Raw genomic sequence first — 57671 nt, 5'->3', positions numbered from 1 at the left:
CGAGGCCGAGGCGCTGATGAAGGGCAGCCTGCACACCGACGAAATGATGCATGAGGTCGCCTCGCGCGATAAGGGCCTGCGCACCGCACGGCGCATCAGCCATGTCTTCGTCATGGATGTGCCCACCTATCCCCGCACCCTGCTGATCACCGACGCCGCCATCAATATCTACCCGACCCTGGAGGACAAGGCCGACATCCTGCAAAACGCCATCGAACTGGCGCATGTGCTGGGGGTCGAGCTGCCCAAGGTGGCGATCCTGTCGGCGGTGGAAACCGTGTATCCGAAGATCAATTCCACCATCGAGGCGGCGGCGCTCTGCAAGATGGCCGATCGCGGCCAGATCACCGGCGCCCTGCTGGACGGCCCGCTGGCCTTCGACAACGCCATCAGCGAGGAAGCGGCCAAGATCAAGAAGATCAACTCGCCGGTGGCGGGACGCGCCGACATCCTGCTGGTGCCGGATCTGGAAGCGGGCAACATGCTGGCCAAGCAGCTGTCCTATCTGGCCGAGGCCGATGCCGCCGGCATCGTGCTGGGGGCTCGGGTGCCGATCGTGCTGACCAGCCGTGCCGACAGTGCCAAGGCCCGTCTGGCGTCCTGCGCCGTTGCGGTGCTGTTCGCCCATGCCCGCCGCCTCAAGGCATAGGAAGGACTCAATCATCATGCGTGACGGTATCCTGGTCATCAACGCCGGTTCGTCTTCCATCAAGTTCTCGCTCTACATCTCGGACGGCGACGACAAGCCGTTGCTGTCGTGCAAGGGACAGGTGGAAGGCATCAACGTGGCGCCGCATTTCATCGCCAAGGCGCCCCATGGCGGTGTGCTCAACGAGCAGCGTTGGCCCGATCAGCCCAATCTCAGCCATTCCGCCCTGTTCAAATACATGATCCAGTGGATCGAGGCGCAGCTGGGCGATGCCGAGCTGAAGGCGGCGGGGCACCGGGTGGTGCATGGCGGTTCGCTGTATTCACAGCCGCTGCTGATCAATGACGATCTCATGGCCGAGCTGGAAACCCTGGTGCCGCTGGCCCCGCTGCATCAGCCCCACAACCTGGCGCCCATCAAGGCGCTGAAGGAAGTGCATCCCGAGCTGCTGCAGGTGGCCTGCTTCGACACCGCCTTCCACCGCTCCAACCCCTGGACGGCACAAAGCTTCGCCCTGCCGCGCAAGATCACCGGCGAAGGCGTGAAGCGCTACGGCTTCCACGGCCTGTCCTATGAATACATCGCCCGCCAGCTCCGCCAGATCGCTCCGGCGGTGGCGCGCGGCCGGGTGGTGGTCTGCCATCTGGGCTCCGGCGCCTCCATGTGCGCCATCCACGAGGGCAAGTCCATCGCGTCCACCATGGGCTTCACCGCCCTGGACGGCTTGCCCATGGGGACCCGCACCGGCACCCTGGACGCTGGCGTGGTTCTCTATCTGCTGCAGCAGAAGGGCATGACCGCCAAGGAGATCGAGGACATGCTGTACAAGCAGTCCGGCCTGATCGGCGTGTCGGGCGTGTCCAACGACATGCGGGTGCTGCTGGAAAGCTCGGAGCCCCATGCCACCGAGGCGGTGGAACTGTTCGTCTACCGCATTTCGCGCGAATTGGGCTCGCTGGCGGCGGCCATGGGGGGCATCGACGCCCTGGTGTTCACCGCCGGGATCGGCGAGCATTCCCCCCAGGTGCGGGAGCGAGTCTGCAAGCATGCGGAATGGCTTGGCGTGGAGATGGACGACGAGGCCAACCAGCGCGGCGCTCAGATGATCAGCACCATGGAGAGCCCGGTATCGGTGTGGGTGGTGCCCACCGACGAGGAGATGATGATCGCCAAGCACACCCGCGAGGTACTGCAATCGGTCAAGGTCGCGTAACTCTGGTCAAGCGCGCGGCGACAGGGCACACTGGCCGCCGATGAACGAGACGGGAAACTGAGGAATGCGGAAGCTGAAGATCACAATCGGGCGCGTGGTGCTGCAGGTTGATCTCTACGACACGCCCACCGCCGATGCCATCCTGGCGGCCGCGCCGTTCGAGGCCCGCGCCACCACCTGGCAGGGCGAGGTCTATTTCCAGGCCCCAGTCCGTGCCGATCGCGAGGCCAATGCCCGTGACGTTGTGGAAAAGGGGGAGCTGGCCTTCCGGCACGAGGGCGAGGCCATCGTCATCGGCTATGGCCCGACGCCCTGTTCCCAGGGTGATGAAATCCGCCTGGCGTTGCCCGAGAATATCTGGGGCCGCACTACCGACGAACTCAGCGGTTTGGCCGAGGTCGAGGCCGGTCAACTGGTCAAGGTCGAGGCGGTGGAGTAACGCATATGGGCTGGCGCTGCGTCCTGGCGATGGTGCTGGCCCTGGGGCTGGGAGGCTGCGGCGTGCCCGATCTGGTGGCCCACACCATCAAGGAAGTCGAAAAGAGCCAGCGTGACGGCGGTGGCAAGGCTTCCACGGCGGAGCCGTCGCGGCCCGCGGCGACCGACAGCCGGGCCGAGGAGGAACCGCCGCCGCCGGTCCGGGCGCCGCAGCCAGCCCGCAGCTCGGTCACTGTCGAGGAACTGCCCGCCCGTTAGAGGGGGGCGAGGGCAGGCACTACAACTGGCGCCGTCCCTCGGTGCTGATGGCGGCCTTCAGGTCCATGTCGCCGGCCTCGCCATCCTCGATGATATGGTCGTGGCGCTTGTCCTTGGCACGGTGGCCGATCTCGGCCAGTTCCCCCACCACCTTCTCCAGCCTGGCCAGGGTGGCCAGCATCTCCTCGGCGATGACGCGATCCTCCATGAGGTTGGCGTAGCGCTTGATGTTGAAGGAGAAATGGCGGATCAGCTTCACATTGTCGCGGAAGCTGCGGGGGCGGCGGACGAAGATGCGATGCGAGCTGCGGATGTTCTTGATGAACATGCTGACCAGGGCGCGGACGAATTTATCGGTGGCGGCCAGCTTGCGGGCGAACAGCGGTTCGGGGATGCGGGTGATGACGCTGTCCATGGCGGCGACGGCGGTGGCCATGCGCTCGGAGCGGTCGATCACCGCCATTTCGCCAAAGATTTCCCCTGGCTTGATGGAGTCCAACTCAACCCGCTGGCTTTCCACCTGCTGGTAAATGACGATCTTGCCCTTTTCCAGGATATAGGCGGCGTCGCCTTCCTCGCCCTGGCGGAACAAAATCGTTCCAGTGGTGACGTTCAGCTTTTCCAGCTTGGCGTCGGGCTCGGGAGCGGCGGCTGGCGGCGGGGTGGGCGGCACGGATTTGTTCATGACCGCCTCATTCCGTTGGGGGAGCTTCTGGAGCAACGGTGGCGGCGGGTGTCTTGGCTTTGCCGCGCAAGGCCCCGAACACGCCGAAGGCGATCATCAGGACGATGAAGCCGCCCAGCACGAACCATTTGCTCTCGCCCAGCCATTCCTCCAGCTTGCGTCCGATCAAATATCCGCCCCAGGCGAAGCAGTGGGCCCAGATGGTGGCGGCGATGAAATTCAGGACCAGATACTTGACCCGGGGCACGCCCGCGATGCCGACGATGAAGGGGGCGAAATTGCGCACCCCATAAATCCAGCGAAACGACAGGATGAACAGCACCGGGCTGCGATTGACCGCCTGGAAGGCCCAATCGACCCGGGTGGTCAGCTTGGGCCAGCGGGTCAGCAGCGGCGTGCCGTATTTCCGGCCGATATAGTAGTAGAGCTGGTCGCCGAAAAAGCTGCCGGTCAGGGCGGACAGCGCCAGAAGCTCGACGCTGATGTTGAAGCGGCCCTCGGACGCCAGCACTCCGGTCACGATCACCACGGTCTCGCCTTCGACGAAGGTCCAGGCGGTGATGAATGGATAAAGCAGGAAGCCGTATTCCTTCAGGACGTGGATGACGAGATCTTCCAAAGGGGCTCCCCGGACACAGGAATGAAAACCGCCAGCAAAAATCCGGCAATAAGGGGTAGGGCGTCAACGTCGAAATGCAGCCATGACGAAATCGTCACGTCTGGAGCGTTTTCAAGGCGTCGAACGAGGCCCGATCCGGTTGACGTGTCCCATCTTGCGGCCGTTTCGCGCTTCGGCCTTGCCGTAGAGATGCAGCTTGGCGCGGGGGTCGCGCAGGATGTCCAGCCACTGATCCACGTCGTTACCGATCAGGTTCTTCATCACCGCGTCGGAATGGCGCTCGGGCGAGCCCAGCGGCAGGCCGCAGACGGCGCGGACGAACTGCTCGAACTGGTCGGTGACGCAGGCATCCATGGTCCAGTGGCCGGAATTGTGGGGCCGGGGGGCCATCTCGTTGGCCAGCAGGCCGGTGCTGGTCACGAACATCTCCACCGCCAGCAAACCGACCACGCCCAGGGATTCGGCGGCGCGGTGGGCGATATCCATGGCCTGATCGGCCATTTCCCTGGAAATGGGAGCCGGGGCGGTGGTGGTGTCGAGGATATGGTTGGTATGGACGTTCCATACCGGGTCGAAAGCGGCCCAGGCACCATCGACGCCACGGGCGACGATGACGGAAATCTCGCCCTCGAAGTCGATGAAGCCTTCCAGCACGCCCATGCCGATCTCGCCGAGCCCGGTTCCCAGTTCGGCCCAGGCCTGGGCCGGATCGGTGTCGGGCATGATCTTGACCTGGCCCTTGCCGTCATAGCCCAGCCGGGCGGTCTTCAGCACCGAGGGGCGGCCCAGTTCGGCGATGGCCTGTTCCAGCTGCTCCAGGTTGGCGACCTCGCGCCAGGGCGCGGTCTCGATGCCGATGGAGTTGAAGAATTTTTTCTCGCTGATACGGTCCTGGGCCACTTCCAGCACGCTCCAGCACGGGCGCACCGGTACCAGCGAGGCCATGCGGCGCACGCTTTCGGCCGGGATGTTCTCGAATTCGAAGGTCACCACGTCCACCGACCGGGCAAAGGCCTCGATGGCGGTCTGGTCGGAATAGTCCGCCACGGTGGCCGCCGCCGAGACCTGGGCGGTGGGGCTGTCGACCTCGGGGGTGAAGACATGCACCAGATACCCCAGTCGACCGGCGGCCAGGGCGGCCATGCGGCCCAACTGGCCTCCGCCGATAATGCCGATGGTGCTGCCGGGGGGCAGTGGCCGGGTATCGGATTCGGGCGCGCTCACGGGCGGATCAGATCGGGATTGTCGGAGTCCACCGGTGCCACGGCCACGCCATCGGTCTGACGGGTGCGCCAGGCCTCCAGAGCCGCCTCGACCTTGGGATCCATCAGGGCGAGAACCGCACCGGCCAGCAGCGCGGCATTGATGGCCCCCGCCTTGCCGATGGCCAGGGTTCCCACGGGAATGCCGCCGGGCATCTGGACGATGGACAGCAGCGAGTCCTGGCCCTTCAGCGTCTTGCTTTCCACCGGCACTCCGAACACCGGCAAAGGCGTCATGGCGGCGGTCATGCCGGGCAGATGGGCGGCGCCACCGGCGCCCGCGATCACCACCTTGAGGCCGCGCGGCTTGGCCTGGGCGGCGTAGTCGTACAGGCGCTTGGGCGTGCGGTGCGCCGAGACCACCCGGGTCTCGAAGGCGATGCCCAATTCGGCCAGGGTTGCGGCGGCATGACGCATGGTTTCCCAGTCGGACTGGCTGCCCATGATGATGCCGACCTGGGGCCCCGAAGCACTGACCATGGGGCTCGCCTCACGGTAGGGGTTGAAGAAAGGGCGGAATTATAGGGATCGCGAGGGCCGACGCAAGGACGTAATGCCGAAATACCGGACATGATGCGATGAACATGGTACTCTCGGATCGTTCGCGCTGGGTGAGAAATGGCCAATCAGTTCCGCAGCGATCCGGTCTTTTCCGTCGGTCACGTCAACGAGTACGTGCGCGACCAGGATCTGCATCATTCTCCCCATCAGTCGCCCTATCCCAAATACGAGCCGCCCCAGGTGGAACATTCGGTGGCGGATGTGGCCTCGATCCTGGGCCTGCCCGACTCCGCCGTCACGCCCCAGGTGATGGCTGCGGTTACCCGCCTGCTGTCCGAGATGGACCGGCTGCGCTGGCTCGATGGCCAGTATCAGAGGCGCCAGGCCTTTCTGGAAGGCTTGGCGGAACGCGACTCGGTGGTTGCCACCCTCAATCGGCGGGGATTGATGCGGGCGTTGGAGGCGTTGCTGGTCACGGGTGGCGGCGACGGCGTCCTGGTGGTCCTGCACGTGGCCGGGATCGAGCATATCCGCCAGGTGGAGGGCGTGGCGGCGGGCGATGCCGCCCTGCGCCATATCGCGGCCCATCTGGTTGGGTCGCTCCGGGGCAGTGATCTGGTGGGGCTGTTGGGGGGAACCGACTTCGCCCTTGTCCTGACCGCCACCGATCTGGTCTCGGCGCGGGAAAAGGTGCGCGACGTCATGGCCCGCATCAACGCCCAGCCCTTCGTCTGGTTGGCCCAGACCCACAGCTTCGCCATGTTCGCGGGCTACCACATCCTGGTGGCGGGCGAGAGCGCCGAGGCGGCGCTGGCCGCCGCCGACCGGGCGCGGCGCGGGATAACTAGTTGATCACCGGCGGCATGATCCAACCCGATTGCAATGCGATGCGCACGGCCTGGGCGCGGTTGGCGGCGCCGATCTTGCGATAGACATTGCGCAGGTGCACCTTGATGGTGATTTCCTGCAGGCTCAGCGCGATGGCGATTTCCTTGTTGGTTCGCCCTTCCACCAACTGGGCCAGGATTTCACCCTCGCGCCGCGACAGGCGGTCGAAAGGCGGCGGCACCGCCGCCGGCTTGGGGGCGATGGGCTGGGCGCCCTGGTTGGCGGGGTCTTCGAAGAACGAACTGGACGGCAGATAGGTTTCGCCCGACAGCACCAGACGCAGGGCATTGACCATGGCGGTGCCGCTGACGGTCTTGGGGATGAAACCGGCGGCCCCGGACTGCACCGCGGCGACCACATGGTCGCGGGTGGAATATCCCGACACGATCACAACGGGGATATTGGGGACCTTGGCCTTGATCTGGACCAAGCCGTCCAGGCCGTCCATCCCGGGCATCATCAGGTCGAGCAGGATCAGGCTGAGATTGGGTGCGCCCTCAATGGCCTGCAAGGCCTCGCTCAATGTGGCGGCGTCCAGGATGTCTGCCCCGGGATCAAGTTCTTGGAGGAACGGCTTCAGGCCGTCCCGGACCAGCTTGTGGTCGTCGGCCACCAGAATTTGCATATAGCCCCACTCCCGGCTTGTGGCGTTGGCGCTGTTGTTACCTACCTGAAAGTATAAACAAGCAAAATGAAACAAACAATGGCAACAAGGCAAAACCTGGCGAAAAAAGCTATTCACCCGGAGGTTGGAGGAAGCGGGCGATCAGCTCGCCCAGATTTCCCAAGGCCAGAGGCTTCTTCAGCACCGCGCAACGATCATCCTGCAAGGTGTCGGTCAGTCGTTCGGTGGCACCGAGATGGCCGGTAACGATGATGATGGGCAGCAGGGGATCAAATTCGCGGAGCTTTTCCACCAGTTCCTCGCCATTGCCGGCCGGCATGCGCAGATCGGTGATGACAATATCGGCCGGGTCCTTGCAGAACAACTCCCAGGCCTGATCCCCGGCGGCGGCGATGCTGATCCGGCATCCCAGGGCCCGAAGATAATGGGCGAGGGCATCGGCGGCGGCGGCCTCGTCGTCGACCACCAGGATATGGCCATTGCCCAATGCGCTGGGCATGGGGGCGCAAGGCGGCATCGAGGTCATCTGGGACGGTCCCGCATTGGCCACCAGCGGCAGGTCGATGGCGAAGGTTGCCCCACTGGCACATTCCAGGCTCTGCAGGCGTCCACCCATGCTGGCGATCAGGCTATAGCTGACCGACAGGCCCAGGCCAGTGCCGCGTCCGGCGTCCTTGGTGGTGAAGAAGGGCTCGAAAATCCGATGGCGGATGGTTTCCGGGATGCCGGGGCCATTGTCGCTGATCAGGATGCGCAGCCGGTCAAAGTCTTGTTCCGCGGCGATCCGGATCTGGCCGCGCCAATCGCGCGGCATGTGGTTCTTGCCATCGCGCAGGGCATGATGGGCGTTGTTGAGCAGGTTCATCACCACCTGCTCCAACTGGACCCTGCGGCCGCGAACCGGTGTCGGCGCCGTTGCCGCCGCCACCTCCAGGCTGATCCCGTCCGGTTTCAACTGGCGGCACAGAACCTCGGCGGCGGATTCCACCGTCTGCATGGCGTCGAAGACCTGCAAGGGCGTGGTGTCGCGGCGGCTGAAGATCCGGATGTCGTCGATGATCTCGGCGGCACGCTCGGACTGTTCGGCCACCAGTTGGAACTGTTGCGCCTGCCATTCCGGAGTGGCCTTGCCGCGCTCGATCAGCATCAGGGCGCCCTCGGCGGCCAGACGGATGATGTTGAGCGGCTGGGACAACTCGTGCACCAGTCCCGCAGCCATTTCCCCCAAGGTGGCGAGTTTGGCGTTTTGAAGCAGTTGCTCTTGCACCTGGGCCCGCTCGGTGATGTCGCGGATGGTCAGGAGGCGGGCGGGAACCCCTCGGAAGGTGATGGAACAGGCGGTGATTTCCGCCTCGAACACCCGTCCGTCCAGGGTGGTGAGCTTGTATTGCCCGACATAGGTTCCGGGCGGCGGTTCGGCGATCCGCGAGACCGCCATGGTCTTCGAGTCCTCGTGGACCATGTCCAGCAACGGACGCCCCACCAGCGAGACGTCGGGCCCGGCTCCGAATACCTCGGACGACGCGGGGTTGGCGAAGACGATGGTGCCGTGGCAATGGACGAGAATGGCATCGGGGGCCATTTCGATCAGGGAGCGATAGCGCTCCTCGCTCTCCGCCAGGTCGCGGGCGGTCTGGTCGTGCAGCGCTTTCATGCGCAGGGCCGAGATGCCATGGGCCAGATTGCGCGCCAGTCCCATCAGCAGGCGGACGGTCACCGGGTCGAAGGCATTGGGCTGGTCGGCGTAAAACATCAGCGCGCCGATGCGCTCGTCACCGTCGCCGATGGGCAGCGAGATGGTGGAGCGGAAGCCGAAGCGTCGGGCCGCCTCGCGCCAGGGGCGGTAGACCTCGGAGGTCTCGGTATCAGTGATGATGCAGGGCTCGCCGGTGCGGATGGAAATGCCGGTGGGGCCGCAGCCGAACTCGTCATCGGCCCAGGAAATGGTGATGTGGTCGAGATAGGCCCGCGCCGCTCCGGCGCTGGCCATGGGCATCACCAGCTTGCCCGGGGTGGGGCGGGCATAGCCGATCCATACCAGGCGATAGCCGACAACCTCGACGCCGATGCGGCAGATTTCCTCCAGCAGGGTGAATTCATCGGTGGCACGCACCAGGGCCTCGGTGGATCGGGCCAGGACGGTGACGGCACGATCCACCATGCGGGCATCGTCGTCGGCTTTGGCTCCGGTCATCCTGGGACTCCGATGGTTTGGTCTTGCCATGTCGATGATAGTGCGCGACGAAGGTGGCGCCAAATTTATTACGCGCCATATTTGTACGGGCGCGCCTTCCCGCAAGGATGCAATGGTGATCATGGCACGGTTTCATGGAATTCTTCTCACCCTGGTGCTGGGGCTTGGCATCGCCACGGCCGCCACGGCCGATGAGGCGGCGCTGGATCTGCTGGACACCGCCACCCCCTACAGCGCCGACTTCACCCTGAGCGGACCCAAGGGCATCTATCAGGGCAAGGTGTGGCACGCCAAGGGCCGGGAACGGCGCGAGGTCGCGACCAGCGGCGGCGGCCAGGCGGTGCTGCTGCTGCGCGACTCCGACGCCGCCTATGTCATGAGCACCGGCGGGCGCTGGTATGTGGGGCTGTCGCTGCATGCCGCGGGATCGCTGGCGGGGGGGCTCGACGCCTGGCGGGTGACCAAGACCAAGATGCGCGACGAGACGATGGCGGGCGTCAAGGCCACCCGCTGGAAGGCCCGCGCCGATGGTCCCAAGGGCGGATTTGCCGGTGAAATCTGGACCAGCCGCGAGGGCATCGTGGTCAAGGCGGTCGGCGTGCTGGAAAAGGCCGATGGCGACGACACCCCGGTGGAGATGGCTTTGTCCAATCTTAGGATCGGCAATGTCGATCAGGGCAAGCTGGAACTACCCCAAGGCTGGTTCGGCTTTGATTTGAAGAAGGTGCCCGCCGACCGTATCGAGCAGGCCATCGAGGGCATTCGCCCCATGTTGGAAAGCCGCAAGGGCGGGTAGGGGCAAGCCCCTACCAGGTCCGGAACTTGCCGGTATCGATATGGACGAAATCGGAGTCGGGATAGATGCCGACTCCGCCAGCCTTCAGAATCTTGGCGGCCTTGCCCACATGGCGGGTCTGGTGGCCGGGCAGTCGGATGTCCACCGCCTTGCCGACAGTGTGCAGGCTGTGGGTGGCGACGCCGTCGCTGTAGGACGCCAGGATGGCGTTGGTCGAGGGCGAACGGTAGCCGCTGATGATGTGGATGGCGCCCTTGGCACCCACCTTGCGCTGCACCGAGGCCATGACGTCGAGCAGGCGCGGGTCGATGGGGTGGACCTGGCCGCTGCGATGGTCGCGCAGGAAGCGGCTGATCTGGGCAATGGTCTTGGTCTGGTACTGCCCCTCGGCCCAATAGACGGTCTTCAAGGACTCGCCGGTATGGGTGTTGTAGAGGTGCAGCGAACGCTCGGGCAGGCGGCGTGCGGCGGCTTCCGCCTGGGCGGGGACCAGAAGGGTCGCGGCGGCGCCGAGACCAAGGGTCAGAAAGCCGCGTCGGCTTTTGGCCGTATGGATCATGCCCCCTCCCTGTTAGTGTCCGAGGCTCTCCCCCTCGGGTCGGGACCTTATTACCATTGGGGAGAGGGCGGGAGTCAACTACCCCTTGGGGGTGGTTGGTGATTAAAGTTTGCGGTCGGCCGACCTGGCGGCGGTGCGCAACAGCGGCTGGCGCGCCCGTTCCAGCGCGGGCGACAGGCGGCGGTCGTGCCCATAGATGTCGTCGCGGAAGTGAGGCGTTCCCTCGTCATCGACCCAGGCGGTCAGATACATCAGATAGACCGGAACGGTGCGTTCCAGCTTCATGGTGCGGGTCGAACGCTTGGCGGCGATATCGGCGTCAAGGCGTCCTTTCCAGTGGTCGCCCAGCATCAGCTCCGCCAGATCCACCGGCCGCTCCAGACGGACGCAGCCATGGGACAGGGCGCGGTAGGAGCGGGCGAACGCCTTGCGATTGGGCGTATCATGCATATAGATGTCGTCGGAATCCTTCAGGTTGAACTTCAACCGGCCGAGCGCGTTGTCGGGTCCCGGCGGCTGGCGCAGCCTGTAGGGAAATTTCTTGCCGATGGCGTTCCAGTCGATGCCATCGCCCGCCGCCTCGGGGCTGTCTTCCGGGTATTCGATGATCTTGAGGTTGCTGGTGGCGAGATAGTTGGGGTCGCGCCGCAGCTTGGGCAGGATTTCCTTGTTGGCGATGCTGGCGGGGACCGACCATGGCGGATTGAGCACCAAGGAACTCATGCTGGTGTTCATGCTCGGTGTCGGATGCTTCACGTCGCCCACCACGACCCGCATGCTCAAGGCCACCGCGCCGTCCTCCACCACGTCCAGCATGGCGGCCGGGATGTTCACCGCCACATGGTGCCGCCCCGGTTGACGGGTCATCCAGCGCCAGCGTTCCAGATTGGCGGCGATCTGGCGGATGCGGGCCTCGGCGGTGACATTGAGATTGGCGAAGGTGCGGGCGCCGACGGTGCCGTCGGGATCAAGTCCGTGGCGACCCTGGAACCGCCGCACGGCATCGACCAGGGCGGCGTCGAACTCGCGACCGTCAGCCAGGGTCGGCGACAGGTCGCCGGAAATGACCAGACGCTTGCGCAAGGTGGGAATGCGGTCGTCGCTGTCGCCGGGCACCAGCTTGGGACCATCGGGAAGCTGGGGCCAGCCCCCGGCGCGGGCAATGGCGCGGGTCTGTTCCAGTGCCTGTTTCAACCGGGCATAACCGATGAACTGGGGCACCGCCGAGGCGGCAAGGTCGCGCAGCGTCTTGCCTTCGGCGAGGTCGCGCAAAAAACGGGCACCGTCGAACTGTCCGCGGCTGTCCTGGCCGAAGCCGCCAAAGGCCCGATCCGGCTGTACCGCACCAATGGCGAGGTCCCGGCCGAATCGCAGCAGGGCGGCGCTGACCAGCAGGTCACGCTGCAGCTCGGAGTCCGCAGCACCGGGAACATAGGTGGCGGGGTTCAGACCCTCGGCGGTGGCGACGGCCTGCATCTCGGCCACCATGGCGGCGGTGCGGGCCTCGGACCAGACCGGTAGGCCGCCCCGGGACTTATAGAAATCCCGAAGGGCCTTGGCATCGGAAGCTGGCTCGGTGGAAGGCGTCGCCGCAATGGCGGCGTCCAGCCGCTGTGACGGGCCGACGGAGGATTCGGCGGCAAGAGTCGCGCCCGATGTGAAACCCAGGGCGAGAACCATGAACACGGCGGGCTTGAAAGACAAGGGCGACCTCTGACCCGCGTGGCGAGCCTTGATGGAGACTGTAGCTGGAATCGATATCGATCCAAACGTGCCGGGTGTCAACGCCCAACCGCTTTGGCGCAACAATATATCACCGGCTGTGTCCGGGGCAACACGTCACCCCTGCGCCCAGGGCAGTCCCTCGGCCTTCCATCCCGCCTTCAAGCCGCGATGGCGGTCTTCGTCATGAGGCCCCTCGAAGCCGTCGCTGACATTCCAGCACTGGCTATAGCCGAGCGCCGTCAGGTATTCCGCCGCCGCCTTGGAGCGCACCCCCGAGCGGCACAGCAGGAGAATCACGTCATCCTTGGCCACCCCGTGGGAGAACAACTGGGTGGCGAAGGCGTCGTTGCGGGCCATGGCCGGGAAGACCTGCCAGGAAATCAGCAAGACCTGTTTGTTCACAGGGGCCAAATCCGGAACCCCGACGAACGACCATTCGGCCTGGGTGCGCACGTCCACCAGTTTAACGTTGGGTGCCTCGGCAAGCCGCTTCCATGCCTCGCTGGGGGTGATATCACCGGCATAGGAGGTGGGGGAGGAAAGGGTGGGGGCGTCGGTCATGGCTGGCTCCGCTGTCTACAATGTACAGTTAATCTACTGCATAACAGGATTAAACTACACAAAAATATGTTGACGCAACTGCGAAATGTCGGCTATTTCGTATTTAGGATGCAAGTTACAAACTTTTTATGTGAATAGAGGCGCAGTCATGAAGGATGTCCCCCATACCGGCCTTGACGTGATCGAGCCCCTGGCCCGCATGTCCGACCTTGCCGAATACCGTCAGGCGCTGCAAAGCCGCCTGGCCGGGGAGTGGGACGAGGAGAAGTTCACCTCGTTCCGCCTGCGCTATGGCGTCTATGGCCAGAAGCAGGCAGGGGTGCAGATGGTGCGCCTGAAGATTCCCGGCGGCATCGTGCCCACCGCCTGGCTGAAGACCCTGGCCAGGGTCAACCGCAATTTCGCGCAGGGCTCGGCCCACATCACCACCCGGCAGGATTTCCAGATGTATTACGTGCCGCTGGGGCGCACCGCCGACATGCTGGAGGATCTCTACAGCAACGGCATCACCACCCGCGAGGCCTGCGGCAACACGCTGCGCAACATGAGCGCCTGCGCCCTGGCTGGGGCCTGTCCCCGGGAACTGGTGGATGCGGGTCAGGTGGCGGATCAGTTGTCGCGGTCTTGGCTGCGCCAGCCGCTGGTGCAGCACATGCCGCGCAAGATGAAGTTCACCGTCTCGGGCTGCGCCACCGATTGCGGCGCCTCGCCCATCCACGATCTCGGCTTCATCGCGGTCGAGCAGGGGGGGCGCAAGGGCTTCCGCGTCCTGGCGGCGGGTGGCCTCGGCGGCCAGCCCATCATGGCGGTGGAGGTGCTGCCTTTCGTGACCGAGGAAGAGCTTCCCACCGTGGTGGAAGCCACCGCCCGGCTGCACCAGAAGTATTCCAACCGCCGCGACCGCTCGCTGGCCCGCCTGAAATTCGTGCTGAAGCGCTTCGGCGAGGAAAAGTTCGTCGCCCTGTTCCGCGAGGAGTTCGACCGTCTGAAAGGCTTGCAGCAGCGCCCCTGGCAGCCCCTCTCCTGGCGCAAGCCCACCGAGGCTCCGGTGGCGCGCACTCCGGTTGGCGTGGTGGATGGCCATGACGGCAGCAAGGCCCTGGTGATCTATGTGCCGCTGGGCCTGCTGAGCTCGGACCAACTCGACCAGTTGCACGATATCGCGGTCAATGCCGGGGTGACGCAGACGCGCACCACCCGCGACCAGAAGCTGGCCCTGCTGGGAGTCGATCCCGCCAAGGTCGCCCAGGTGACCGAGGCGGTGAGGGCCATTGGCTTCGATGTGCCCGCCCAGGCCGAGGATGTGCCCGACGTGGTGTCCTGCCCCGGCACCACAACCTGCCGTATCGGCATCACCAATTCCCAGGGCTTCGGCCTGCATGTGGAGCAACAGGCTCGGGACGACATCTCGGCGCGCGGCGTCTCGGTGCATGTGTCGGGCTGCCAGAACTCCTGCGGCCTGCACCATGTGGCCGATATCGGCCTGCACGGCATGGGCAAGAAGATCGACGGCAAGCCCGCCCCCCATTACCAGCTCCATCTGGGCGGCGACGCCACCCGTGGCGTGGTCGGCTTCGAAGGCCCGATCATTCCCGCCCGCCTCGCCGATCAGGCGGTGGCGCTGCTGCGCGCCGCCATTGGTCCGGTGCGGGCGTCGGGCGAGGATATCCGTGCCTGGGCCGAGCGCATGGGCAAGGACGGCATTGCCGCCATCCTGGCGCCGCTGGAGGGCCAGGGCGGCGACGAGCGCTTCACCGATTGGGGCGATTCCGCTGTCTTCGTCGGCCCGCCCAAGGCCAAGGGCGAATGCGCCGCGCCCCAGGTCAGCACCACCTATTACGCCGATCTGGCCGATGACGGCCTGATCAACCTGGATCGCCGTCTGGCGCGGGGCCAGTGGCCCGAGGCCCTGAAGGCGGGCGAGGACGCCACCGCCTATGCGGTGCGGCTGCTGCTGGCTGCCAAGGGCCAGCCCACCGAGGACGGCGAGGGGGCCGAGGAGGTGTTCGCCCGCTTCCGTGCCTCCGCCGCCGCCGCCGAGGCGGGCAATGCCTTCGAATCGGTGCTGGCCGAGCGCACCACCGCCCTGGTCACCGGCCATGCCGAGTCCTATCGCGAGGCGCTGGCCTATTTCATCGACACCATCGGCCATGTGATCCGCAAGCCCGCCCCTTCGGTGGTGGCCGCCGTGGGCAGCCTCGCCGACGTGCTGGTGGAGGTGGCGTGATGGCCGTCGCCCCCGGCACGGTGGAACGTCTGCGGACCTCCTTCGGCCATCTGGACGGCAAGGCGCTGCTGGAAGCCCTGATCCTGGGCGATCTCAAGGGGCGCATCGCCGTCACCTCGTCCTTCGGCGCCGAATCGGCGGTGCTGCTGGATCTGGTGGCCCAGGTGGACCCGACCGTCCCGGTGATCTTCCTCGATACCGGCGAGTTGTTCGACGAGACGGTGGAGTATCGTGAGGCGTTGCAACATCGCCTGGGCTTGACCAATCTGGTGGTGGCGCGCCCCACCGCCGAGGACAAGGCCGCCGCCGAGGAGCTGTGGCGCAGCGATGTCGACCTCTGTTGCGAGTTACGCAAGGTGCGGCCATTGGCCAGAGTCACCCGTGGCTTCGATGCCCTGGTGGACGGCCGCAAGCGCGCCCATGGCGCCGAGCGGCAAGCGCTGTCCACCATCGAGGAGAGCGGCGGCGTCATCAAGGTCAGCCCCCTGGCCACCTGGAGCGCCGAGGACATCGAGGACGCCTTCGTGGCCCGCGACCTGCCGCGTCATCCCCTGGTGGCGCAAGGCTACCGCTCCATCGGCTGCTGGCCCTGCACCCGGCCGACCCAGCCCGGCGAATCGCCCCGTTCGGGCCGCTGGGCGGGCCTGGCCAAGACCGAATGCGGCATTCACGTCGCCGCCCGCGCTGAGTGAAAGAGATTTCCGATTATGACCATGACCGATCTCGACGCCCTGGAAGCCCAGTCCATCTACATCCTGCGTGAGGCTTTCAACCGCCTCGACAAGATCGCCATGCTGTGGTCCATCGGCAAGGATTCCAACGTGATGCTGTGGTTGGCCCGCAAGGCCTTCTTCGGCCATGTGCCGTTCCCGGTGCTGCATGTGGACACCAAGCACAAGATCCCGGAAATGATCGAATTCCGCGACCGCGTCGCCAAGGAATGGAAGCTGCCGTTGATCGTGGGCGAGAATACCGAGGCGCTGGCCGCCGGGATGGGGCCGCATGAGGGCCGGGTCAACTGCTGCACCGCGCTGAAGACCGAGGGGCTGAAGGCCCTGCTGGCCCAGCACGGCTTCACCGGCGTCATCGCCGGTATCCGCCGCGACGAGGAGGGCACAAGGGCCAAGGAGCGCGTCTTCAGCCCGCGCACCGAGGCCGCCGAATGGGATTTCAAGGATCAGCCGCCCGAATTCTGGGACCAGTTCAAGACCGATTTCGCCCCCGGCACCCATCTGCGCATCCATCCCCTGCTGGCCTGGAGCGAGTTGGACGTCTGGCGCTATATCGAACGCGAACGGATTCCCATGGTCAGCCTGTATTTCGCCAAGGACGGCAAGCGCTACCGCTCGCTCGGCTGCGCCCCCTGCACCGGCTCGGTGGCCTCCACCGCCACCACCGTGGCCGAGATCATCGAGGAACTGGAGACCACCCGCATTTCCGAACGGTCTGGCCGGGCCCAGGACAAGGAATCGGAAGACGCCTTCGAACGGCTGCGTGCCGGCGGATATATGTGAGCAGGGAGTGATGAGCATGAGCAACACCGCCGCCGTCCGGATCGACGATACCCCGGCTCCCGCCTTTTCCGCCGCCCCCATGAAGATCGTGGTGGTCGGCCATGTGGATCACGGCAAGTCCACCCTGGTGGGTCGCATCCTCAACGAGACCGGCGCCCTGCCCGAAGGCAAGGTGGAATATCTGCGCGAGGTCTGCGACAAGCGCGGCATGCCGTTCGAATGGGCCTTCGTCATGGATGCGCTGCAGGCCGAGCGCGACCAGGGTATCACCATCGACACCGCCCAGATCCGCTTCGCCACCCAGTTCCGGCCCTATGTCATCATCGACGCGCCGGGCCATAAGGAATTCCTCAAGAACATGATCACCGGCGCCGCCTCGGCGGAAGCCGCCGTGCTGGTGATCGACGCCGACGAGGGGGTGCAGGAGCAGTCGCGCCGCCATGGCTATCTGCTGCACCTGTTGGGGTTGCGCCAGATCGCCGTCGCCGTCAACAAGATGGACCTGGTGAACTACGACCAGACCCGCTTCGAGGTGGTGAAGGCCGAGATCGTCGCCTATCTCAACTCCATCGGGGTCGAGCCCACCTATGTCATCCCGGTGGCGGCGCGGGGCGGCGTCAACATCTCGGAAAACTCGGCGGAGACTGCCTGGTACAAGGGACCCAGCGTGCTCGGCGCCCTGGACCTGTTCGAGCAGGCGCGACCCGCCACCGACCTCGCCCTGCGTTTCCCGGTCCAGGATGTCTACAAGTTCGACCAGCGCCGCATCATCGCCGGGCGCATCGAATCCGGCCGCCTGAAGGTGGGCGACACCCTGGTCTTTGCCCCCACCGGCAAGTCCGCCCGGGTGGCCTCCATCGAGTCCTGGGGTGTCCAGTCGCTCTCCGCCGTCTCGGCCGGGGCGGGGCAGTCGGTGGGCATCACCCTGGACGAGCAGATCTTCATCGAACGCGGCCAGGTCGCCAGCCTGGCGGAAGCCGCCCCCGCCGTTTCCCATACACTGAAGGCGCGGCTGTTCTGGCTGGGCCGCAACGCGCTCAAGGTGGGTTCGCGCTATAAGCTGAAGCTGGCCACCGCCGAATACGCCGTCGAGGTCATCGCCATCGAGCGGGTGATCGACGTGGAGGACTTGGCCAACCATCCCGGCGCCGAGGTCGGCCGTAACGCCGTGGCCGAGGTGGTGTTCCGCTCGCGGACCCCCATCGCCCACGACTCCTTCCTGGACAATCCCCGCCTGGGCCGCTTCGTTGTGGTCGAGGACTACGACATCGTCGGCGGCGGCGTCATCGCCGAGGCGGGCGGAATCCATCAGGCCCACAAGTCGGCCAATATCACCGAGGTCGCCCACAAGGTGGATTTCGAGACCCGCGCCCTGGCCAACGGCCATCGCGGCGGCGTGGTGTGGCTGACCGGCCTGTCGGGGGCGGGCAAGTCCACCATCGCCATGGAAGTGGAGCGCCAATTGTTCCTCAAGGGCTGGCAGGTCATGGTCCTGGACGGCGACAATGTCCGCCACGGCCTGTGCTCCGATCTGGGCTTCTCCCCCGAGGATCGGGCCGAGAATATCCGCCGGGTGGGCGAGGTGGCGCATCTGTTCGCCCAGGCGGGCATGCTGGTGATTACCGCCTTCATCTCGCCCTATCGCGCCGATCGTGACCGGGTGCGCACCATCCATCCCGACGTCTTCCACGAAATCCATGTGGCGGCCGAACTGGACGAGTGCGAGAAGCGCGACCCCAAGGGGCTGTACAAGAAGGCGAGGGCGGGGCAGATCCCGGAATTCACCGGCATCTCGGCCCCCTACGAGGCGCCGGAGGCGCCGGAACTGGCCCTGGTCACCACCGGCAAGCCCGCCGACGAATCGGTGGCGGAATTGGTCCGCTACCTGGAGGCCAATTTCTCGCTGACGGCGCGGAATCAGACCGAAAGCTGGGGATTCTAGGCTTATTGGAACACAGAGGGCGGCGGGCCTTGACCAAAAGCAAGTTCGTCGCCGCCCTGGCCATGGTGTAGTTTCGCCCGAAGGGAACCGCCGGTTCCTCGCACGGGTGACACGTCTCATGTCGGATCGCGTTCTTATTCTGGTGGCCATTTCCGTCATCCTGGCCCTGGTGTTCGGCACCGGGCTGCAAATGCGCAAGCCGCAGACGGTGCCGCCCCTGACCATTGATCTGGCATCCAAGGCGCGGGTGCCCATGCCGCTGACCGATGTGGTCTCGGTGGATGCGGTCGGAGGCTCGGCGCCGTTCCGCGAGCGGATCAAGCGCCCCACCGTCATCAATTTCTGGGCCACCTGGTGCATTCCCTGCGTGCGCGAACTGCCGACGCTGGGTGCCTTCGCCCCCATGGCCGCCGCCGCCGGGATCGACATCCTTACCGTTTCCGAGGACAAGGAAGGGGCGGCGCCCGCCCTGAAACTGCTGGAGGAGAAGGGCCTGACCCATCTGGCGCTGGTGGTGGACGCCGACGGCTCCGTCGCCAAGGCCGCCAATGTGCGCGGCATGCCCACCTCGCTGATCATCGACGCCAGGGGCTATGAAATCGCCCGCATGCAGGGTGAAGTCGACTGGAGCCGCAAGGAAAGCCTGGATGCGGTGCTGGCCCTGCTGGAAGTCGGCGCGCCGACCCGGTAGTGCCGGTCGGCCCAACAACTGATTCGTGTTGTCATCCCGAGCGAAAGCGAGGGATCTCTGCCCGGGCCATGGTGCCGATTCCGAGCGGTCATGCCAGGACGAGTTCCCTCCTCCCCATGGTCGTCGGGATGACAGAGTAGGGGGGACGCAATGGTCAAGGGATTGGTGCGGTCCATGAACGAGTCCCGCTTGGGCGCCCCTGGCGCCACCCAACGCCCCGTGGCGATCTGGCTGCTGGTCTGCTGCTTCATGGTGGCGGTGATGGTGCTGTTGGGCGGCTTGACGCGGCTGACCCATTCCGGCCTGTCCATGGTGGAGTGGGAACCCATCCGCGGCATCATTCCGCCGCTGACCGACGCCGATTGGCACCTGTTCTTCGAGAAATACAAGCAAAGCCCCGAATACAAGCTGGTCAACGCCGGCATGACGCTCGCCGGGTTCAAGGGCATCTTCTGGCTGGAATACATCCACCGGGTCTGGGGCCGCCTGATCGGCTTGGTGTTCTTCATTCCCTTCCTGTGGCTGGCCCTGTCGGGCCGCATCGGCAAGGCGCTGATTCCCCGCCTGATCGGCCTGTTCGCCTTGGGCGCCGCCCAAGGCGGCATGGGCTGGATCATGGTGGCCAGCGGTCTGGTGGACAATCCGGCGGTCAGCCATTACCGGCTCACCGCCCATCTCGGCCTTGCCTTCCTGATCCATGGCTGGATGTTCTGGATGGCGCTCGGCATCCTGGCCGATCTCGCCGAGTCCCCCCGCCGCCTGCCCGAAGGCGGCCGCGCCATGGCCCGGAGCTGGTTGCACCTTCTGTTGATCCTGGTGGTGGTCACCTTGCTGTTTGGCGGGCTGGTGGCGGGGCTGCGGGCCGGTCTGGTGTTCAACACCTGGCCGCTGATGGATGGCCAGCTGATTCCCAAGGGCCTGTTCGCCACCGGCATCCACGAGTTGTTCGAGGATCACATGACGGTGCAGTTCACCCATCGCACCCTGGCCGAGATCACCGTCGTGGTGGCGCTGGGCGGCTGGTGGCTGTGCTGGCGGCGGCTGGGCGCCTCCACTCCCGCCGTCATCCACTGGGTGGCGGCCATGGCCGTGTCGCAGGTGATTCTCGGCATCGGCACCCTGGTCATGGCGGTGCCGGTCTGGCTGGCCTCAGCTCACCAGATGGGGGCCATGGCCCTGCTGACCCTGTGCCTGTGGGCCATGCACGACCTGACGCGCCGCGGATAATTTTATCACCCGATCCCGGGCTTTGGGCGCAAGAAAACTTCGTGAAATCGGTACTCCACTGCGTCTGACTTTACCAAAGTCAACGAAATGAACTTTCCGTAATGCGACGGTCAGGGTCCGGTCGTCCGGAGTTCGTTCGGAAATGCCAAGGGAGTTCGATCGATGTCTAATTCAGTCGAGAGCAAGCAGGAGGAACCGGTTCCGGTGATGCAGCGCATCCTGGATAACCCGTTCCTGCTGCTTTTCATCGGTGTTGTGGTTCCGGCGGTTTCCTACACCTTGTGGGGAGTCATGGAAGTCGCGCAACTGCCGATTGCGAAATAAGGGGGGCACGCAATGTCGATTTCTCCTCCGGAACAAAAAATCTGGTTCAACGAGCCCGTCGACAAGGTCGAGCTGCTGTGGGTGGGCATGGCCCTGGTCTGGGCTCTGATCATGTTCGCCATGATGCCGCTGTGGCACTTGAAGGGCAGCCAGAACATGTCGAACGAGGCCTATCGCATCCATCCGGAAGCGTATCAGGCCAAGGTCGACGACATGGTGGCCAAGTTCACCGTCGGCGAGGAAGGCAAGGCCAAGACCCCGGTGGTGCGTCCGCCGGCCGGGTCCGACGTCTACCTGCTGGCCCGCCTGTGGGAGTGGTATCCGGTTCTCGAGCTCGAACAGGGCAAGAGCTATCGCCTCCATCTGTCGTCGTTGGACTGGCAGCACGGCTTCTCGGTGCAGCCCGCCAACATCAACCTGCAGGTCCATCCCGGTATCGACGAGGTGGTGACCATCACTCCGACCACGTCGGGTGATTTCGGCATCATCTGCAACGAATACTGCGGTATCGGCCACCACACCATGCTCGGAAAAATCCGAGTCGTGGCTGCCAAGTAATCGAGGGGGAGCGCAAATGGTTGCCAAGCCCGTATTTCGGACCTGCGGATTGACAGGTCTGAAGATTCACGACGAAGCTGAAAAGCTCATCAAGGCCAATGCGGTCGTCGCCATCGTGGTGCTGGCCATCGGTGGTCTGATGGGTCTGCTCGTCGCTTTGACCCGTTGGCCGTCGGTGCACCTGCTGCCGGCCGATCTGTTCTACCTGGCGCTGACCGCGCACGGTATCGACATCCTGATCGTCTGGTGCATCTTCTTCGAAGTCGCCCTGATGTATTTCGCCTCGGCGATCCTGCTCGGGAGTCGTCTCGCAGCCCCCAAAATGGGCTGGGTGGCGTTCGCCCTGATGGTCCTGGGTGCCGCCATCACCAACTGGAAGGTGCTCGAGGGCAATTCTTCCGTGATGATGACTTCCTATGTGCCCATGCAGGCCGATCCGCTGTTCTATGTGGGTCTGATCCTGTTCGCGGTCGGCGCGCTCATCGCCTGCTTCATCTTCCTGGGCACCCTGGTGGTGGCCAAGGAAGAGAAGACCTATGAGGGCTCCATCCCGCTGGTGACCTTCGGCGCCCTGGTGGCCTGCATCATCGCCGTCTACACCATCGCGTCCGGCGCCATCATCCTGATCCCGACCTTCCTGTGGTCCATCGGGCTGATCAGCCATATCGACCCCTTGATGTACAAGGTGGTGTGGTGGGGCATGGGCCACTCGTCGCAGCAGATCAACGTGGCCGCCCACATTGCCGTGTGGTACGCCATCGCCGCGATCCTGTTCGGCGCCAAGCCGCTGTCGGAAAAGGTCAGCCGCATGGCTTACCTGACCTATGTGTTCTTCCTCCAGATCGCCTCGGCCCACCATCTGCTGGTGGAACCCGGCCTGTCGTCGTCCTACAAGATCTTCAACACCTCCTACGGCATGTATCTCGCCGTGCTGGGGTCCATGATCCACGGTCTGACGGTTCCGGGCTGCATCGAGGCGGCGCAGCGCAAGAAGGGCTTCAACAAGGGCCTGTTCGAATGGCTGCGTAAGGCTCCGTGGGGCAATCCGGTGTTCTCCGGCATGTTCCTGTCCCTGATCATGTTCGGCTTCCTGGGCGGCATCTCCGGTGTCACCATGGGCGTGGAACAGATCAACATCATGATCCACAACACCATCTACGTACCGGGTCACTTCCACGGCACCGTGGCGGTGGGCACCACGCTGGCCTTCATGGCGATCACCTATTTCCTGGTGCCCGCCCTGTGGCAGCGCGAGATCATCATGCCGGGTCTCGCCAAGCTCCAGCCCTATCTGTTCGGCCTGGGCATGGGCGTGTTCTCGCTGTTCATGATGGGTGCCGGTACCCTCGGCGTGTCCCGTCGTCACTGGGACATGGCTTTCTCCGATGCCCCGCATGCCTTCAGCCATCCCCCGGCCGCCTATCTGATGATGGGCATCGTGGGCGTGTCCGCGGTCATCGCGGTGATCGGCGGAGCACTGTTCGTGGTGGTCATCGTCGGCTCGGTGCTGTTCGGCAAGCCCATCAAGGCGACCGCACCGGCTCCGGCTCCGTCGCCGGTGGCGTCCTATGGCAGCGAGCAGCATGCTTCGGTCCCGGGTACCTTCACCCTGGCCCTGCTGTTCCTGACGGTGTTCGTGCTCTACTACTTCGTCAACTGGAAGTATCTGGCCAGCACCTGGCTCATGAGCTAGGCGAGGGTCTTGGGAAAGGCGGGCGGAATCGCGAGATTCCGCCCGTTTTTTTTCGTCGCGGCCATACGGCTTGACCACCGTCATGGTCGATGACGGGCAAGAGAATTAGAAAACACGCATGTTTGACCTCAGGCTGCTTCCCGTATTGCTGATCCTGCTGCTGGCCGGGCTCCCGGCACTGGCGGCCCCTGGCGTGACCGCCAATGCCGAGGAGGCGCTGAAGCGCTCGCGCGCCTCGGAAGGCCGGGTTCTGGCCGAGCATCATTTACGCGACCAGGACGACCGGCCGGTGGCGTTGTCGTCCTTTCGCGGCAAGCCGCTGGTGGTCAGCATGGTCTATACCGCCTGCGACCATACCTGCCCGGTGACCACCCAGACGGTGGCCAAGGCGGTGGACAAGGCGCGCAAGGCCCTGGGCGACGACAGTTTCCAGGTGGTGACCATCGGCTTCGACACGGTGCGCGACACACCCAACGCGCTGCGCATGTATGCCCGCCAACAGGGGATCGACGTCAGCGATTGGACCTTCCTGGCGGGAGGGGCCGAGGCCATGGAGGTACTGGCCGCCGATCTGGGCTTCACCTGGTTCGTGACCTCGCGCGGCTTCGACCACATCGCCCAGACCACGGTGATCGACAAGGACGGCCGCATCTACCGTCAGGTCTATGGCGAGAATTTCGAGATTCCCCAACTGGTGGAGCCTTTGAAGGACCTGGTGCTGGGCCGTACCGCCGCCCTGGATTCCTTCGAGGCCATTTCCAACCGCATCCGCTTTTTCTGCACGGTCTACGACCCCTCGGCCGATGCCTATCGCTTTGACTATGGAATTTTCCTGTCCATCGGCTCGGGGCTGCTGGCGGTGCTGACCATCCTGTGGTGGATGATCCGGCTATGGCGCCAGCGGCGGTCCGAGGCCTGACGCATAGAAGAGAAGAGGAAACCCGCCTTGTCCAATCCAATAAAAAAGGCCCTGCGCAACGGCCTGTTCCGCGTCGAAAGCGGCTGGGACACCCTGGTGGGGCGCGAGTCAAATCCCATGTATTGCCTGGGCGCCATGTCCTGGTTCTTCTTTTGGGTCGTCGGCGCCAGCGGTCTATATTTGTTCATTCCCTATGACACCAGCGCGGTTCGCGCCTGGGGGTCCATCGAATATATCTCCAAGGAGCAATGGTATTGGGGCGGCATGATCCGTGGCCTGCATCGCTATGGCTCGGATGCCATGGTTCTGACCATGATGCTGCATCTGCTGCGTGAATGGCTGCTGGACCGCTATCACGGCGCTCGCTGGTTCGCCTGGTTCACCGGCGTGCCGCTGATCTGGATGGTGTTCTCGTCGGGCATCACCGGCTATTGGCTGGTGTGGGACGAACTGGCCCAGTACCTAGCCATCGGCACCGCAGAATGGCTGGATTTCCTGGGCATTTTCGGCCAGAGCATCGCGCGCAACTTCATGAATCCCGGCGCGTTGACCGACCGCTTCTTCACGCTGCTGATCTTCATCCATATCGCGGTGCCGCTGTTCCTGCTGTTCGCCATGTGGATCCACATCCTGCGCATCAACCGCGCCAATACCAATCCGCCGCGCCAATTGGTGATCGGCTCGGGGCTGATGCTGGTGCTGCTGTCGCTGATCCATCCGGCCCAGAGCCATCCTCCCGCCGATCTGGGCAAGACCACGGCGCTGCTCAATCCCGACTGGTACTACATGGCGCTGTATCCGCTCTATGACACCAAGGGGCCGTTGATCGCCTGGGCGGTGGCCATCGGGGTGACGGTGTTCCTGTCGCTGATGCCGTGGATGGTGTTCGGCCGCAAGCGCCGCGCCGCCGCCGAGGTGTCGCCGCCCGACTGCAATGGCTGTGGCGTCTGCACCTTCGACTGTCCGTTCGGGGCGGTGGTCATGCGCCCGCGCGAGGACCAGTCCGGCCACGAGAAGATCGCGGTGGTGCAGCCCGATCTGTGCACCAGTTGCGGCATGTGCATGGCGTCATGCAACCGCACCAATCCCTTCCTGCCGGGGGGCGAGAACCGCAAGACCGGTATCGATATTCCCGATTTCACCTTCGACCTGATGATCAAGCGCATCTCGGCCCGTACCCATGGACTGGTGGGCAACAACCGGGTGCTGGTTCTGGGCTGCGAGCACGGCGCCAAGCTCGATCATCTGAGGGGGTCTTCGGTGGGGGTGCTGGAACTGCATTGCACCGGCATGCTGCCGCCGTCGCTGATCGATTATGTGCTGAACAAGGACCTGGCCGACGGCGTGCTGGTCACCGCCTGCCGTCCCGGCGAATGCTTCTACCGGCTGGGGCCGGAATGGACCGAACTGCGCCTGGCGGGCGAGCGGGTGCCCAAGTTGCGCGGCGCGGTGTCGCGCGATCGGGTCAAGCTGTCCTGGGCGGCCAGCACGGAAACCAAGTGGCTGATGGGCGATCTGGCTGAATTCCGGGTTGCCCTGGCCGAATTGCCCAAACCTGAACGCCCGACGACCACCAAGAGGAGGGTGGCGGAATGATCAAGCCGCAGCACATCGCCGGTCAGGCCCTGGCCTATACCGCTTTCGCCGTGATGATCGCGTATTTCGCCTCGTCGCCGGCCTATCACCATCACTCGCCGGATAATGCGCTGGTGCGGTTGTCGTTGACCCATGCCGGGCAGCGGCTGGGCGACTGCAAGGAGCGCTCGCCCGAGGAGCTGGCTGCCCTGCCGCCCAATATGCGGTCCAAGCAATCTTGCGGCCGCGAGCGCAATTCGGTGACGCTGGAAATGGATATCGACGGTGTCACCGTGTTCAGCCAGACCGCCAAGCCCGCCGGATTGTCGGGCGACGGGCGGTCGCGGTTCTATGATTCGCGCGAGGTTCCCGCCGGGCGCCATTTGATCCGTGCCCGCATGCGCGACGGCAACAATCCCGCCGTGTTCGATTACGATGAACTGATCGAGGTGGAGCTTGCGCCGCGCCAGGTGTTCGTGGTCGATTTCGACGAGGAGAACAAGAAGCTGTCCTTCGAATAGGAAATCGCCATGTGGCCGCATCCCTGGATGCCTGAACCCTTGAGTCCCGGCCGCCGCGCCGAATTGCGCGGCTGGGCCTTGTTGGCGGTGGGATCGCTGGCGGTGGCGGGCGCGCTCGCCCTGCTGCTGGGCCTGTCGCGCACGCCCAAGGTGCAGGACTGGCTGCCCTGGGGACCGCATTTCTTCTACCGCGCCCTGGTCACCCATGTGACTCTGTCGCTGACCGTGTGGTTCCTGGCCGGTTTGGGCGCGCTGTCGGTGCTGGCGGCGACCGCTGGCGCCTGGGCCGACCGGCTGGGGCGGCTCGGTCTGGGGCTGGGGAGTCTCGGAGTGGTGATCCTGTTGATCCCGGCCCTGGCCGACCAGGGCGAACCCTCGCTCAATAATTATGTGCCGGTGGTGAGCCACCCGCTGTTTTATGTGGGACTCGGCATCCATGCCCTGGGAGTGGCGCTGGCCTGTTTGCGGCTGTTGCCGGTGCTGCTGGCCCGGCCGAGGCAGCCGGTGGTCTTCGGCATCGCCTGCGGCGGTGTCGTCACTCTCGCCGCCCTGGCCTGTTTCGGAATCGCCTGGGTCCTGATCCCCGCCGGGACCGATCCTGACCTGTTCAACGAGCGGGTGTTCTGGGGCGGCGGCCATGTGCTGCAACTGCTGAACACCTTGATCCTGATGGTGGCGTGGCAGATCCTGTGCGAGCGCGAATTCGGCGCGCCTCCGGTGGCGCCGGTGCTGGCCAATGCCTGTTTCGCCGCCCTGGCCCTGTTCGCTTTGGCCTCGCCATTGATTTATGTCCTGGGCGGCGACGTGCTGGGGCTGGCCCATCGCCAGATATTCACCCGTCTGCTCTGGGTGGGCCTGCCACTGCCGCCGCTGGTGCTGGGGCTCGGCACCGCCCTGCAGCTGGCCAGGGGGCCGCGTGACTGGCGCTCGCCCGCCTTCCTGGCGCTGGCATTGTCGCTGGTGGTGTTCGGCATCGGCGGCTTCGCCGGATTCTTCCTGGGCGTGGCCGACACCCGGACTCCCTCCCATTACCATGCGGTGATCGGCGGGGTGCAACTGGGCCTGATGGGGCTGGTGCTGGTGGTGATCCTGCCGCTGTTGGGCCGCGAGGCGGGAAAGGGCAGGGCGGTGCCGCTGCAGTTCCATCTCTATGGCTGGGGCCAGTTGGTCCATGCCCTGGGCTTTTTCCTGGCGGGCGCCGCCGGGGTGCCGCGCAAGACCACCGGCATCGACCAGGGCCTCGACACCCTGTGGAAGAAGGTTTCCATGGGGGTGGTGGGCATGGGCACCGGATTGGCGGTGCTGGGCGGCATCATCTTCGTCTGGATGGCGCTGGTGCGGTTGCTGGGACGCCAGGAGACCCGCAATGAATAGCCGCATGGCTGCCACTTTGGTGCTGCTGGCGAGCCTGATCCTGCTGGCGGGCTGGCTGGCCGGACGCACCGGCTCGGACATCCTGCCATCGACCGCCTACCGGGTGGAGGGCAGCGATTTCGGCGCACGATTGGCGGCGCAGGGAGCCAGCGGGGTGGTCCGGGTGCCGCCGGGCGATGTCTATATGACGGCGCGGCGTTGGGAGTTCAGCCCCGCCCTGGAACTGGCGCCGGGCGGCGCCTATCGTCTGCATCTGCTGTCCGAGGACGTGGTGCATTCCGCCGCCATCGGCGATGCCGAGGTATTGCTGGAGCCCGGGACGGTTCGGGTGGTGAGCCTGACGGCGCCACCGTCGGGCCGGGTGCGCATCCAGTGCGCCGAATATTGCGGCCTGGGCCATACCAAGATGATCGGCAGCATCGAGGTGGTTCCTTGACGGCATGAGAGGGCGGTGGGAAGCTTATTTTCCCAACCGCCTGAGAGGTTCCCATGCCGCCCAAAAAGCCGGAGACCGTTGCCAAAGCCCTGGGGCTACGGCCTGATTTCCTCTGGGGGGTATCGACCTCGGCCTTCCAGGTGGAGGGCGCCACCAAGGAAGACGGGCGCGGCCCCAGCATCTGGGACACCCGCTGTCGCCTCGAAGGCGGCGTCTGGGGCGGCGTCAATGCCGACACCGCCTGTGACCACTATCACCGCTGGCCGGAAGACATCGCCCTGATGAAGGAGATCGGCGTCTCGGCCTATCGCTTCTCCCTGGCCTGGCCCCGGCTGCTGCCGCGGGGTAGGGGGGCGGTCAACCCGGCCGGGCTCGACTTCTACGACCGTCTGATCGACGGCTTGCTGGAAGCGGGTATCCAGCCCTGGGCCTGTCTCTATCACTGGGATCTGCCCCAGGCGCTCGACGATCTGGGCGGCTGGACCAATCGGGATTCGGCGGGCTGGTTCGCCGATTTCGCGGTGCTGGCGGCCAAGCGCTATGGCGACCGGGTCAAGCACTGGGCCACCTTCAACGAGTTCTCGGTCTTCACCCTGTTCGGCTATGCCATCGACTGGGCGGCGCCGGGGGTGACCGACAAGTCGGCCCATATGCGCGCCGTCCACCATGTCAACCTTGCCCATGGTGCCGGGGTGGACATCCTGCGCGACCATGTTCCCGGCGCTTCCATCGGCGCCATCCACAACCGCCAGATCGTGCGGCCCGAGGGCGGTCTGGAGGAGAACAAGGCGGCGGCGGAACTGCTGAACGCCCATTGGAATCTGGTCTTCGCCGATCCCCAGCATCTGGGCCACTATCCCGCCATAGTCCTGGATCAGATGGAGCCCCATGTGAAGGCCGGGGACATGGCCGCCATCTGCCGCCCCACCGACTGGATCGGGCTGAACCATTACGGCCCCATCTACGCCAAGGTGAATCCCGACCTCACCTGGGGCTATGGCTGGGGCGAGCCGCCCCAATCGGCCAATCATCCCGAAGTAGGCTGGCCGATCTTTCCCGAGGTGTTCAAGGAAGAACTGCTGGAACTGACCCGGCGCTACAAGATGCCCATCTATGTCACCGAGAATGGTTGCGGCGGTGGGGCGGGCAGCGATGAGCCCGACGAGACCGGCGAGGTCAAGGATACCCACCGCATCGCCTATTTCCGCGAATACACCAAGGCCATGCGCGACGCGGTGGCCGAGGGCGCCGATCTGCGCGGCTATTTCGTCTGGTCGTTGCTGGACTGCTTCGAATGGGGATCGGGCTACGGCCCCCGCTTCGGGCTGCTGCACGTGGATTTTCCGACCGGCAAGCGGACCTTGAAGAATTCCGGCAAATGGTATCGCGGCCTGATCACCGGGCAGCACGGGGGAGAGTAGGTCAGTTCCGCCAGTCGCCGCGCTTCCACATGCCGGAAATCAGGGCGCGGCGCTCGTTACGGCGCAGTAGCGAGCTGAACAGGCGCCCGCCCCAATTGACCGAGCGCTTGGGCTGCTCCCAGGCCTTGCGGCTTTCGCGCACCAGGATCAGCCCCTCGGGCGTGGGAGTCAGGGTCAGCTTGCGCTGGTGATAGGGTTCCAGGTCGGCATGGAAGCCAACGGTGATGACGGTGGCGGCGGGGAACTCGTCGAGCAGCAGCTGCATCATCCGCCGTTCGCCCTCGGGGTCCATGGCGTCGGTGGCTTCCTGCAGGAAAACCCATTTCGGGCGGTGCAGCAGCAGGCGGGCGAAGCCCAGGCGCTGCTGCTCGCCCGCCGTCAGGATCTGCTCCCAGGCATCGGACTGGCCCAGACGCTCGGTCAGATGGCCGAGCCCGACCTGTTCGAGCGCGGCGCCCAGCGCCTCGTCGGCGAAACACTCGGTGGCGGAGGGATAGGCCAGCACGCCGCGCAAGGTGCCGATGGGCATGTAGGGGCGTTGCGGCATGAAGAACAGGGTCGCGTCGCAGGGAAGACCCACCGTGCCCTTGCCCCAGGGCCATAGCCCGGCCACCACCTTGAACAATTTGACCGCCGCACCGGGATCGCCGCCGACCAGGACATGCTCGCCGGGGTCGATCTCGGCGCTGAAGCCCTGGAGCACCACGGCGCCATCGGCATTGGCGATGGTCAGGTCATGGAAGCACAGTGTCGGCATGGTCGACTTCTGCACCACGATGGTGTGGGCATCGGGGCGCGACGTGTCTTCCTTCAGGGCGGCCAGGGCCTCGTGCAGGGCCAGCACGCGCTCGACCGAGGCCCGCCATTCCGCCACCCTCTGCATATTGTCCACCGGCCAGGACAGCGCCTGGGACAATTGCTGGAAGGCCTGGGCGGTCTGCATCAGCTGGCCCAGCGTGGTGATGCCGGCGATATAGCGGGGCGCCGCGATCAGGATGGGGAAGGCGGTGGAAAACACCGAATAGCCCGAGGTGAAGATGAACAGCCGGGTCAGCCCCCGGGTCTGGCGGTTCCAGGCGCCCTCGATACCGCGGAACAGTTCGGAGAAGCGGCGGCGCTCGCCCACCTCGCCGTGCAGCAGGGCGATGGCCTCGGAATTCTCGCGCGCGCGGACCAGACCGAAGCGGAAATTGGCCTCGGCGGTCTGGCGCTTGTCGGTGGCGCGCACCAGCGGGCGGCCCACCAGCAGGGCCAGCGACGAGGCGGCCGAGGCATAGATCAGCGCCACCCAGACCATATGGCCGGGAATGGGAATTTCCACATCGGCGATGGTGATGGACAGCTCGCCCGACAGGGTCCACAGGATCTGGATGAAGCTTCCCAGCAGCAGCCCGCAATAGACCAGGGAATGGGCGAGGTCGAGGGCGGCCTCGGTGGTGTTGCGGATATCCTCGGCGATGCGGCCGTCGGGATTGTCGTGATCGCCCGGCATGTGCAGCAACTGGTAATGGTGGCCGGTGGCCATCCAGTTGTCCTGCAGACGGCGGGTCAGCCAGCGCCGCCAACCAAGCTGAATCCGCCGCTTGACCTTGAGATGGGTGGCGGTGACCGTCATGCTGGCCAGCAGGATGAAGCCGATCTGGATGATTTGGGTGAAAAAGCGTTCCAGCGACTTCTGTTCCAGGGCATCGAACAGGCTGGCGCTCCACAGATTGATCAGGATGGGAATGACCACCTGACAGACGGTCAGCAGCAGCAGCAAGGCCGCCAATCCGCGCACCGTCCACTTCTCGTTGGAATTCCAATAGGGACCGGCCAGCGCGGCGAAACGGCGCAGGAAGCTGGGCTGGCGGAGCGGTTCCGGCTCGCCGGTCCTGGGCGTTGTCTGAGTGGTCGCGTCCGATGCCATCCCGCTTCCCCTGGCGAAACTCTTGTATCCGCCCTCTTCAAATTAACCCTGTTTTCCAGGTGTCGTGAAGCGACTCTTTATAATCGACAGTTTGCGCCCCAAGACTTTACCCGTGGTTAACCCGCTTGCGCTCGGGCGGCGGCAGGCGCATTTCTTTGGGTATGATGCCAATTGCCTCCCTTGCCCGTATGGCCTTTTGCTTGATCCTTGGCCTGTTGTCCGCTCCGGCGATGGCCGCCGCGGCCGCCGCGGCCGCCGCGGTCGCCGAGGAGCCGCTGGCCGTGCTGACGGTGGACGCGGCCAGCGGAACCGTCCTGTCGGACCAGGGCGGCGGCAGGCCGCACCATCCCGCCTCGCTGACCAAGATCATGACCGCCTATGTGGCATTTCGCGCCATCGAGGCGGGGCGGACCAGCCTGGAAGCGTTGCTTACCGTATCGGAACGCGCGGCGGCCCAGGGCGGCTCGGTGCTGGGGCTGCGGCGCGGCGACACCATTTCCCTGGGTGCCGCACTGAAAGGGATGATCGTGCGTTCGGGCAATGATGCCGCCGTGGCGGTGGCCGAGCATCTGGCCGGATCCGAATCCGCGTTCGCCGATGCCATGACCGCCGAGGCCCGGCGATTGGGCATGGGATCGACCAGTTTCCGCAATGCCACCGGCATGACCGCCGCGGGCCATGTGACCACGCCGCGAGACATGGCGGTGCTGGCCCTGGCCATCGATCGCGAGTTTCCCCGCTTCAAGCCGCTCTTCTCCAGCCGCGATACCACCTGGAAGGGCCGCGTCCTGCCGACGGTGAACGGCTTTCTCGCCAATTATGCCGGGGCCGAGGGGATGAAGACCGGCTTCACCTGTCCCGCGGGCTACAATCTGGTGGCGCTGGCGCAACGGGCCGGGCGTCGCGCCCTTGCCGTGGTGATGGGAGCCCCCAGTTCCGCCGCCCGTCTTGCCACCGTTCACCGTGCCATGGATGCGGCATTGCGTTCGGCGGGCTCCGGCGGGCCTGTCCTGGCGGCCTTGCCCAATGCCCCGGGGGTGCCGCCCGATCTGTCCCTGGCCGCCTGCGGCATCCGCTCGGCCGGGGAGGGGGCGCGCATGGCCGTTTCGCCCTCAGTACCCTCGGGCTGGGGGCTGGAAGTGGCCTTCGGCACCGATCTGGCCAAGGTGAAGCGGCAACTGGCCTCGGCGCACCGCGAACTGTCCGGTCGTCTGGGTGGCGGGCGTCCCATGGTGGTCATCAAGCCCCGGGACGGGCTGTTGCGCTATCGCGGCCTGATCGTCGGATTGCAGGAGGCCAAGGCCGTGCCGACCTGCCTGGCCGAGCGGGCCAAAATGGGTGAGGAACGCTGTCTGGTCTTGACACCGACCATGTTGAGCGGTGCATTTGAGGATGAACGCCGATTCCGGATGATTTCGGCGCGATAGGCGGAAAATCTAGTGTCCCCGCCTGATTATCGTGGCCGTTGGTTTGTGGTAGAGTCTGGACAATCGGCTAAGGAGGCCATGATGAAGACCAAACTGTTCGCTGCGTTTTTCTTTGCGGTTGGGCTGCTGTTGATCCAGACTCCGACCGGAGCCTTGGCGGCTGATCCGCCCGTTTCGCTGCTGATGCAGGTGAGCGGTACGGTCGAGCATAGCCGTGATGGCGCCACTTGGAAGCCCGTCAACCGCAACAAGTATCTGTTTGCCGGCGACATGATCCGCACCGGTTCCGATGGCTCGGGCAAGCTGGTGGATCAGGCCAGCAACATGGCTCAGACCATCGCGTCCGGTAGCCAGATCGAAGTCGCGGGCACCACCTTGAAGGTGGTCAGCGGCAAGCTGTCCGCTCCCGAGGCCGCTTCGGGCGATCTGGTGGCCGGTCTCGGCAACCGCTTCGCCGAGGCGCAGCGCTATACCACCGTGCGCCGGAGCGTGCAGAAGGAATCGGCGGCGATCAAGCTGCGGGTGGTCCAGCAGATCACCCTGTCCGCCAGCTATCCCGAACTGGCCTGGCAGAGCTTCGGCAAGCAGCACAGCTTCGTGGTCACCATCGACGGCACCGCCCACACCGTGGCCGGGACCGACGAGGATCTGGTCCGCTTCAAGGTCCCCGAACTGGGCGCCGGCAAGCACACCTTCACCGTGGCGGTGATGAACGGCGCCACCAAGGTGGCTGATGCGGACAAGGAAGGCGGCATCATCTGGTTGTCGGCGGCCGAGGACAAGGCTCTGGCCGACTCCATCGCCAAGATCCGCGCCATCAATGCCAAGGATGACTTCTCGGTTGCCAATCTGTTGGACGAGAAGGGTGTGACCGTCGGTGCCATGGATATGTACCGCAAGTATTTTGACGAGAACAAGGACGATAATGAAATGCGTCCCCTGTTGATCAGGGCCTACAACGAGCTGAAGCTGGTTGAGCTGAAGCAGAAGGAAGCCCTGGTCTACAACGATAAACTCAACGCGAACTAACCTGATCAGGCGCCCGCCGGAAGGCGGGCGCCTTTCGACTTTTCGGGGGGAGCCATGGGCGGCATTACCAAGCGGTACGATATTCTTCTGGCCATTGCTCTGTTCCTGGTCGCCATCCCCGCCCAACATTATGAATGGTTCGCCCTGCTGGAAGACCAGACGCTGTCGTTCCGGCACCAGATGCGTCTGGCCTATGGCGATCCCAAGACCCAGGCCATCGCCCCGGAAGTGGTGGTGGTCAATGTGGACGAGCCCTTCTTCAAGGCCTACAAAAGCTTTCCGCTGCGCCGCACCGACATCGCCGCCCTTGTGAGCAATCTCAAGGAGCTTGGCGCCAAGGTCATCGCCGTCGACATGCTGATGGACTTCCCGTCCTCCTATAACGAGGACCCGACACTGGCCAAGGCGCTGAAGGATGCCGGCAACACCATTCTGGTGGCCCAGGGCGAATTCCGCGACGGCAAGTTCGTCAAGATCAACTATCCCACCGAGATGCTGGACCAGGCTTCGGCCAGCGCCTACACGAACATCCAGTCCAATTCCAAGCTGGTCACCACCCTGTCGCGCCTGAAGGTCTATCCCGAATTGACCCCGGTGCGGAGTGGCTGGCCCTTTGCCGTGCGCGCCGCCGCCATGTATCTGGGTGTCGAGCCCAAGCTTGATGGCACCACCCTGGTGCTGGGCGATCTGCGGGTGCCGCTGGATCATCAGAACCTGCTTTATATCGACTTTCCGTCGCTGCCCACCGGCACCCGGTTCCTCAGCCAGTCGGCGGGTATCAGTGCCCTGGAATTCCTTGATATTTCTGGCCTGAACGAAAATGAGCGGGCGGAGTTGGAGTTCTGGGTCAAGGACAAGATCGTGGTGTTGGGCGACACGTCGGAAGTGTCGCACGATTGGTTCGACACCCCGGTGGGCATGGTCTACGGGGTGGAGATCATTGCCGATTCGGTGAGTTCGATCCTGAAGGGGGCGCCGCTGAAGGCGGTCAAGCCCATGACCGCCGCCGTTGCCGCCCTGCTCGTGCTGATGCTGACGGTGGTGCTCGCCCTGGCGGTGACCCGGCCCATGTTCCGGTTCCTGGGCGCATTGCTGATCGGTGTTGGTTTCTCGGCCCTCAGCACCATGCTTTACGTCAAGGCGGGGCTGGTGGTTCCCACGTTCTACATCATGATGTCCCTGGTGATGAGCTATCTGCTGATCGAATTCCGCCAGTACATGGTCGAACGCAATCAGAAGCAGCAGATCGCCAAGACCTTCGGCCAGTATATCCCGCCTGAACTGGTGGCGGAGATGAACAAGAGCGGCCAGCAGGTGCAGGTGGGTGGCGAATCCCGCGAAATGACAGTGCTGTTCTCCGACGTGCGCGGCTTCACAACCATCTCGGAGGGGTTGGCGCCGCAGGAACTGACCGTCCTGATGAACGCCTTCCTCAGCCCCATGACCCATGTCATCCACGACTATCGTGGCACCATCGACAAATATATGGGCGACGCCATCATGGCGTTCTGGGGCGCGCCTTTGCACGATCCCGACCATGCCCGTCACGCCATCCAGGCGGCCATGAAGATGGTCACCACCATGGACGACCTGAAGGAGCAGTTCATCGCGCGGGGCTGGAAGCCCATCAAGGTGGGCATCGGCCTGAATACCGGCGTGATGAATGTGGGCAACATGGGATCCGACTTCCGCATGGCCTATACCGTGCTGGGTGATGCCGTCAACCTGGGGTCGCGAATCGAAAGCCTGACCAAGCAGTACGGTGTCAACCTGATGATCAGCGAATACACCCAGGCGGCGGTGCCGGGGCTGATCAGCCGCGAGTTGGACATGGTGCGGGTGAAGGGCAAGGACACGCCGGTTCGCCTCTACGAGCCCATCGGCTTCGAGGGCGAGGTGGATGCCGAGACCATGGCGCGGCTGTCCAAGCTACATACCGGCCTGGGACTTTACCGCGCCCAGAAATGGGCCGATGCCGAAGCCATCATTTCCGAACTGGCGGCGGATGAACCCGACCGCATGATCTACAAGGTCTATCTGGACCGTATCGCGCATTTCCGTGAGGAGCCGCCGGCAGTCAATTGGGACGGCGTCTATACCCACAAGGAGAAGTAGGGCGTGGTCGAGCCTGGGGTTGGGTTCGGCCTTTGGGAGAGACTTCGATGATCGCAGGACGAAGCGTCAAGGCGTTTGGCTCGGCTTTGGTGGTGGCATGGCTGATGGCCGCGCCCGCTGCCGCCCAGTCGGTTGACGAGGCCATTGCCAAGGCCGCCGCCGCCATGCAGGCGGGCAAGGGCGACGAGGTGATGCGCCAGGCGGCCGAAATCACCAGGCTGCGCGACGTTCTGCCCCCTTGGGTCGCGGAAAAGCAGCAGGCGGCCTCGGGCGTGCCCCAGGCCAAGCAGCGCGCCGCCGTCCTATGGAACCGCGCCCACCAGCAGGCCATCGCCTCGGCCGGGGGCGGCGATCTGCCCAAGGCCATGGAAGAGGCCAGCCAGGCCTTGAACATCGCCAAGGACAATCTGGGCGAGGGCCATCTCGCCACCATCATCAGCGCCACCGATCTGGCCGGTTTGCAGCAACTGGCGGGCATGAGCGATGCCGCCGAGGCCAGTTTCCAGCTGGCGCTCAAGCTTTCCCAGGCCTCGTTGGGCGAAGGCCACCCCGAAACCCTGAAAATTGCCCAGGCGCTGGCCAGCCATTACCAGTCCCAGGCCAAGATGGATGCCGCCGTCAAGACCTATCAGGCGGCGGCCAAGGCTTCGGCGACCGCCCTGGGGGCCGAGCATCCCGCCACTTTGCGGCTGCAAATGTCGGTGGCCCGATCCCAGGTCAACGCCAGCAAGGTCAAGGACGGCGAAAAGCTGCTGGACGCCACCTGCGCCGCCGCGCGCAAGGTCTATGGCGCGGCCCATGGCGAATATTCCCGCTGTGTCGCCCAGCAGGGCGCCATGAAACGCCATCAGGGGGAATACAACGCCGCCGCGGGCCTTTACGACCAGGCCCTGGCCATCCAGAAGCTGGCCCTGGCGCCGTCCGATCCGCTGGGGCTGACGTCTCGCATCGACGCCGGTGCCGTCTATCACCGTCAGGGCCGTCTGGCCGAGGCGCAAAGCGTGCTGGAAAGTGTGGTCAAGGACGCGGGCGCCGCCAACGACATCACCAACCTGCTCAGTGCCAAGGGTGATCTCGCCGACGTTCTGGACGATCGCGGCGAATACGACAAGGCGGAAGCCATGGCCAAGGAGGTGCTGGAGGCCCAGACCGCCCGCCTGGGCGCCGCCCATCCCAATACCCTGGCGGCGCTGTCCTCCCTGGCCAGCGTCTATCGCAAGCAGGGGCGTCTGCTGGAGGCGGAAAAGACCTTCCAGGACGCGCTGGAACGCTATCTCAAGGTCCTGGGACCGGATCATGCCTCCTCGGTGATCGCCACTAACAATCTGGGCGAGATTCTGGAGAAGCAGGGCATCTACGAGCGGGCCGAGCCTTACTTGCGCGCCGCCCTGGACAGCAGCCGCAAGGCCTTTGGCGAGACTCATCCCACCACCATGACCACAATGAACAACCTGGCGCTGCTCTATGAGAGCCAGGGCGTGTTCGACAAGGCCGAGCCCTTGTACCAAAGCGTGATCGCGGTGTTCTCCAAGACCATCGGGCCGAAGCACCCCGATACCATCGCCAGCACCAATAACCTGGCCTATCTCTACATGCTGAAGGGCGAGCCCGAGCGGGCCTCCGCCATGTTCAAGCAGGTGCACGAGGCCTGGTCCAAGGCCTATGGGCCGCGTCACCAGAATACCTTGAAGGCGCTGAATAATCTGGCCCGGGCCTATCACCGCATGGGCAAGGTCAAGGAGGCCGAGCCGTTGCTGGAACAGGCGCTGGCGTCCCGCCGCGCCGTGCTGGGCGAGAAGCACCTCGACACCCTGCGCTCCATGCACGACCTTGGCGCGTTGTATCGCACCACCAAGCGCCTGAAAGAGGCCGAGGCGCTGCTGCGCAAGACCCTGGCCGCCGACGAGGCGGTGCTGGGGCCGGCCCATCCCTATACCTTCGAGACCCTCAACACCCTGGGGGCCGTATTGGAGGATAAGGGCGACATCAAGGGTGCCGCCGAGGTTCGCAAGACCACCTTCATGCGCCGTACCGAATTCCTCAACCGCGTTCTTTACGTCACGGGCGACAATGCCCGCGAAGGCTATGTCCGGCTGCATGGACCGGAACTGGCGGCCTATGTGTCGGCGCTGACCAAGCTGGACGAGGAAACCGCCGGACGGTCACTGATGGAAGTCTCGCTGAACCGCAAGGGCATCCTGCTCAAGGTGGCCTCGGAAATCCAGCAGATGACCCGGCTGTCGCGCGACCCCGAGCTGACCAAGATCACCGATGAACTGTCGGAAGTGCGCAAGAAGCTCGCCGCCCTGACCCTGTCCGGTCCCACCGACGAGACCAAGGACAACCATGTCGAGGTGATCAACGGCCTGGAAGAGAAGGTCAATACCCTGCAAGGTGCCCTGGGCCGCGCCAGCGCCCGTTTTCAGAAGTCGGTGGCGCCCATCGCGCTGGATGATCTGGTCAAGGCCCTGCCCAGCGGCGCGGTGCTAGTGGACTTCTTCATCTATGGCGAGGAGGGGACCCAGAAGCTGGTGGCGGCGGTCATGCGCAAGGACGGCGACACGCCCAGCTTCGGGCTGGTCAAGTACGATGCCCTGCCGCCCATCGATGCCGCCATCCTGAAATATCGCGCCGAAATCCAGAATGAGGATGTCGACATCGACGACCTGCTGGACTTGGGCCAATCGGTTCACAAGCTGGTCTGGCAGCCGCTGGAGCGTCTGATCAAGACGTCAACCAAGGTTTACGTGGTGCCTGACGGCGGTTTGAACATTCTGCCCCTGAGTGCCCTGGTGGAGCCCAGTCGCAAATACCTGATCGAGCGCATCGATCTTTATGTGCTGAATTCCACCCGCGATCTGCTGCCCTCCACCATCCAGGCGGCGAAGGGCGGCTACATGATCAATGCCGGTCCCGACTACAACACCGACGAGGTGGTGGGCAAGGCGGTGCTGGAAAAGGCGCGCTCGCGCTCGGCCGGGTCGGAATTCCAGAACACCATGCGCGGCGGCGCGGCGGGCATGCGCGGCCTGAAATTCGATCCGCTGCCCGGTGCCGAGAAGGAAGGCCAGCTGATCCAGAAGACGGTGGAAAACCAGGGTAAGCCGACCACTGTCTATTCCAAGGCCGACGCCCAGGAGCGGGTGCTGCGCGAGATGAACCAGCCGCCCGAGGTGCTGCACATCGCCACCCACGGCTTCTTCCTCAAGGCCGACGATACCCTGAGGAAGCGCCTGCTGAAATTGCAGCGGTCCAGTGATTTCCAATTTCCGCCCCCCGGTGACAATCCGCTACTGCGCGCCGGTCTGGCTTTTGCCGGCATCAACTCCAACGCCGCCGTGCTGGGCGATATCGACACCGACAACGACGGCGTCTTGACCGCGCTGGAAGTGCTGGGGCTCGACCTCACCGGCACCCGTCTCGCCATCCTGTCGGCCTGCGAAACCGGCTTGGGTGAAATCCATGAAGGCGAGGGCGTCTATGGTTTGCGGCGCGCCTTCCAGGAGGCGGGAGCCCAGTCGGTGGTGTCGTCGCTGTGGGAAGTCAGCGACGCCGGAACCCAGACTTTGATGGCGGCTCTTTACAAAAGGCTTCTGGCGGGCAAGACTCCGCATGACGCTTTGCGGGAGGCGCAATTGGAAATGCTCAGAAACTCACAGTGGAGTATGCCCTATATCTGGTCGGCGTTCTTCATGGTCGGTGGGTGATGTCGAAATCGGAACGGAAGTCCAGTTCCGTCCCCGCCCAGAAGTCCGTGGCTGGAAGCCGAATGAGGGTGGTGCCGGTATCGACCGGCATCAGCTGGGTCGAGGTGCCCGAGGCTGATGTGCGGGTTCTTTGCGGCTGTCCCGCCGATAGCGTCAAGCATCTGATCAAGCGCGGCCTGATCATTCCCACCGAGCGGGCGGGCGTCACCTTCGAGACCGGCCCCAACGTCATCTTGCTGTCGGATGTTTCGTTGCAGAATGGCGCCTTCTGCAATCTGTCCGAATTTCCCATCCTCCAGATGCTCTACCGCCAGGGAATGATCATTCCCGGCCATCCCAATTGCTCGGGGCGCAAGCCGCTGATCATGGGGTTGGCCCAGCAGGTGGAAGCGCAGATGGAATATGTGATGCGCGGCAATTATGGCCTGCTGTGCGAGGATGAGATGGTGGTGGCCGGTGTCCCGCGCGACATGGCCCAGGAATGGATGCGCATGAAGCTGCGCTTCGCTTTTGGCGCCATCCGGCCGCCGGGCGACCTGCTGGACACCTGCGTCATCGGCGACGGTCCCGCCATCCTGCCGGGCGGCGTGACGGTGCGGCGGCTGGAACTGAACGTCTTCGAATTCGCCTATGGCGACGAAACGGCGGTGGTCGATCTGAATCTCGGGATCGGCAGCACCTATGAAACCCCCTATCACCTGGGCTATCACGATCTGGAACGCGGCTACTTCTCGGTGGTCCATTCCGGCGAGGGCGATGGTTGGGACCCCGAGCGGGCCGCCATGTCCTCCATCATGATGTTCCAGGGCAAGGTTTATCTGATCGATGCCGGCCCCAATATCCACGGCGCGCTCCAGGCGCTGGGCATCGGCGTGCAGGAGGTGGAAGGCATCTTCCACACCCATTGCCACGACGACCATTTTTGCGGTTTGACCACGCTGTTCCGTGCCGATCATCGCATCAAGTATTTCGCCGCCTCATCCGTGCGGGCTTCGGTGGCCAAGAAGCTGTCGGCGCTGACGGCGCTGCCCGAGGAATCCTTCGGGGAATATTTCGAGATCTGCGACCTGGAGATGGGAGTCTGGAACGATATCGAGGGATTGGAGGTCAAGCCCATCTTCTCGCCCCATCCGGTGGAAACCACCGTGTTTCATTTCCGGACGCCGTGGGAGGAGGGCTATCGCTCCTATGCCCATATGGCCGATATCGTGTCCATGGATGTTCTGGGCCAGATGGTCGACGATGACGAGACCCGCCACGGCATCAGCAGCGAGTTGATGATGCAGGTCAAGGCCGACTACCTGATCCCGGCCGATATCAAGAAGCTGGATATCGGCGGCGGGTTGATCCATGGCTGCGCCGAGGATTTTCGCGACGACGCATCGGGCAAGATCATCTTGTCCCACACCGCGCTGGCCTTGACCCGCGCCCAGAAGACCATCGGTTCCGGCGCTCCGTTCGGTACGGTGGATGCCCTTATTCCCGCCCATCAGGAATACCGCCTGCGCGCCGCCCATGGCTATCTGGCGGCCTATTTCCTGGGGGTGCCCGATCATCAGATCCGCATCCTGCTCAATCATCCGGTGGTGACCTTCAATCCGGAAAGCATCCTGCTGCGTGAAGGCAGTATCTGCGACGACATCCACCTCATCCTGACCGGGTTGGTGGAAACCATCGAATCCGACTCCGACCACAATGCCACCTTGTCCGCCGGGGCCATGGTGGGAGAGTCCTATGCGCTGTCTGGCGAGCCTTCCTTGGAAACCTTCCGGGCGCTGAGCTTCGTCAAGGCGTTGCGTATCCCGGCGGCGCTGTATCGCAGTTTCGTCGAGCGCAACGAGATGACCGAGCGCATCGGGCGGCTGTCGCAATTGCGCAACTTCTTCAACCACACCTGGTTGTTCGGCGAGAGCCTTTCCAACCTGACCGAGGTTCGGATCGTCGAGGCCTCGGAGCCCTATTACATGGCGGCGGGCGAGGTGATCGACACCAGCGGTCAGGACTACATCTATATGGTTCGTGACGGGCTGATGGAACGTCGGTTGGGTGATGTGGTGGAATATTGCGGCATCGGCGAGCCGTTCAACGAGTCCGAGGTGCTGTTCGGCATTCCACCCACTGGCGTGCTCAAAGCCCAACAGCGGACGGAATTGTTGATGGTTCCGGGCAGTGTGATACGTGACATTCCGGTGGCCCGTTGGAAATTGCTGGAACTGCACCAGCGCCGCTCGCGGACCTTTTCCGCGCAGAGCTTGGAAGGGGCCTTGTCCTGATCGCTGGTGTCCGGATCTGTGCCGCCCTGGCGAGCGCGATCGTCGTAGCGGGATGTGCCTCCATGTTCAATCCGGCACAATCCGACGTGCAAATACGCACCAATCCCGACAAGGCGCAGTGCCGGTTGAGCGGGAGAGGGGGATACAATGCCGAGATCGAGACCCCGGCCAAGGTCACCATTCCCCATTCCGCCGCACCGGTAACGGTGACCTGCGAGGCTCCGGGCTTCCGTCGGACCGTCGCCAGCCTTCAGGCCAACAGCAGCGGCTGGATCTGGGCCAATTCAGGATTCATCGTCGCGACCGGTGGCGCGGCGGTGCTGGGATTGGTGGTGGACGAGGCACTGGGCTCCGATTGGACCTATCGCAAGGATGTCAACCTGGAGCTTGACGCCGAGCGCGTCCGACCCGTCCGGGTCCGTTCGCGTGACGGCTCGGAAGACCTGCGCCTGGAAGCGCGCTGAGTCTCAGTTGGCCTTGCACTGGATGAAGACGGTGACCTTGCTGACCATTTCACCCACATCGGCCGCCGACAGGGTGGGACCGGCAGGGGCGGTTTCATAGGCCACGCCATAGCGTTCCAGGAATTTCCGGGTCAGGTCGGCCTTGATGGCGAAGTTGACGTTCTGCGGAATGTCGCCGGTGCGATCCGCCACCTTCATGGCGTTAAGCTTGGACGACACCACGCCGACGATATTGCCGCTGGTATCCACCAGTGGGCCGCCGGAATTGCCCTTCTGGACCGGCGCGGTAATCTGATAATGGCGGGAATCGCCGCGAATACCCGCCATGGCGCTGATGACGCCAGCAGTAATATTGGGTTCGCGCGACAACAGCGACGACAGCGGATAGCCGATCACCACCACCTCATCGCCCGAACGCATGGGCTTGTCCTCGCGGAAGCGGGCGGGTTGCGGCACCCGCAGGGTGGTCTTGAGCAAGGCGAGGTCGTCGCCGGTATCCTTGGCGATGATTCCCGCCACCACGGGAGGGCCGTCCTGCGGCTTGATGGAAATGGTTCTGCATTGCTCCACCACATGGGCATTGGTCAGGATGGTGCCGTCACGGGTGATGACGAAGCCGGTGCCGGTGGTGGTGGCATTCCGCTGGGTGGAGCTTTCCGGCGGTGCCAAGGTGGTGATGGGGCCGGAGGGCTGAGACGCGGTCATGGGCGGCTGCGCACGGCCGGTGGTCGAGGGCGATGCGGCGGGCGGCGCGACGGTAATGGGCACCGCGGCGCCTCCCTGGGATGGGGGCTTCCAGGCAATCACCCGGGCGCGGGCGGCAGCGAGCTCGGCGGGGGTTAGTTTTGCCCCGATGCCGTCGCGCTCCTTCTCGTAATTGGCCTTCAGATTGGCGGGAGCCCGCTCGGCGGCCAGGGCAAGCCAGAAATAGCCCTCGGCCGGGTTCTTGGCGGTACCCAGGCCGGTCACCGTGGTCACGCCCAGATTATGCTGAGACTGGGGATGCCCCTGTTCGGCGGCCTTGCGGAACCATTGGACCGCCTCGGCGGCGTTCTTCTCGGTGCCGTCCCCGGTCAGCTTGGCGACCCCCAGCAGGAACTGGGCGCCCATCCGTCCGCTGGCGGCCGCCCGGGTGGCGTATTCCACCGCTTTGGTCCGGTTGGTGGGCATGGCGCGACCACCCCAGTTGAGTTCGGCCAGCTTTTCCAGACTGGCGGGAACCCCCTTGTCGGCGGCGCGGGTATAGTACTCGATCCCGCGAGCTTCGTTTTTGCCCACGCCCAAGCCGTTGAAGTGGATTTCGCCCAGGGCATGCAGGCTTTCAGGCTGGTCCTTGTCGGCGGCACGCCCGTACCAGACCAGGGCGGTGGCCGGGTCCTTGGGGACGCCGCGGCCAAAGAAATAGGCATTGCCCAGCAGATGCTGGCCAAAGGCGTCTCCGGCGCTGGCCGAGGCATTGATCAGGCGCAGCGCCTCGACATCGTCGCGGTTACCCAGCAGGCCCTGGAACAGGATGTGGCCGAGACGCGCCTGGGCGGCGGCGTTGCCCTTATCGGCCAGGGGGCGGAATTCGTTGGCGGCCGTGGCCCAGTCGCGCTTCTGGAACGCCGCCATGCCCTCGTTGAATCCGGCCTGGGCCGATGGGCTTGCCGCGAGACTGAGCAGCAGGGCGAGGCAAAGGGCGGGGCGGCAGCGGCGGGGCATCGCGGCGGGGCTATTCGTTGGCCGCTTCGGCCCGCATATTGGTGGCCAATCGGCTGAGCTCCTCCACCGCCGCGCCCATTTCGGCTTCCAGCGACTGGGTGATGCCGTCGATGCTTTCCGAGACATGCTTGACCTCGCCCGCGACCACGGCAAAGCCCTTGCCGGCTTCTCCGGCACGGGCGGCCTCGATCAGCGCGTTCAGGGCGAGAATGCGGGTCGTTCCGGTGACCTTCTTGATTTCCTCGACCTTGCGGGAAACCACGTCAGCCAGGGCGGCGGTCAATTCGATAATGCGGTCTTGATCGGACATGGTCTGCTCCGGCACGAGGATGAGGCAGTGTAAGGGCGACTCGGCACGGGAGCAATCCACATCATCAGCGCTTTTGCCCCGTCATTCTGATTTGCTCGGGGCCGCCGTGATCCAATTGATGATATCCGCGACCACCTGGGCTTCGATCCCGAAAAAACCATGTGGCGCAAAGGGCTCGCAGGGGCCGCTTTCAGGGGGCTTTCCGCCCTTGTACAGCAAAATGGCGCTCCGGGGAGCGCCCTGTGCCTCGTCCCGGATTCGCTGGGCCGCCGCGGCGGGGGAGGCGAAACAGGCGTCGTCTTGATGGGCGACCACCAGAACGGGAACCCGGATATTGTCCAGTGGCACGGTGAGGACCGTCTCATTGGTATTGCGCGAGGTCGCGGAAATGCTGGAGGTCAGCACGATGCCATCGGGTCCGCCCTGGGCTGGGGACAGGCGGGCGGCGGCATTGGCGGCCGATACCGTGCCCATGCTGGTCCCAATGATCCAGGCGGGTCCAGCGGCCAGGCTACGCAAGGCCTTGAGGGCGGCTAGGCTATCCTGGGCGTGGCTCTCGCTGCTCCGCTGGTTCCAGACCGCTGAGGGGCTGTCGGAAGGATTGTCAAGGATACCAACCACATATCCGGTGGCGGCCAACTGGTCGGCGACACGAAAGAGAAAATTGCCGCCCCGCTGGCCCGGATTGCGATCCGGGCGCAAGCCGATGGCGCCGCCGCCGCCGACATAAATCAGCAGGCTGCCCTGTGGCGCGGCTTCAGGGGTGATCACCAGCATGGACAGGGTGACCCCCGGCCGACTGGGAAAGGTTGTGACATGTTCGGCGGCCATCGCCGATGTCGACAGTCCGACCAGCAGGGCGAGTCTCATCAGACACATCGGTAAAAGGCGACTCATGTGGAGTTGCTCCCGGGGCTGGCGATGTGGAAGTGTAGGTGTTTACCGCTTGTTCATTCTCCTCCGAAACGGCATTTATACGAATGGGTTATAAGCCCCTGGCGATTCGCAGTGGGCGATAATGACAAGACAGGGGTGGGAACGACATGGTGACCCAAGGCAGTTTTGGGATCAGAGCCAAGCTCATCCTGATCTTCGTGGTGATCAAGGTCATACCCTTGCTGGTTCTGGCGCTGTTCGCCTGGCGGGGGCAGAACTGGCTGGCGGAGCGGGTGTCGGAAAGCGTGGTCGGCATGACCCGCAACATGCGCGAAACCACCGAACTGGTGGCCAATGGCACCACCGCCTCGGCCATCAAGGCCTTGGACGATTCCGCCAGGGAAGCGCTCGAACGCCTGACCACCGACACCGCCCGTGCCGTGGCCATGTTTCTGTACGACCGTGACAAGGATGCGCTGTCGGCGGCCCAACTGGCCCCTTCGTCCGAGGCTTATCGTCAATTCCTGGTCGCCCGCCAGCGTCCGGTGGAACGCCACTTCTCCTGGTCCGTCTCGCCGGATGGATCGGCCTGGGTGCCTGGGCCGGAAGCGACCCCCCGCTACGACCTGCCCCAGGTCCAGGCCAGCACCGAGGACAACCGCAAGAATTTCAACTACCGCCCGCCCAGCGGAGTGGGCAACGTGGTCGAAAAGCCGCTGTTCCTCGAAATGACCTTTGTCGGCCTGGATGGGCGCGAACAGGTCAAGGTCACCACCTCTGCGCTGATGTCGCCGGAATTGCGCGATATCTCCAAGCGCGAGAACACCTTCATCAAGGCCGAAACCTATTTCGAGGCGCTGAAGGCGCTGAAGCCCGGTGAAATCCATGTGTCGGACGTGATCGGCGCCTATGTCTCTTCGCCCGTGATCGGTCCCTTCACTCCCAAGACGGCCCAGGCCAAGAACATTCCCTTCGAGCCGGAAAAGGCGGCCTTCGCGGGAACCGAGAACCCGGCGGGGCGTCGCTTCCAGGGGCTGGTGCGCTGGGCCACGCCGGTGGAGCGCAATGGTCGGATCATCGGGTGGGTGACTCTGGCCATGGACCATGACCACCTGATGGAATTCACCGATCACATCATGCCGACCACGGATCGGTATTCCCCCATTCCCGACGCGGCGTCGGGCAATTACGCCTTCATCTGGGACTACAAGGGCCGCTCCGTCGTCCATCCCCGCCACTATTTCATCACCGGTTACGATCCCGAGACCGGCAATCCCGAGATTCCCTGGCTGGACGCCGAGCTTTACAAGGGCTGGAAGGACAGCGGGAAATCCATCACCGAGTTCCTGGCCTCGGCGCCGACCTTCGATCAGCAGTCGCTGAAGAAGAAGGGATCGGTGGATCTGGTCAAGGCCGGGAAGCTGGGTCTGGACTGCCGCTATCTCAATCACGCGCCGCAATGCACCGGCTGGATGGATTTGACCAGCCAGGGCGGTTCCGGATCGTTTGAAATCTTCTGGAGCGGGCTGTGGAAGCTGACCACCGCCGCCACCATTCCCTATTACACCGGCCCCTATGCCAAATCGCCGCGCGGCTTCGGCTTCGTGACCATTGGCGCCAATGTGGATGACTTCCACGCCGCCGCCACCAAGGCCAAGCAGGACACCGACCAGTTGGTGGCCCAGCGCGACATGGAGCTTCAGGCCAATCTGGACAGCGTCATGGCGCTGATTTCGACCCAGGTCACCGACATGGCCCGTCAGCTCAGCGTGTCCACGGTGCTGATGACCGTGATCGTGGTGGGCATCGCCGTATGGATGGCGTCGTTCCTGACCCGGCGCATCACCGCCATGGTGGATGGCATCAAGCGCTTCCGTGACGGCGAACTTGGCCACCGCCTGCCCGTGCACGGTCATGACGAGATGGCGGTCCTGGCCGATTCGCTCAACCATATGGCGGACAGCGTCCAGGACTCCATCGCGACCCTGCAGGATGCCAAGAACCGGGCCGAGGAAGCCAGCCGCATGAAGAGCGAATTCCTGGCCAATATGAGCCACGAACTCAGGACGCCGCTGAACGGCATCATTGGCTTCTCGGAACTGATCCGGGATGAAGCCGCCGATGACGAAACCCGTGAAAACGCCGATATCATCGAGCGCAGCAGCCGCCATCTGCTGGAACTGGTCAACTCCATCCTGGATATTGCCAAGATCGAGGCCGGCGCCATGACCCTGAATATCCAGCCGGTGGACCTGTCGACCCTGGTCAACGAGGTGGCGGCGGTGCATCAGCCCGTGACCGCTGGCAAGGGCGTCGCCTTTGTCGCCGATATCGCGGCGGATGTTCCGGCGGTGGTGCCCACCGATCCGCTCCGCCTGCGGCAGATTCTGCATAATCTGCTCAACAATGCGGTCAAGTTCACCGAGAAAGGGGAAATCCGCCTGGGGGCGGAACTGGATGGTGACTTCATCCGCTTCTCGGTGACCGATACCGGGCCGGGCATACCCGAGAATATGCTGGGCGCGATTTTCGAGAAGTTCCGGCAGGTGGATTCCTTCCTGACCCGGTCGCACAGTGGCACCGGATTGGGCTTGACCTTGGCGACCCATCTCGTGGAACTGTTGGGCGGACGCATCGGGGTGGAGTCGGTGGTGGGGCAGGGCACCACCTTCCATTTCACCCTGCCGGTGGAACGGCGTGCCTGATTGAATCGGACGCAGGGAAGTTGGAGGGGATATGAGACGGGCACTGGTGGTGGACGATAACGATGTGAACCGGATCTTGGCCACCCGCCTGCTGGGCAAGGGCGGTTGGACGGTGGCCGAGGCCGATTGCGGCGAGGCGGCCTTGACCTATCTCGCGGCCAATGCCGTGGACCTGATCCTGCTGGATGTCAGCATGCCGACCATGAGCGGGCAGGAGGTCTGCCGTCGGATCCGCCTGGAAAAGTTGGGCGGCGATGCGGTCAAGGTGGTGGCCTATACCGCCCACGCCATGCCGGAAGAAGTCGCCAGCCTGAGGGAAGGGGGCTTCGATACCGTCCTGTCCAAGCCCATGTCCCGTGATCGGTTGGCCGCGACCTTACTGGAACTGGGATTTTCTACCTGAGCGGAGTGTTTTTCATGATCCGAGTGCTGTCCATTGTCCTTCTGGTGCTGGTAGGGGGGAGCGTCACGGCCCAGGCGGCTGACAAGCCCACCGCGCCACAGGTCAAGGATCTGACCATGAAGGCGGCAGCCGTGGTGGAGACTCTCGGGCTCGACCGTGCGCGCGAGCGGTTCCATCCGGATGGAGAGTTCAAGTTCGGTGAGATCTACGTCAATGTCATCGATTACAACGGCACTTGGCTGATCTATCCGCCCAATCCCAAGAACGAAGGCAAGTCCGTCCTGAACGTCAAGGACGCCGAGGGTAAGCTGCTGGTGCAGGAAATCATCGCCACCGCCCGGGGCATGGGCGAGGGTTGGGTCCAGTATCACTGGCTCAATCCCGCCACCAACACCATCCAGCCCAAGCTGACCTTCGTGAAGAATGTCCCCGGCCGTAACGTCATTGTCTATGTGGGGCTCTACAAATAGGGCCTTGTCCGGCTATGGCCGCTGTTCCGGGAAGTCCATGACGAACCGGCATCCCGGTCCATCCCTGGACTCGATCCGGATGGTGCCGCCATGGTGTTCAACGATCTTGCGGCATATGGCCAAGCCGATCCCAGTCCCCGGCACCTCGCCCTGGCCCACCAGGCGCTGGAAGATGCCGAAGGCCTTTTCCCGGTCGGCAGGCGCGATGCCGATGCCGTTATCGGAAACCTCGATCGTCATGCCGTGTGAGTTCTTGCGCCAGTCGATGGCGATCTCCGGCGCCCGTTCCGGCGAGTGGTATTTGATGGCATTGCCGATCAGGTTCTGGAACAGGCGCATCAGTTCCAAGTGATGTCCGGCCATGATGGGCAAGCCGGGCGCAACCGTGATGATGGCGTCATTGGCGTCGATCTCGGCCGAGAGATTCTCGATGGCCTGGTCGACGCAGTCTTGCAGGGATACGGGCTCCGCCGCCGAGCCACTTCCGATTCTGGAATAGTCCAGGATCCCGATGATCAGCTGGTCCATGTGCCTGGCGCCCTCCACGGCGAAGCTCATGAACTCCTGCTCGTCGCTGCCCAGGCGGTCTCCCAGACGTCTGCCCAGCAGGGTCAGGTAGGATGTCACGGTCCTCAGGGGCTGGCGCAGATCGTGGGACACCGCGTAGGCGAACTGCTCCAGCCGGGCGTTGGACCTTTCCAGTTCCTGTTCCAGGCTGCGGCGTTCGGTGATGTCGTGGAAGACCACCACGGCGCCGATAGTGAAGTTCTCGACCACCACCGGCGAGACCACGTATTCCACCGGGATGTGCCTGCCCGATGGACCGGTGAAGCATTCATTGGCGACGCGCCGGGTCTGGCCATCCACCAGAGTGGCCCGAATGGCGCAGACACCGTGGGTGCATTCCTGGCCATCGGTGAGGAAATGGCCAATGGCTTCGTAGGACTTGCGGGCAATGAAGGAGTCCGGGGACGGCCATCCCAGGATGGTGGCGGTGGCGGGATTGGCGAAAATGATCCGGCTTTCATCGTCGATGCCGAAAATGCCTTCCGCGGCGGTTTCCAGAACCAGCCGCAGCCTGGCATTGGCGGCGCGCAACTGCTCGGCGGCCCGCTTCCGGTCGCTGATGACGCGCGAAGAGGCATAAAGGTAACGGACCCCGTCAAGATCGACAGGGCGAGAATTGATCTCGACGTCCAGAATTGTGCCGTCGCGGCGGCGGTGGCGGGTTTCGAAGATCGTGGGACCACCCAGCAGCGACGGCAGCAACTCGTTGGCAAGGGCTTCGGCGGAGTTGCTGGCATCCCAATCGGAGACGTTCATGCCGATGGCTTCCTGACGGGAGTAGCCCAGCATGGCGAGGAAGGAGTCGCTGGCCTCCAGCAGATTGCCTTTGCTATCCAGGACATGGATGCCGTCGCTGGCGGTTTTCAGCAGGATTCGATAGCGCTCCTCGGATCGTGCCGCCTGGACCAGCAATTGCTGCATGCGCTGGTCGCTGGCCAGGAGAGGATCCAGGCCCTGTGACGCGAAGCGTTGCTGCCATGCCTGCTGGCTCGATGCGGTGGTTACGGGGGAACTGACTTCGCCCAGGCTGGGAATGGTGAAGCAGACGGCGGTGCCGTGGGGGATGTTGTTCTCGATCCAGGCATGGCCGCCATGGCATTCCACGATCTTGCGCACCATGGCCAGGCCGATGCCGGTGCCGGCCGCTTCCACTTCCAGGCGCTCGAACAGGCCGAAGACCTGCTTTTGATAGATGACGGGAATGCCTGGGCCGTTGTCACGCACGGCGATGACATGACTGCCATTGGTCCGGCTGGCGGTGACGGTAATTTCCGGAGGATGGCCCGGCCGGGCATGTTCGATGGCATTGTCGATCAAATGGAGAAAGATCGAGGTCAATTGCTCGGCATTGCCCCGGACCGAGGGCAAGGGGCCAATCTCGATGCGGGCCGAGGCCGCATCCAGACGCTGGCGGAGCTCGGCCACGGCCTGGGAGGCGCAAAGGCCAAGATCGGCCAAGCCGCCGCCGGCGCGGGGGTTGAGGTCCACCGCCACATAGGCTTGAAGATCGATCAACAGCCGCTTCATGCGAATGGCGCCATCGACCACATAGCCGATGAATTCCCGGGATTCGGCGTCAAGGTCGTGCTGGTGGCGGCGTTCCAGCAATTGAGCGTAGCTGACCACTCGCCGCAGCGGTTCCTGCAGGTGGTGGGCCATCACTTCCGCCATGCGGCTGAGTTCGGAGTTTGACCGGCGCAGGATCACGGCGCTGTCGTCCAGACGCTGGAACTGTTCTCTGACGGCCACGCTCATGGCGTTGAAGGCGGCCGACAGCGCCGCAACCTCGTCATTGCCCTTGATGCCCACCACGGTGTCATAGTCGCCTGCCGCCAGACGGACACTGGCCCGCGTCAGGTTTTCCAGGCGCTGGGTCAGCAGGACGGTAATGGAAGACAGGGCGAGGACGGTGAGAAAAATCTCGGCCAGGGCGATCAGGATGCCTTGCCGAAGCAGGCTTTTTTCCGCGCTGCGCAGCGCTTCCAGCGACAGGCCGTAATGCAGGCGGCCATAGACCTGCCCATAGAGCTCTAGATCGGTGCGGGCATGGAAGACATTGGCGTCGTCTCCGACCCAACTGCTCGGTTCGGGCAGGCTCGCTGGAAGCTGCCCGGACGCCGTCAATGTGTGGCCGCCGCGGTCGACCACCGCCAGATAGGTGACATCGGGCAGCGCCGCCAGACGATCCGTCAAACTGCGCAAACTGGCATAATCCTGGGCTGCCAGGGGAGGGGCGAGGGCGATGGAAAAGGTTTCCGCCATTTCCACCGTCCTGGCCCGGGTCAGGCCGTTCAGGTGCAGGCTGGACTGGCGCAGGTTGTTGCCGATCATCAGCGCCAACATGCACATCTCGACAATCACGCTTCCGACGATCAGCTTGAACCGCAGCGAATTGCGGAAGGTATTGGTGCCCTCGATCAACGGCCGCATGGTAGCTCCCGCTACTGGTCGAGATTACGCAGGAACATGTCCACGTAAGGACGCATGGCGTCCATATCCGTCACGGAGAGTGGTGTGTATCCCAGGTAGCCCGTTTCGGTGAAGAAAGCCTTGCCCGCGTCACTGGCCTCGAAACTCAGCAAGGCTTCGCGGATGGCCGACACTTCTCCCGCCGCGAGACGGCTGTTGGCAACCGTGAACAGGTGGGGCAGGGAGATGGGGCTGACGATCTCGGCAATCTTCGAGCGGATATCCTCGGGCGACTGTTGGATCGGGGTATGGGTGGTGATGGCGGCATCGGCTTCGCCCATGGTCACCGCCATGATGGCCGAGGTGTGGGTCGGGCTGACCTTCAGAGTATAGTCCTTGCCCGCGATCAGGCCCTGGCCGCTCAGCCAATGTTCTCCGCCCAGCGACGAGGTCGACAGTCGATTGGACAGAACCACCACCTTGCCCCGCAAATCATTGGGGCCGGTAATGCCGGAGCCGCGCCGAACCGCCAGGACCGGCGACAGGCTGGGGCGATAGCGCAACAGCGCCACATGACCATGCTCCACTGCCCAGGCGCCGAAATGGGGGCCGGTCACCGCCAAATCGAACTCCCCTTGCCGAATATTGGCGAAATGGCCAGGGAAATCGGCAGAGGTGAACAACTCGACCGGTCTCTGAAGCTTGTCCTGAAGATGCAGGCGTAAGGGCTGGTGCACCTTCATCAGGGTCACGGTGTTGGAATAGGGCAGCAGGATGACTCGCAAGGGGGGCGTATCCGATGCCGTGGCCGAAGCCGCATGGATGAACAGCAGCGGGATCAAGGCGGAGATCATCACCGCCCTTTTGATGATCTGTCTCATGATCGTTCCCCGATGGGGCCTCAGAGGGGCCACGACAACGATATCAAGGCGCCTCATACTTTAGGCCAATATGTGGGTGCTAATCTACTCCTTTCGTACGTGCGACTCTGTCCATGTATTTAAGATTCAGCCGCATCGGCGGCAAGGCGCCAGTCCCTGGATGGCGTAGGCGAGGATAGTGGTTCCGGCCAAGCCAATACCCCAGATCAGCCCCACCAGCAGCCAGTCGACCGGACCACCGGCATCAGTAAAGCCTGAAACGGTGAATTTGGCGGCGAGGACCAGGGCGAGCACCCCGCCGAGCAGCCCGATCAGTTCGGAGCGGACCAGTCGCTTACTATCCAACTTCCCTTCACGCAGGACGACGATCAGGAATCCGGCCAGACCGAACACGGCTAAGGCAACCAACAGCCACAATACCGGTCCGAGCATTTCCTGGAACACAACCAGGAAAACAAAGGGATCCATATCCTTCATGATACTTAGCTCCTTCTACGCTTGGCCGCGCAGCATGGTGAGATAGGTGGGCTTCAAAGCCATGGTCTTCATGACCCAGGTGATCCACAACTCCTCGAGCGGGGCGATCACCCCCGGAAATGAAGGCACAAGGTTGTTGTCGTAGTCGAATTCCACCAGCATGGCGCGCCCCAACTGGGTGATCAGTGGGCACGACGTATAGCCGTTATAGGAACTTGTCGTCTGACCACCGGTAAGGGATGCCACCAGATGGTCCACGGCCACCGGAACCATCCACTTGACGCTGGCGGCGGTCTTGCCCTTCGGCACCCCCGCGATGTCACCGACGCCGAAGACGTTGGGATAGCGCTTGTGGCGAAGGGTGGCCTTATCCACCTCCATCCAACCGTCCGAGGCCCAGGGGCCGTCCTGCCAGCGCAAGGGGCTGTTGCGGACAGCGGCCGGGGCCCGCATGGGCGGGACCACGTTGATGAAGTCGTACTTGATCTCGGCGGGACCCGATGGAGTGGCGAAGGTCGCGACCTTGCGCCCCAGGTCGATCCCCGTCTGGATATGGTCGTAGCGGACCTTGACATCCCGGTCGCGGAACAGCATCCGGACCTTCTCCGACACGATGGGAACCGAGAACAGCACCTTGTTGTTGGCGGCATAGATGATCTCGGCCTTCGAGCGATTGTCGCGCCGACGAAGATGGTCATCAGTGATAAAGGTGTATTTCAGCGGCGCGCCCGCGCATTTCATTTCGGTATTGGGGCGCAGGAACAGGCCGACTCCCCCCGTATCGGCGAATTGCGACATCGCACCCCAGGTGGCGAATGCGGCCTCAGGCCCGGCATAGATGCTGCCCAATCCATCCTGGCCGATCCGAGCGACATCCATTCCCTCGATGGAGGCATAATCCAAATGCAGACCAGCGGCCACCACCAGGAAGTCGTAGGGGACCTGTTTCCCCGAGGCGGTGACGACCTTGTTGCCATCGGGATCGATTTCGGCCACGGCCTCTTCCAGCCAGGTGACGTGCCTGGGCATGTATTCCGCAGTGGTCGAGACTGGATAATCCTTCGGCTTGATGCCGCCCGCCACCAGGGTGAAGCCCGGTTGATAGTAATGGGCTTTGCGGCTGTCAATGATGGTGATGGCTGCCCCATCCAGGCGTTGAACAAGACGCGATGCCATGGATAGACCCGCGGCTCCGGCGCCGACGATGACGATCCTCGCGCCCTTGGCGGAAACCGGGGAGGGGGCGGCTCCGGCCATTTTCGGGCCAATGAGTGCTGCACTGACGGCGACGCCGCCCGCTCCCATGAACCGCAACAGATCACGCCGTCCGAGGTGAAGACCCTTTTCCGAAATCATCTGCATTCTCTCCTGAACGTGGGATTGACACCCGCGGATAGCGCGCGCCAGCCCGGCCCTGCAAACCGGCCGCTATATTAGTAAGTATTGAATTAAAACGAAAGTCCTGGGTTGGAGCTTTTCAAAATCAATTCAACAGCCGCGGAATTGGAGATGTGATGGATGACCGCAAAGAAAAAGGCCGGAAACCATATGGTTTCCGGCCTGATCTGGCTCCGGGGGAGGGATTCTGGATATCCAAACCCAACGGATTGAAAAGGAACAACATTTCGCCGTCTGAAATCGAGTGTGCTACACCCTTGGGCCTCTGTCCAGTGCCGCATTTTTCGGGAGGGGTAATGTCGAGTGCTCGGCGGTGGATACGGACGGACGGTTTCTTAGGGAAACCGTCCGTCCGTATCCACCGTTCCGCCACATCAACCGTAGGACATGGGCTCGTGGCGAGCGGCGGCCAAATGCCGCCAGAGCATAGCCGCCCCGCGATTCGGTTCGCCCCTTCGCTTCCATATCCGCTTTGCCTCGACGCCCCAGTCGAAGCGATACCGGAAGGAGCGCACCATGACTACCGAACGAAGACCGTTCAAAGCCCCGCAAGACCTTGACCTCAACTCGGCCCTGTCGGCCGATTACCGGCCCCAGAGCCGGTTCATGTCCCTCAATGAGATTATGGCCCTACCTAAGGCCGACTGGCTCGTCAAAGGACTCATCCCACTCGATGGCCTCGGCGTCATCTATGGCAAGCCGGGAGCCGGAAAGACTTTTCTGGCCCTCGCCATGGCCCTTTCGATCGGTCATGGCATGCCGTGCTTCGGACGTCGGGCCGTACAAGGCGGCGTCGCCTTCGTCGCGGGGGAAGGCGCTCGCGGGCTACAAAACCGATTGCGGGCATGGCATGCTTTCCATGACCGCGATTGGCGGAACTTCGGCGCTGTCCAAGTTCTTCCCCATCCCATCGACCTGCTGGACGCCGGCAAGGTCGAAAGGCTTGTTCTCGACATTGCCCATCGCTTCCAAGGTGAGCCGCCCAAGATGGTCGTATTCGATACCTTGGCCCGTTGCTTCGGAGACGGCGATGAAAACCGCCAGGCGGACATGTCCCGGCTCGTCGAGGCGGGCGAACTGGTTCGGCGGGCTTTCAAGTGTGCAGTGGTGATCATTCATCACACGCCCAAGGAATCCGACGAACTACGCGGGAGCAGCGTTCTCGAAGGCGCGTCCGACTTTGTGTTGCGGGTGAGCAAGACCGAAAGCGGGATGGAAACTCATGTCCGCAAGTTGAAGGACGGCAAGGACGGAGTGGTTCTTGGCTTCCGGATGGAAAGCCAGAACCTCGGCACGGATGAGGATGGCGACACCATTTTGACCCCGGTCGCGGTGTTGGAAGGCGAGGTGCGTGAATGTGCCGCACCGCCCGCCGACGCGGCGCCTGCGGGCAAGAACCAGAGCGCGGTTCTGGCCGTTTTGGCGGCGGCCGGCGAGGCTGGCTTGACCGGCGACGAATGGCGGGACGCGGCCAAGGCGTCCGGCGCGGTCGGCGGTGCCAATCCGGCTCGGGCCTTCCGGGAAGCCCGCGCCGCCTTGGAGCGAGACAAGTTGGTGCTGGCCGAAGGCGACCGGTTTCTGGCGGCGTGAAGACGTCCTCCGGCACCGAAAAGGGCGGCCTCCATGGGCCGCCCTTCGCACATTCGCTCACGGTGCATCCGAGAGCGCCTTGGCCGCGACGAAGGAGCCTGCCGCGCCCCATATCAATATAGGACTATTTTCTTACTTTGCTAAAATCATGGATCGGGAAGGTTTGGCGGGAACGGGAGCAGTGAATCTCCCCTCAATGCTTCACGATTAGCCCTTTTCACTGCAAAACGCTCGGCTCGGCTTGCCGCCTTGCGCACGCTTTCGGCGGCGACCCACGCTACCCTTTCGTGGGCCGACATATACGCTGGCGGACGGCGACGGTAGAAAGTCGCAAAGGTTTGACCCAGCGTGAAGAGCGGCAACCAGCATTCTGGGGTATATCCGTGAGTCTTGAACGCCCACGCAGTGGGTGTCATTCCCTTCGGAACCGTTCGCCCTTCCACATCCCATCCCGCCGCCGACAGCAGACCTGTCGGTGGGCGGCGGCTACTCCATTCGGGCCACGGCAAAATGAGACCTGGCCCCGATGGAGCAGCGGCCATGACGGCGGCAATCCTTCGACGACGGCGAGGAGTGAGAACGGCATTGTCAGCAGCGGCTCTGGCCTCGGCAACCATTACAGTGAGAGCGTCCAGATCAAAGGCGGCGAGAGCAGCGGCTGTTCTGGCCTTGGCGGCCTCACGGGCGGCGGCGAGAAGATCGGAGACCTCGGCCTTACGGGCGGCGGCGAAAAGAGCGTCGGTATCATCGGCAAAGGGATTCATCACTTCGACTCCATCGACTTCCTCGATGCTGCAATAATAGAACCAGTAATCTCATGAAAAAGTCTTTCGCGTTTTTATATTACATCGCGTTACCTTCCAATCATTTGGATTACTCCAAAGAAAGCCGATGATGATGGCGTGCCCTTCCCTTCCCGGCCGTGAAGGTCGCCCTACGTCTGGTTGGCGGGCATTGCCGCCCCCGGAGAGCGCCATGGACCACATCGAACAACCCGCCACATCCGATCATCAGCCATCGCGCCGTCTTACCGCCGCCATGCGGCGACCGATTCCGTGGGACGAAGCGCCGGGCGATGCCGAACTCTGGGGCGATGGCGGGATCACCGACGGCCAGAGGCATGCGAACCGCCCCGAATTTTGGTCAGCGCAGCGTCGCCGCGTAGAATACACCCTCGGCAACCGCGTCGCGGCCATGGTGCCCGGCGGACTCGACAAACTGCGCGACCCGACCATCCCGATCCAGCACCGGGCGAAGTTGGCGGCCTATCTCCATCGCTGGCACTGCAATGGAGCGTTCGGCGAACTCTCGAAGCCCGAACTTCAACTGGTGTTGATGGTGCTCCAATCGGCCGGAATCAGCGTGCCCGCTGGCGGTGGAGCCGCCGCGCCGCCGCGCTCGCGGCAGGCAGGGCGGTAAGGATAGGGTCCAGTTCGCCAGTGGGGTCCTCCTCGGCCTCGATCCTTCCGGTGCGCGCATCGCTGATCGGCTCGGCGGCTTCGGCCAGCACTTGCCCGACACGCTTACCGAGGCGGGTGCCGGAAGGCCGCGCCGATGCTTTC

The 57671-nt window shown here is 64.0% G+C and carries 50 protein-coding genes (1 of these 50 running past the window's edge); 32 read left to right on the top strand and 18 right to left on the bottom strand.

What is annotated here, in order from left to right:
• The 4 genes from A6A04_RS18730 to A6A04_RS18715 form a co-directional block, all read left to right on the top strand.
• Positions 1-649: the 3' portion of a bifunctional enoyl-CoA hydratase/phosphate acetyltransferase gene (locus A6A04_RS18730; protein WP_082915065.1), read on the top strand. It extends 746 nt beyond the left edge of the window; only the last 649 of its 1395 coding nucleotides appear in the window; its start codon lies beyond the left edge, outside the window; the stop codon is at positions 647-649.
• Between the two features lie 16 nt (positions 650-665).
• Positions 666-1862: an acetate/propionate family kinase gene (locus A6A04_RS18725; protein ID WP_068495543.1), complete on the top strand. Its 1197-nt coding sequence runs from the start codon at positions 666-668 to the stop codon at positions 1860-1862.
• Between the two features lie 64 nt (positions 1863-1926).
• Positions 1927-2301: a cyclophilin-like fold protein gene (locus tag A6A04_RS18720; RefSeq protein ID WP_068495542.1), complete on the top strand. Its 375-nt coding sequence runs from the start codon at positions 1927-1929 to the stop codon at positions 2299-2301.
• 5 nt (positions 2302-2306) lie between these two features.
• Positions 2307-2558: a hypothetical protein gene (locus A6A04_RS18715; protein WP_068495541.1), complete on the top strand. Its 252-nt coding sequence runs from the start codon at positions 2307-2309 to the stop codon at positions 2556-2558.
• A 19-nt stretch (positions 2559-2577) separates the two neighbouring features.
• Here A6A04_RS18715 and A6A04_RS18710 read toward each other — a convergent pair whose 3' ends face one another.
• The 4 genes from A6A04_RS18710 to purE form a co-directional block, all read right to left on the bottom strand.
• Positions 2578-3243, bottom strand: coding sequence for a cyclic nucleotide-binding domain-containing protein (locus A6A04_RS18710; RefSeq protein ID WP_068495540.1), 666 nt, complete (start codon positions 3241-3243; stop codon positions 2578-2580).
• A 7-nt stretch (positions 3244-3250) separates the two neighbouring features.
• Positions 3251-3862, bottom strand: a complete 612-nt coding sequence (locus tag A6A04_RS18705; protein ID WP_068495539.1) for a DedA family protein — start codon at positions 3860-3862, stop codon at positions 3251-3253.
• Between the two features lie 111 nt (positions 3863-3973).
• A complete protein-coding gene (locus tag A6A04_RS18700; RefSeq protein WP_068495538.1) occupies positions 3974-5086 on the bottom strand; it encodes a 5-(carboxyamino)imidazole ribonucleotide synthase in 1113 nt (370 codons plus the stop codon).
• Positions 5083-5604 carry a 5-(carboxyamino)imidazole ribonucleotide mutase gene (purE, locus tag A6A04_RS18695; RefSeq protein ID WP_068495537.1) on the bottom strand — a complete coding sequence of 174 codons (522 nt, stop codon included), beginning with the start codon at positions 5602-5604 and terminating at the stop codon, positions 5083-5085. The genes A6A04_RS18700 and purE overlap by 4 nt, the downstream gene beginning before the upstream one ends.
• A 138-nt stretch (positions 5605-5742) precedes the next feature.
• Here purE and A6A04_RS18690 point away from each other — a divergent pair, with 138 nt between their 5' ends.
• Positions 5743-6477, top strand: a complete 735-nt coding sequence (locus tag A6A04_RS18690; RefSeq protein WP_068495536.1) for a GGDEF domain-containing protein — start codon at positions 5743-5745, stop codon at positions 6475-6477.
• Here the strand turns inward: A6A04_RS18690 and A6A04_RS18685 are convergent.
• Both A6A04_RS18685 and A6A04_RS18680 read right to left on the bottom strand, forming a co-directional pair.
• Complete coding sequence (locus A6A04_RS18685; protein ID WP_068495535.1) at positions 6470-7138, bottom strand: response regulator transcription factor; 669 nt, start codon at positions 7136-7138, stop codon at positions 6470-6472. The two genes, A6A04_RS18690 and A6A04_RS18685, sit on opposite strands and share 8 nt — an antisense overlap.
• Before the next feature lie 109 nt (positions 7139-7247).
• On the bottom strand, positions 7248-9332 hold the full coding sequence (locus A6A04_RS18680; RefSeq protein WP_245651296.1) for an ATP-binding protein: 2085 nt from the start codon (positions 9330-9332) through the stop codon (positions 7248-7250).
• A gap of 121 nt (positions 9333-9453) precedes the next feature.
• Here A6A04_RS18680 and A6A04_RS18675 point away from each other — a divergent pair, with 121 nt between their 5' ends.
• Positions 9454-10128 (top strand): hypothetical protein, encoded by a 675-nt coding sequence (locus A6A04_RS18675; RefSeq protein WP_068495675.1) that lies wholly within the window; start codon positions 9454-9456, stop codon positions 10126-10128.
• A gap of 10 nt (positions 10129-10138) precedes the next feature.
• On the opposite strand, the gene A6A04_RS18670 is transcribed toward A6A04_RS18675, so the two are convergent.
• The 3 genes from A6A04_RS18670 to A6A04_RS18660 all read right to left on the bottom strand — a co-directional run bounded on the left by A6A04_RS18670 (position 10139) and on the right by A6A04_RS18660 (position 12973).
• The gene (locus A6A04_RS18670; RefSeq protein ID WP_068495533.1) at positions 10139-10687 is read right to left on the bottom strand and encodes a YcbK family protein; all 549 of its coding nucleotides are present in this window, start codon (positions 10685-10687) and stop codon (positions 10139-10141) included.
• Between the two features lie 102 nt (positions 10688-10789).
• Entirely contained in the window at positions 10790-12391 is a 1602-nt protein-coding gene (locus A6A04_RS18665) for a L,D-transpeptidase family protein (RefSeq protein WP_068495532.1), read from the bottom strand.
• Between the two features lie 135 nt (positions 12392-12526).
• Positions 12527-12973, bottom strand: a complete 447-nt coding sequence (locus A6A04_RS18660; RefSeq protein WP_068495531.1) for a rhodanese-like domain-containing protein — start codon at positions 12971-12973, stop codon at positions 12527-12529.
• A 148-nt stretch (positions 12974-13121) separates the two neighbouring features.
• Here A6A04_RS18660 and A6A04_RS18655 point away from each other — a divergent pair, with 148 nt between their 5' ends.
• The 15 genes from A6A04_RS18655 to A6A04_RS18590 all read left to right on the top strand — a co-directional run bounded on the left by A6A04_RS18655 (position 13122) and on the right by A6A04_RS18590 (position 29395).
• Positions 13122-15200, top strand: a complete 2079-nt coding sequence (locus tag A6A04_RS18655) for a nitrite/sulfite reductase (protein ID WP_068495530.1) — start codon at positions 13122-13124, stop codon at positions 15198-15200.
• The gene (locus A6A04_RS18650) at positions 15200-15892 is read left to right on the top strand and encodes a phosphoadenylyl-sulfate reductase (RefSeq protein WP_068495529.1); all 693 of its coding nucleotides are present in this window, start codon (positions 15200-15202) and stop codon (positions 15890-15892) included. Before A6A04_RS18655 ends, A6A04_RS18650 begins: the two co-directional genes overlap by 1 nt.
• Positions 15893-15913: 21 nt before the next feature.
• Positions 15914-16714 (top strand): sulfate adenylyltransferase subunit CysD, encoded by an 801-nt coding sequence (gene cysD, locus A6A04_RS18645; protein ID WP_068495674.1) that lies wholly within the window; start codon positions 15914-15916, stop codon positions 16712-16714.
• A gap of 16 nt (positions 16715-16730) precedes the next feature.
• The gene (cysC, locus tag A6A04_RS18640) at positions 16731-18656 is read left to right on the top strand and encodes an adenylyl-sulfate kinase (RefSeq protein ID WP_068495528.1); all 1926 of its coding nucleotides are present in this window, start codon (positions 16731-16733) and stop codon (positions 18654-18656) included.
• Between the two features lie 118 nt (positions 18657-18774).
• Complete coding sequence (locus A6A04_RS18635; protein WP_068495527.1) at positions 18775-19347, top strand: TlpA disulfide reductase family protein; 573 nt, start codon at positions 18775-18777, stop codon at positions 19345-19347.
• A 174-nt stretch (positions 19348-19521) separates the two neighbouring features.
• Entirely contained in the window at positions 19522-20574 is a 1053-nt protein-coding gene (locus tag A6A04_RS18630) for a COX15/CtaA family protein (protein ID WP_068495673.1), read from the top strand.
• Positions 20575-20736: 162 nt separating this feature from the next.
• Positions 20737-20898, top strand: a complete 162-nt coding sequence (locus A6A04_RS22760) for a hypothetical protein (RefSeq protein ID WP_172822822.1) — start codon at positions 20737-20739, stop codon at positions 20896-20898.
• A 12-nt stretch (positions 20899-20910) separates the two neighbouring features.
• Positions 20911-21456 carry a cupredoxin domain-containing protein gene (locus tag A6A04_RS18625; protein ID WP_068495526.1) on the top strand — a complete coding sequence of 182 codons (546 nt, stop codon included), beginning with the start codon at positions 20911-20913 and terminating at the stop codon, positions 21454-21456.
• Positions 21457-21472: 16 nt separating this feature from the next.
• On the top strand, positions 21473-23149 hold the full coding sequence (locus tag A6A04_RS18620) for a cbb3-type cytochrome c oxidase subunit I (protein ID WP_068495525.1): 1677 nt from the start codon (positions 21473-21475) through the stop codon (positions 23147-23149).
• A 118-nt stretch (positions 23150-23267) separates the two neighbouring features.
• Positions 23268-24068 carry an SCO family protein gene (locus A6A04_RS18615; RefSeq protein WP_245651295.1) on the top strand — a complete coding sequence of 267 codons (801 nt, stop codon included), beginning with the start codon at positions 23268-23270 and terminating at the stop codon, positions 24066-24068.
• 27 nt (positions 24069-24095) lie between these two features.
• Positions 24096-25664 carry a cytochrome b N-terminal domain-containing protein gene (locus A6A04_RS18610; protein WP_068495524.1) on the top strand — a complete coding sequence of 523 codons (1569 nt, stop codon included), beginning with the start codon at positions 24096-24098 and terminating at the stop codon, positions 25662-25664.
• Positions 25661-26164 (top strand): hypothetical protein, encoded by a 504-nt coding sequence (locus tag A6A04_RS18605; protein WP_068495523.1) that lies wholly within the window; start codon positions 25661-25663, stop codon positions 26162-26164. Before A6A04_RS18610 ends, A6A04_RS18605 begins: the two co-directional genes overlap by 4 nt.
• A 9-nt stretch (positions 26165-26173) precedes the next feature.
• A complete protein-coding gene (locus A6A04_RS18600; protein ID WP_068495522.1) occupies positions 26174-27538 on the top strand; it encodes a cbb3-type cytochrome c oxidase subunit I in 1365 nt (454 codons plus the stop codon).
• Between the two features lie 4 nt (positions 27539-27542).
• Entirely contained in the window at positions 27543-27974 is a 432-nt protein-coding gene (locus A6A04_RS18595; protein WP_245651294.1) for a cupredoxin domain-containing protein, read from the top strand.
• 53 nt (positions 27975-28027) lie between these two features.
• Complete coding sequence (locus A6A04_RS18590) at positions 28028-29395, top strand: GH1 family beta-glucosidase (RefSeq protein ID WP_068495520.1); 1368 nt, start codon at positions 28028-28030, stop codon at positions 29393-29395.
• A 1-nt stretch (position 29396) separates the two neighbouring features.
• Here the strand turns inward: A6A04_RS18590 and A6A04_RS18585 are convergent, their stop codons facing one another.
• Positions 29397-31304: an ABC transporter ATP-binding protein/permease gene (locus tag A6A04_RS18585; RefSeq protein ID WP_068495519.1), complete on the bottom strand. Its 1908-nt coding sequence runs from the start codon at positions 31302-31304 to the stop codon at positions 29397-29399.
• A gap of 215 nt (positions 31305-31519) precedes the next feature.
• On the opposite strand from A6A04_RS18585, the gene A6A04_RS18580 reads away from it, so the two are divergent.
• The 6 genes from A6A04_RS18580 (at position 31520) to A6A04_RS18555 (ending at position 42319) form a co-directional block, all read left to right on the top strand.
• A complete protein-coding gene (locus A6A04_RS18580; protein WP_245651293.1) occupies positions 31520-32731 on the top strand; it encodes a D-alanyl-D-alanine carboxypeptidase family protein in 1212 nt (403 codons plus the stop codon).
• Positions 32732-32809: 78 nt separating this feature from the next.
• Positions 32810-33760: a DUF7354 domain-containing protein gene (locus A6A04_RS18575; RefSeq protein ID WP_245651292.1), complete on the top strand. Its 951-nt coding sequence runs from the start codon at positions 32810-32812 to the stop codon at positions 33758-33760.
• Positions 33761-33814: 54 nt separating this feature from the next.
• Positions 33815-35875, top strand: a complete 2061-nt coding sequence (locus A6A04_RS18570) for an adenylate/guanylate cyclase domain-containing protein (RefSeq protein WP_068495516.1) — start codon at positions 33815-33817, stop codon at positions 35873-35875.
• 47 nt (positions 35876-35922) lie between these two features.
• Complete coding sequence (locus A6A04_RS18565; protein WP_068495515.1) at positions 35923-39582, top strand: CHAT domain-containing tetratricopeptide repeat protein; 3660 nt, start codon at positions 35923-35925, stop codon at positions 39580-39582.
• Between the two features lie 62 nt (positions 39583-39644).
• On the top strand, positions 39645-41855 hold the full coding sequence (locus tag A6A04_RS18560; RefSeq protein WP_068495514.1) for a cyclic nucleotide-binding domain-containing protein: 2211 nt from the start codon (positions 39645-39647) through the stop codon (positions 41853-41855).
• 62 nt (positions 41856-41917) lie between these two features.
• Positions 41918-42319, top strand: a complete 402-nt coding sequence (locus tag A6A04_RS18555; protein ID WP_068495513.1) for a hypothetical protein — start codon at positions 41918-41920, stop codon at positions 42317-42319.
• A 3-nt stretch (positions 42320-42322) separates the two neighbouring features.
• Here A6A04_RS18555 and A6A04_RS18550 read toward each other — a convergent pair whose 3' ends face one another.
• The 3 genes from A6A04_RS18550 to A6A04_RS18540 all read right to left on the bottom strand — a co-directional run bounded on the left by A6A04_RS18550 (position 42323) and on the right by A6A04_RS18540 (position 45203).
• Positions 42323-44023, bottom strand: a complete 1701-nt coding sequence (locus A6A04_RS18550; RefSeq protein WP_068495512.1) for a tetratricopeptide repeat-containing serine protease family protein — start codon at positions 44021-44023, stop codon at positions 42323-42325.
• Positions 44024-44033: 10 nt separating this feature from the next.
• A complete protein-coding gene (locus tag A6A04_RS23495) occupies positions 44034-44333 on the bottom strand; it encodes a methyl-accepting chemotaxis protein (RefSeq protein WP_068495511.1) in 300 nt (99 codons plus the stop codon).
• Positions 44334-44414: 81 nt separating this feature from the next.
• Positions 44415-45203: an alpha/beta hydrolase gene (locus tag A6A04_RS18540; RefSeq protein WP_156612691.1), complete on the bottom strand. Its 789-nt coding sequence runs from the start codon at positions 45201-45203 to the stop codon at positions 44415-44417.
• Positions 45204-45376: 173 nt separating this feature from the next.
• Here A6A04_RS18540 and A6A04_RS18535 point away from each other — a divergent pair, with 173 nt between their 5' ends.
• Genes A6A04_RS18535 through A6A04_RS18525 form a run of 3 tightly spaced genes read left to right on the top strand, consistent with a single transcriptional unit; the run spans position 45377 to position 48787 of the window.
• Positions 45377-47914, top strand: a complete 2538-nt coding sequence (locus A6A04_RS18535; protein WP_068495509.1) for a sensor histidine kinase — start codon at positions 45377-45379, stop codon at positions 47912-47914.
• Positions 47915-47945: 31 nt separating this feature from the next.
• The gene (locus A6A04_RS18530) at positions 47946-48317 is read left to right on the top strand and encodes a response regulator (RefSeq protein WP_068495508.1); all 372 of its coding nucleotides are present in this window, start codon (positions 47946-47948) and stop codon (positions 48315-48317) included.
• A gap of 14 nt (positions 48318-48331) precedes the next feature.
• The gene (locus tag A6A04_RS18525) at positions 48332-48787 is read left to right on the top strand and encodes a cache domain-containing protein (protein ID WP_068495507.1); all 456 of its coding nucleotides are present in this window, start codon (positions 48332-48334) and stop codon (positions 48785-48787) included.
• 12 nt (positions 48788-48799) lie between these two features.
• Here the strand turns inward: A6A04_RS18525 and A6A04_RS18520 are convergent, their stop codons facing one another.
• From A6A04_RS18520 to A6A04_RS18505, 4 genes are all read right to left on the bottom strand, one after another.
• Positions 48800-51784 carry a sensor histidine kinase gene (locus tag A6A04_RS18520; protein ID WP_068495506.1) on the bottom strand — a complete coding sequence of 995 codons (2985 nt, stop codon included), beginning with the start codon at positions 51782-51784 and terminating at the stop codon, positions 48800-48802.
• 11 nt (positions 51785-51795) lie between these two features.
• A complete protein-coding gene (locus A6A04_RS18515; RefSeq protein ID WP_172822821.1) occupies positions 51796-52644 on the bottom strand; it encodes a phosphate/phosphite/phosphonate ABC transporter substrate-binding protein in 849 nt (282 codons plus the stop codon).
• 126 nt (positions 52645-52770) lie between these two features.
• Positions 52771-53121, bottom strand: a complete 351-nt coding sequence (locus A6A04_RS18510) for a DUF5368 domain-containing protein (RefSeq protein ID WP_068495505.1) — start codon at positions 53119-53121, stop codon at positions 52771-52773.
• A gap of 15 nt (positions 53122-53136) precedes the next feature.
• The gene (locus A6A04_RS18505) at positions 53137-54477 is read right to left on the bottom strand and encodes an NAD(P)/FAD-dependent oxidoreductase (RefSeq protein WP_172822820.1); all 1341 of its coding nucleotides are present in this window, start codon (positions 54475-54477) and stop codon (positions 53137-53139) included.
• A 558-nt stretch (positions 54478-55035) separates the two neighbouring features.
• On the opposite strand from A6A04_RS18505, the gene A6A04_RS18500 reads away from it, so the two are divergent.
• A complete protein-coding gene (locus A6A04_RS18500) occupies positions 55036-56109 on the top strand; it encodes an AAA family ATPase (protein WP_068495503.1) in 1074 nt (357 codons plus the stop codon).
• Positions 56110-56255: 146 nt separating this feature from the next.
• Here the strand turns inward: A6A04_RS18500 and A6A04_RS22535 are convergent, their stop codons facing one another.
• The gene (locus tag A6A04_RS22535; protein ID WP_156612690.1) at positions 56256-56873 is read right to left on the bottom strand and encodes a hypothetical protein; all 618 of its coding nucleotides are present in this window, start codon (positions 56871-56873) and stop codon (positions 56256-56258) included.
• A 211-nt stretch (positions 56874-57084) separates the two neighbouring features.
• On the opposite strand from A6A04_RS22535, the gene A6A04_RS18495 reads away from it, so the two are divergent.
• On the top strand, positions 57085-57528 hold the full coding sequence (locus A6A04_RS18495) for a hypothetical protein (RefSeq protein ID WP_068495502.1): 444 nt from the start codon (positions 57085-57087) through the stop codon (positions 57526-57528).
• The last annotated feature ends 143 nt before the right edge of the window (positions 57529-57671 follow it).

The organism is Paramagnetospirillum marisnigri, assembly GCF_001650715.1.
In the GTDB taxonomy this organism is placed as follows: Bacteria; Pseudomonadota; Alphaproteobacteria; order Rhodospirillales; family Magnetospirillaceae; genus Phaeospirillum; species Phaeospirillum marisnigri.
Note: the sequence above shows the minus strand (reverse complement) of the source record. Positions and strands in the feature narration are given on the sequence as shown.

Coding starts and splice junctions, on each gene's coding strand:
- A6A04_RS18720 (WP_068495542.1), top strand. CDS start 1,927: ATGCGGAAGCTGAAGATCACAATCGGGCGCGTGGTGCTGCAGGTTGAT.
- A6A04_RS23495 (WP_068495511.1), bottom strand. CDS start 44,333: ATGTCCGATCAAGACCGCATTATCGAATTGACCGCCGCCCTGGCTGAC.
- cysD (WP_068495674.1), top strand. CDS start 15,914: ATGACCGATCTCGACGCCCTGGAAGCCCAGTCCATCTACATCCTGCGT.
- A6A04_RS18675 (WP_068495675.1), top strand. CDS start 9,454: ATGGCACGGTTTCATGGAATTCTTCTCACCCTGGTGCTGGGGCTTGGC.
- A6A04_RS18575 (WP_245651292.1), top strand. CDS start 32,810: ATGATGAAGACCAAACTGTTCGCTGCGTTTTTCTTTGCGGTTGGGCTG.
- A6A04_RS18680 (WP_245651296.1), bottom strand. CDS start 9,332: ATGACCGGAGCCAAAGCCGACGACGATGCCCGCATGGTGGATCGTGCC.
- A6A04_RS18570 (WP_068495516.1), top strand. CDS start 33,815: ATGGGCGGCATTACCAAGCGGTACGATATTCTTCTGGCCATTGCTCTG.
- A6A04_RS18565 (WP_068495515.1), top strand. CDS start 35,923: ATGATCGCAGGACGAAGCGTCAAGGCGTTTGGCTCGGCTTTGGTGGTG.
- A6A04_RS18655 (WP_068495530.1), top strand. CDS start 13,122: ATGAAGGATGTCCCCCATACCGGCCTTGACGTGATCGAGCCCCTGGCC.
- A6A04_RS18520 (WP_068495506.1), bottom strand. CDS start 51,784: ATGCGGCCGTTGATCGAGGGCACCAATACCTTCCGCAATTCGCTGCGG.
- cysC (WP_068495528.1), top strand. CDS start 16,731: ATGAGCAACACCGCCGCCGTCCGGATCGACGATACCCCGGCTCCCGCC.
- A6A04_RS18685 (WP_068495535.1), bottom strand. CDS start 7,138: ATGCAAATTCTGGTGGCCGACGACCACAAGCTGGTCCGGGACGGCCTG.
- A6A04_RS18715 (WP_068495541.1), top strand. CDS start 2,307: ATGGGCTGGCGCTGCGTCCTGGCGATGGTGCTGGCCCTGGGGCTGGGA.
- A6A04_RS18660 (WP_068495531.1), bottom strand. CDS start 12,973: ATGACCGACGCCCCCACCCTTTCCTCCCCCACCTCCTATGCCGGTGAT.
- A6A04_RS18670 (WP_068495533.1), bottom strand. CDS start 10,687: ATGATCCATACGGCCAAAAGCCGACGCGGCTTTCTGACCCTTGGTCTC.
- A6A04_RS18555 (WP_068495513.1), top strand. CDS start 41,918: ATGTTCAATCCGGCACAATCCGACGTGCAAATACGCACCAATCCCGAC.
- A6A04_RS18550 (WP_068495512.1), bottom strand. CDS start 44,023: ATGCCCCGCCGCTGCCGCCCCGCCCTTTGCCTCGCCCTGCTGCTCAGT.
- A6A04_RS18560 (WP_068495514.1), top strand. CDS start 39,645: ATGAGGGTGGTGCCGGTATCGACCGGCATCAGCTGGGTCGAGGTGCCC.
- A6A04_RS18530 (WP_068495508.1), top strand. CDS start 47,946: ATGAGACGGGCACTGGTGGTGGACGATAACGATGTGAACCGGATCTTG.
- A6A04_RS18515 (WP_172822821.1), bottom strand. CDS start 52,644: ATGAGACAGATCATCAAAAGGGCGGTGATGATCTCCGCCTTGATCCCG.
- A6A04_RS18595 (WP_245651294.1), top strand. CDS start 27,543: ATGGCTGCCACTTTGGTGCTGCTGGCGAGCCTGATCCTGCTGGCGGGC.
- A6A04_RS18510 (WP_068495505.1), bottom strand. CDS start 53,121: ATGAAGGATATGGATCCCTTTGTTTTCCTGGTTGTGTTCCAGGAAATG.
- A6A04_RS18625 (WP_068495526.1), top strand. CDS start 20,911: ATGTCGATTTCTCCTCCGGAACAAAAAATCTGGTTCAACGAGCCCGTC.
- A6A04_RS18630 (WP_068495673.1), top strand. CDS start 19,522: ATGAACGAGTCCCGCTTGGGCGCCCCTGGCGCCACCCAACGCCCCGTG.
- A6A04_RS18500 (WP_068495503.1), top strand. CDS start 55,036: ATGACTACCGAACGAAGACCGTTCAAAGCCCCGCAAGACCTTGACCTC.
- A6A04_RS18495 (WP_068495502.1), top strand. CDS start 57,085: ATGGACCACATCGAACAACCCGCCACATCCGATCATCAGCCATCGCGC.
- A6A04_RS18585 (WP_068495519.1), bottom strand. CDS start 31,304: ATGGCATCGGACGCGACCACTCAGACAACGCCCAGGACCGGCGAGCCG.
- A6A04_RS18525 (WP_068495507.1), top strand. CDS start 48,332: ATGATCCGAGTGCTGTCCATTGTCCTTCTGGTGCTGGTAGGGGGGAGC.
- A6A04_RS18710 (WP_068495540.1), bottom strand. CDS start 3,243: ATGAACAAATCCGTGCCGCCCACCCCGCCGCCAGCCGCCGCTCCCGAG.
- A6A04_RS18690 (WP_068495536.1), top strand. CDS start 5,743: ATGGCCAATCAGTTCCGCAGCGATCCGGTCTTTTCCGTCGGTCACGTC.
- A6A04_RS18600 (WP_068495522.1), top strand. CDS start 26,174: ATGTGGCCGCATCCCTGGATGCCTGAACCCTTGAGTCCCGGCCGCCGC.
- A6A04_RS18620 (WP_068495525.1), top strand. CDS start 21,473: ATGGTTGCCAAGCCCGTATTTCGGACCTGCGGATTGACAGGTCTGAAG.
- A6A04_RS18650 (WP_068495529.1), top strand. CDS start 15,200: ATGGCCGTCGCCCCCGGCACGGTGGAACGTCTGCGGACCTCCTTCGGC.
- A6A04_RS18540 (WP_156612691.1), bottom strand. CDS start 45,203: ATGAGACTCGCCCTGCTGGTCGGACTGTCGACATCGGCGATGGCCGCC.
- A6A04_RS22760 (WP_172822822.1), top strand. CDS start 20,737: ATGTCTAATTCAGTCGAGAGCAAGCAGGAGGAACCGGTTCCGGTGATG.
- A6A04_RS18590 (WP_068495520.1), top strand. CDS start 28,028: ATGCCGCCCAAAAAGCCGGAGACCGTTGCCAAAGCCCTGGGGCTACGG.
- A6A04_RS18535 (WP_068495509.1), top strand. CDS start 45,377: ATGGTGACCCAAGGCAGTTTTGGGATCAGAGCCAAGCTCATCCTGATC.
- purE (WP_068495537.1), bottom strand. CDS start 5,604: ATGGTCAGTGCTTCGGGGCCCCAGGTCGGCATCATCATGGGCAGCCAG.
- A6A04_RS18505 (WP_172822820.1), bottom strand. CDS start 54,477: ATGATTTCGGAAAAGGGTCTTCACCTCGGACGGCGTGATCTGTTGCGG.
- A6A04_RS22535 (WP_156612690.1), bottom strand. CDS start 56,873: ATGAATCCCTTTGCCGATGATACCGACGCTCTTTTCGCCGCCGCCCGT.
- A6A04_RS18635 (WP_068495527.1), top strand. CDS start 18,775: ATGTCGGATCGCGTTCTTATTCTGGTGGCCATTTCCGTCATCCTGGCC.
- A6A04_RS18725 (WP_068495543.1), top strand. CDS start 666: ATGCGTGACGGTATCCTGGTCATCAACGCCGGTTCGTCTTCCATCAAG.
- A6A04_RS18615 (WP_245651295.1), top strand. CDS start 23,268: ATGTTTGACCTCAGGCTGCTTCCCGTATTGCTGATCCTGCTGCTGGCC.
- A6A04_RS18605 (WP_068495523.1), top strand. CDS start 25,661: ATGATCAAGCCGCAGCACATCGCCGGTCAGGCCCTGGCCTATACCGCT.